The 55,989-nt window shown below is 64.9% G+C and carries 54 protein-coding genes and 1 tRNA gene (2 of these 55 only partly in view); 22 read left to right on the forward strand and 33 right to left on the reverse strand.

All coding sequences use genetic code 11. The annotated features are described in order from the left end of the window. On the forward strand, positions 1-166 hold the 3' portion of the coding sequence (locus QDT69_RS19235) for a tyrosine-type recombinase/integrase (protein WP_279708050.1). It extends 122 nt beyond the left edge of the window; 166 of the gene's 288 nt are visible here — the last part of the coding sequence; its start codon lies beyond the left edge, outside the window; it ends in the stop codon at positions 164-166. A 12-nt stretch (positions 167-178) separates the two neighbouring features. On the opposite strand, the gene QDT69_RS19240 is transcribed toward QDT69_RS19235, so the two are convergent. After that, a tRNA-Glu gene (locus tag QDT69_RS19240) sits at positions 179-253 on the reverse strand. A gap of 619 nt (positions 254-872) precedes the next feature. Between QDT69_RS19240 and QDT69_RS19245 the strand changes: the two genes are divergently transcribed. Together QDT69_RS19245 and QDT69_RS19250 are read left to right on the forward strand one after the other, a co-directional pair. Next, a complete protein-coding gene (locus QDT69_RS19245; protein ID WP_074130888.1) occupies positions 873-1,325 on the forward strand; it encodes a (2Fe-2S)-binding protein in 453 nt (150 codons plus the stop codon). Position 1,326: 1 nt separating this feature from the next. Next, positions 1,327-3,654 carry a molybdopterin cofactor-binding domain-containing protein gene (locus QDT69_RS19250; protein WP_279708051.1) on the forward strand — a complete coding sequence of 776 codons (2,328 nt, stop codon included), beginning with the start codon at positions 1,327-1,329 and terminating at the stop codon, positions 3,652-3,654. A 277-nt stretch (positions 3,655-3,931) separates the two neighbouring features. Here QDT69_RS19250 and QDT69_RS19255 read toward each other — a convergent pair whose 3' ends face one another. From QDT69_RS19255 to QDT69_RS19265, 3 genes are all read right to left on the reverse strand, one after another. Then, positions 3,932-5,662: a methanol/ethanol family PQQ-dependent dehydrogenase gene (locus QDT69_RS19255; RefSeq protein WP_279708052.1), complete on the reverse strand. Its 1,731-nt coding sequence runs from the start codon at positions 5,660-5,662 to the stop codon at positions 3,932-3,934. A gap of 66 nt (positions 5,663-5,728) precedes the next feature. Beyond that, the gene (locus QDT69_RS19260; RefSeq protein WP_279708053.1) at positions 5,729-6,376 is read right to left on the reverse strand and encodes a Rieske 2Fe-2S domain-containing protein; all 648 of its coding nucleotides are present in this window, start codon (positions 6,374-6,376) and stop codon (positions 5,729-5,731) included. Between the two features lie 126 nt (positions 6,377-6,502). Further along, positions 6,503-6,838, reverse strand: a complete 336-nt coding sequence (locus tag QDT69_RS19265) for a hypothetical protein (protein WP_050402671.1) — start codon at positions 6,836-6,838, stop codon at positions 6,503-6,505. 11 nt (positions 6,839-6,849) lie between these two features. Between QDT69_RS19265 and QDT69_RS19270 the strand changes: the two genes are divergently transcribed. The 3 genes from QDT69_RS19270 (at position 6,850) to QDT69_RS19280 (ending at position 10,234) form a co-directional block, all read left to right on the forward strand. Then, positions 6,850-7,869, forward strand: a complete 1,020-nt coding sequence (locus QDT69_RS19270; RefSeq protein WP_279708054.1) for an RluA family pseudouridine synthase — start codon at positions 6,850-6,852, stop codon at positions 7,867-7,869. A 216-nt stretch (positions 7,870-8,085) separates the two neighbouring features. Continuing rightward, positions 8,086-8,982, forward strand: coding sequence for an RNA polymerase sigma factor RpoH (gene rpoH / locus QDT69_RS19275; protein WP_021077401.1), 897 nt, complete (start codon positions 8,086-8,088; stop codon positions 8,980-8,982). A gap of 334 nt (positions 8,983-9,316) precedes the next feature. Continuing rightward, a complete protein-coding gene (locus tag QDT69_RS19280; protein WP_279708055.1) occupies positions 9,317-10,234 on the forward strand; it encodes an NADP-dependent oxidoreductase in 918 nt (305 codons plus the stop codon). Between the two features lie 643 nt (positions 10,235-10,877). Here QDT69_RS19280 and QDT69_RS19285 read toward each other — a convergent pair. Further along, complete coding sequence (locus QDT69_RS19285; protein ID WP_279708056.1) at positions 10,878-11,417, reverse strand: hypothetical protein; 540 nt, start codon at positions 11,415-11,417, stop codon at positions 10,878-10,880. 767 nt (positions 11,418-12,184) lie between these two features. On the opposite strand from QDT69_RS19285, the gene QDT69_RS19290 reads away from it, so the two are divergent. Then, complete coding sequence (locus QDT69_RS19290; protein WP_279708057.1) at positions 12,185-13,051, forward strand: phosphotransferase; 867 nt, start codon at positions 12,185-12,187, stop codon at positions 13,049-13,051. 50 nt (positions 13,052-13,101) lie between these two features. Here QDT69_RS19290 and QDT69_RS19295 read toward each other — a convergent pair whose 3' ends face one another. The 4 genes from QDT69_RS19295 to QDT69_RS19310 all read right to left on the reverse strand — a co-directional run bounded on the left by QDT69_RS19295 (position 13,102) and on the right by QDT69_RS19310 (position 16,988). After that, positions 13,102-13,731, reverse strand: coding sequence for a peptidoglycan recognition family protein (locus QDT69_RS19295; RefSeq protein ID WP_279708058.1), 630 nt, complete (start codon positions 13,729-13,731; stop codon positions 13,102-13,104). Between the two features lie 210 nt (positions 13,732-13,941). Then, the gene (locus QDT69_RS19300; protein WP_279708059.1) at positions 13,942-15,156 is read right to left on the reverse strand and encodes a GGDEF domain-containing protein; all 1,215 of its coding nucleotides are present in this window, start codon (positions 15,154-15,156) and stop codon (positions 13,942-13,944) included. Positions 15,157-15,867: 711 nt separating this feature from the next. Beyond that, the gene (locus QDT69_RS19305) at positions 15,868-16,479 is read right to left on the reverse strand and encodes a LysE family translocator (protein WP_279708061.1); all 612 of its coding nucleotides are present in this window, start codon (positions 16,477-16,479) and stop codon (positions 15,868-15,870) included. Positions 16,480-16,583: 104 nt separating this feature from the next. Further along, complete coding sequence (locus QDT69_RS19310) at positions 16,584-16,988, reverse strand: response regulator (protein WP_279708062.1); 405 nt, start codon at positions 16,986-16,988, stop codon at positions 16,584-16,586. Between the two features lie 158 nt (positions 16,989-17,146). On the opposite strand from QDT69_RS19310, the gene QDT69_RS19315 reads away from it, so the two are divergent. After that, positions 17,147-18,031 carry an SDR family NAD(P)-dependent oxidoreductase gene (locus QDT69_RS19315; RefSeq protein WP_279708063.1) on the forward strand — a complete coding sequence of 295 codons (885 nt, stop codon included), beginning with the start codon at positions 17,147-17,149 and terminating at the stop codon, positions 18,029-18,031. Positions 18,032-18,188: 157 nt separating this feature from the next. Here QDT69_RS19315 and QDT69_RS19320 read toward each other — a convergent pair whose 3' ends face one another. The 4 genes from QDT69_RS19320 to QDT69_RS19335 form a co-directional block, all read right to left on the reverse strand. Then, complete coding sequence (locus QDT69_RS19320; protein ID WP_279708064.1) at positions 18,189-19,037, reverse strand: FRG domain-containing protein; 849 nt, start codon at positions 19,035-19,037, stop codon at positions 18,189-18,191. Between the two features lie 153 nt (positions 19,038-19,190). Then, positions 19,191-19,997, reverse strand: coding sequence for a lytic murein transglycosylase (locus tag QDT69_RS19325; RefSeq protein ID WP_279708065.1), 807 nt, complete (start codon positions 19,995-19,997; stop codon positions 19,191-19,193). Between the two features lie 55 nt (positions 19,998-20,052). After that, entirely contained in the window at positions 20,053-21,000 is a 948-nt protein-coding gene (locus QDT69_RS19330; RefSeq protein ID WP_279708066.1) for a DUF817 domain-containing protein, read from the reverse strand. A 58-nt stretch (positions 21,001-21,058) separates the two neighbouring features. Next, positions 21,059-21,643 (reverse strand): ester cyclase, encoded by a 585-nt coding sequence (locus QDT69_RS19335; protein ID WP_279708067.1) that lies wholly within the window; start codon positions 21,641-21,643, stop codon positions 21,059-21,061. A 231-nt stretch (positions 21,644-21,874) separates the two neighbouring features. On the opposite strand from QDT69_RS19335, the gene QDT69_RS19340 reads away from it, so the two are divergent. Together QDT69_RS19340 and QDT69_RS19345 are read left to right on the forward strand one after the other, a co-directional pair. Then, complete coding sequence (locus tag QDT69_RS19340; protein WP_279708068.1) at positions 21,875-24,727, forward strand: CHAT domain-containing protein; 2,853 nt, start codon at positions 21,875-21,877, stop codon at positions 24,725-24,727. A gap of 182 nt (positions 24,728-24,909) precedes the next feature. After that, a complete protein-coding gene (locus QDT69_RS19345; RefSeq protein ID WP_021077386.1) occupies positions 24,910-25,146 on the forward strand; it encodes a hypothetical protein in 237 nt (78 codons plus the stop codon). Between the two features lie 367 nt (positions 25,147-25,513). Here QDT69_RS19345 and rpoD read toward each other — a convergent pair whose 3' ends face one another. Continuing rightward, positions 25,514-27,643 (reverse strand): RNA polymerase sigma factor RpoD, encoded by a 2,130-nt coding sequence (rpoD, locus tag QDT69_RS19350; RefSeq protein ID WP_279708069.1) that lies wholly within the window; start codon positions 27,641-27,643, stop codon positions 25,514-25,516. 252 nt (positions 27,644-27,895) lie between these two features. Beyond that, positions 27,896-29,911, reverse strand: a complete 2,016-nt coding sequence (gene dnaG / locus QDT69_RS19355) for a DNA primase (RefSeq protein WP_279708070.1) — start codon at positions 29,909-29,911, stop codon at positions 27,896-27,898. A gap of 277 nt (positions 29,912-30,188) precedes the next feature. Here dnaG and QDT69_RS19360 point away from each other — a divergent pair, with 277 nt between their 5' ends. Then, positions 30,189-30,743 (forward strand): chlorite dismutase family protein, encoded by a 555-nt coding sequence (locus tag QDT69_RS19360; RefSeq protein ID WP_279708071.1) that lies wholly within the window; start codon positions 30,189-30,191, stop codon positions 30,741-30,743. A gap of 4 nt (positions 30,744-30,747) precedes the next feature. On the opposite strand, the gene QDT69_RS19365 is transcribed toward QDT69_RS19360, so the two are convergent. The 3 genes from QDT69_RS19365 to QDT69_RS19375 all read right to left on the reverse strand — a co-directional run bounded on the left by QDT69_RS19365 (position 30,748) and on the right by QDT69_RS19375 (position 32,994). After that, positions 30,748-31,146, reverse strand: coding sequence for a gamma-glutamylcyclotransferase (locus tag QDT69_RS19365; protein WP_279708072.1), 399 nt, complete (start codon positions 31,144-31,146; stop codon positions 30,748-30,750). A gap of 130 nt (positions 31,147-31,276) precedes the next feature. Then, complete coding sequence (locus QDT69_RS19370) at positions 31,277-32,089, reverse strand: transglutaminase family protein (RefSeq protein ID WP_279708073.1); 813 nt, start codon at positions 32,087-32,089, stop codon at positions 31,277-31,279. Between the two features lie 2 nt (positions 32,090-32,091). Beyond that, positions 32,092-32,994: a transglutaminase family protein gene (locus QDT69_RS19375; protein WP_279708074.1), complete on the reverse strand. Its 903-nt coding sequence runs from the start codon at positions 32,992-32,994 to the stop codon at positions 32,092-32,094. 103 nt (positions 32,995-33,097) lie between these two features. On the opposite strand from QDT69_RS19375, the gene QDT69_RS19380 reads away from it, so the two are divergent. Next, entirely contained in the window at positions 33,098-33,895 is a 798-nt protein-coding gene (locus QDT69_RS19380; RefSeq protein WP_279708075.1) for an N-formylglutamate amidohydrolase, read from the forward strand. Positions 33,896-33,900: 5 nt separating this feature from the next. Here QDT69_RS19380 and QDT69_RS19385 read toward each other — a convergent pair whose 3' ends face one another. The 5 genes from QDT69_RS19385 to QDT69_RS19405 all read right to left on the reverse strand — a co-directional run bounded on the left by QDT69_RS19385 (position 33,901) and on the right by QDT69_RS19405 (position 38,186). Beyond that, on the reverse strand, positions 33,901-34,083 hold the full coding sequence (locus QDT69_RS19385) for a hypothetical protein (RefSeq protein ID WP_279708076.1): 183 nt from the start codon (positions 34,081-34,083) through the stop codon (positions 33,901-33,903). A gap of 7 nt (positions 34,084-34,090) precedes the next feature. Continuing rightward, positions 34,091-35,179, reverse strand: coding sequence for a PepSY-associated TM helix domain-containing protein (locus QDT69_RS19390; RefSeq protein ID WP_279708226.1), 1,089 nt, complete (start codon positions 35,177-35,179; stop codon positions 34,091-34,093). A gap of 315 nt (positions 35,180-35,494) precedes the next feature. Then, positions 35,495-36,700 carry an NAD(P)/FAD-dependent oxidoreductase gene (locus tag QDT69_RS19395; protein ID WP_279708077.1) on the reverse strand — a complete coding sequence of 402 codons (1,206 nt, stop codon included), beginning with the start codon at positions 36,698-36,700 and terminating at the stop codon, positions 35,495-35,497. 105 nt (positions 36,701-36,805) lie between these two features. Next, positions 36,806-37,141 (reverse strand): hypothetical protein, encoded by a 336-nt coding sequence (locus QDT69_RS19400; protein ID WP_074127970.1) that lies wholly within the window; start codon positions 37,139-37,141, stop codon positions 36,806-36,808. A 97-nt stretch (positions 37,142-37,238) separates the two neighbouring features. Next, positions 37,239-38,186 (reverse strand): AraC family transcriptional regulator, encoded by a 948-nt coding sequence (locus QDT69_RS19405; RefSeq protein WP_279708078.1) that lies wholly within the window; start codon positions 38,184-38,186, stop codon positions 37,239-37,241. A 286-nt stretch (positions 38,187-38,472) separates the two neighbouring features. Between QDT69_RS19405 and QDT69_RS19410 the strand changes: the two genes are divergently transcribed. From QDT69_RS19410 to QDT69_RS19420, 3 genes are all read left to right on the forward strand, one after another. Further along, a complete protein-coding gene (locus tag QDT69_RS19410) occupies positions 38,473-39,057 on the forward strand; it encodes an Rrf2 family transcriptional regulator (protein ID WP_279708079.1) in 585 nt (194 codons plus the stop codon). Continuing rightward, positions 39,054-40,748, forward strand: coding sequence for a PAS domain-containing sensor histidine kinase (locus tag QDT69_RS19415; RefSeq protein ID WP_279708080.1), 1,695 nt, complete (start codon positions 39,054-39,056; stop codon positions 40,746-40,748). Before QDT69_RS19410 ends, QDT69_RS19415 begins: the two co-directional genes overlap by 4 nt. Before the next feature lie 125 nt (positions 40,749-40,873). Next, entirely contained in the window at positions 40,874-41,566 is a 693-nt protein-coding gene (locus QDT69_RS19420; protein ID WP_347952051.1) for a response regulator transcription factor, read from the forward strand. Positions 41,567-41,584: 18 nt separating this feature from the next. Here the strand turns inward: QDT69_RS19420 and QDT69_RS19425 are convergent, their stop codons facing one another. Continuing rightward, positions 41,585-41,752 (reverse strand): hypothetical protein, encoded by a 168-nt coding sequence (locus tag QDT69_RS19425; protein WP_279708081.1) that lies wholly within the window; start codon positions 41,750-41,752, stop codon positions 41,585-41,587. A gap of 9 nt (positions 41,753-41,761) precedes the next feature. Next, on the reverse strand, positions 41,762-41,995 hold the full coding sequence (locus tag QDT69_RS19430) for a hypothetical protein (RefSeq protein ID WP_279708082.1): 234 nt from the start codon (positions 41,993-41,995) through the stop codon (positions 41,762-41,764). Positions 41,996-42,157: 162 nt separating this feature from the next. Here QDT69_RS19430 and QDT69_RS19435 point away from each other — a divergent pair, with 162 nt between their 5' ends. Genes QDT69_RS19435 through QDT69_RS19445 form a run of 3 tightly spaced genes read left to right on the forward strand, consistent with a single transcriptional unit; the run spans position 42,158 to position 46,430 of the window. Next, on the forward strand, positions 42,158-42,832 hold the full coding sequence (locus QDT69_RS19435; RefSeq protein WP_279708083.1) for a helix-turn-helix domain containing protein: 675 nt from the start codon (positions 42,158-42,160) through the stop codon (positions 42,830-42,832). After that, positions 42,829-45,510: a molybdopterin cofactor-binding domain-containing protein gene (locus QDT69_RS19440; RefSeq protein WP_279708084.1), complete on the forward strand. Its 2,682-nt coding sequence runs from the start codon at positions 42,829-42,831 to the stop codon at positions 45,508-45,510. The genes QDT69_RS19435 and QDT69_RS19440 overlap by 4 nt, the downstream gene beginning before the upstream one ends. After that, positions 45,507-46,430, forward strand: coding sequence for an FAD binding domain-containing protein (locus tag QDT69_RS19445; RefSeq protein WP_279708085.1), 924 nt, complete (start codon positions 45,507-45,509; stop codon positions 46,428-46,430). Before QDT69_RS19440 ends, QDT69_RS19445 begins: the two co-directional genes overlap by 4 nt. A gap of 204 nt (positions 46,431-46,634) precedes the next feature. Here QDT69_RS19445 and QDT69_RS19450 read toward each other — a convergent pair whose 3' ends face one another. The 3 genes from QDT69_RS19450 to QDT69_RS19460 form a co-directional block, all read right to left on the reverse strand. Then, positions 46,635-47,252 carry a LysE family translocator gene (locus QDT69_RS19450; protein WP_050426284.1) on the reverse strand — a complete coding sequence of 206 codons (618 nt, stop codon included), beginning with the start codon at positions 47,250-47,252 and terminating at the stop codon, positions 46,635-46,637. A gap of 200 nt (positions 47,253-47,452) precedes the next feature. After that, on the reverse strand, positions 47,453-47,986 hold the full coding sequence (locus QDT69_RS19455) for a hypothetical protein (protein WP_279708086.1): 534 nt from the start codon (positions 47,984-47,986) through the stop codon (positions 47,453-47,455). Positions 47,987-47,993: 7 nt separating this feature from the next. Further along, positions 47,994-49,433, reverse strand: a complete 1,440-nt coding sequence (locus QDT69_RS19460) for a hypothetical protein (protein ID WP_347952049.1) — start codon at positions 49,431-49,433, stop codon at positions 47,994-47,996. Positions 49,434-49,552: 119 nt separating this feature from the next. Between QDT69_RS19460 and QDT69_RS19465 the strand changes: the two genes are divergently transcribed. Genes QDT69_RS19465 through QDT69_RS19480 form a run of 4 tightly spaced genes read left to right on the forward strand, consistent with a single transcriptional unit; the run spans position 49,553 to position 51,332 of the window. Continuing rightward, positions 49,553-49,867 carry a metalloregulator ArsR/SmtB family transcription factor gene (locus tag QDT69_RS19465; RefSeq protein WP_024581051.1) on the forward strand — a complete coding sequence of 105 codons (315 nt, stop codon included), beginning with the start codon at positions 49,553-49,555 and terminating at the stop codon, positions 49,865-49,867. Further along, the gene (locus tag QDT69_RS19470) at positions 49,860-50,324 is read left to right on the forward strand and encodes an SRPBCC family protein (RefSeq protein WP_279708088.1); all 465 of its coding nucleotides are present in this window, start codon (positions 49,860-49,862) and stop codon (positions 50,322-50,324) included. Before QDT69_RS19465 ends, QDT69_RS19470 begins: the two co-directional genes overlap by 8 nt. After that, positions 50,317-50,784 (forward strand): SRPBCC family protein, encoded by a 468-nt coding sequence (locus tag QDT69_RS19475; RefSeq protein ID WP_279708089.1) that lies wholly within the window; start codon positions 50,317-50,319, stop codon positions 50,782-50,784. The genes QDT69_RS19470 and QDT69_RS19475 overlap by 8 nt, the downstream gene beginning before the upstream one ends. 32 nt (positions 50,785-50,816) lie before the next feature. Next, complete coding sequence (locus QDT69_RS19480; RefSeq protein WP_279708090.1) at positions 50,817-51,332, forward strand: SRPBCC family protein; 516 nt, start codon at positions 50,817-50,819, stop codon at positions 51,330-51,332. A gap of 154 nt (positions 51,333-51,486) precedes the next feature. On the opposite strand, the gene QDT69_RS19485 is transcribed toward QDT69_RS19480, so the two are convergent. From QDT69_RS19485 to QDT69_RS19505, 5 genes are all read right to left on the reverse strand, one after another. Next, a complete protein-coding gene (locus QDT69_RS19485; protein WP_279708091.1) occupies positions 51,487-53,097 on the reverse strand; it encodes an acyl-CoA synthetase in 1,611 nt (536 codons plus the stop codon). Positions 53,098-53,153: 56 nt separating this feature from the next. Next, positions 53,154-54,671, reverse strand: a complete 1,518-nt coding sequence (locus QDT69_RS19490; protein WP_279708092.1) for an FAD-dependent oxidoreductase — start codon at positions 54,669-54,671, stop codon at positions 53,154-53,156. A 60-nt stretch (positions 54,672-54,731) separates the two neighbouring features. Continuing rightward, positions 54,732-55,199 (reverse strand): hypothetical protein, encoded by a 468-nt coding sequence (locus QDT69_RS19495; RefSeq protein WP_279708093.1) that lies wholly within the window; start codon positions 55,197-55,199, stop codon positions 54,732-54,734. A gap of 143 nt (positions 55,200-55,342) precedes the next feature. Beyond that, the gene (locus QDT69_RS19500) at positions 55,343-55,798 is read right to left on the reverse strand and encodes a GatB/YqeY domain-containing protein (RefSeq protein WP_279708094.1); all 456 of its coding nucleotides are present in this window, start codon (positions 55,796-55,798) and stop codon (positions 55,343-55,345) included. A gap of 157 nt (positions 55,799-55,955) precedes the next feature. After that, positions 55,956-55,989, reverse strand: the end of a protein-coding gene (locus QDT69_RS19505; protein WP_279708095.1) for a serine hydrolase. It continues 1,277 nt past the right edge of the window; only the last 34 of its 1,311 coding nucleotides appear in the window; its start codon lies off the right edge, out of view; the stop codon is at positions 55,956-55,958.

A 55,989-nucleotide genomic window follows, 5' to 3' on the forward strand; every position in this document is an offset into this window, starting at 1 on the left:
CCATCTAACGTTGGCTGAAGCCGAGCGCTACACACGTGAAGCTGACCGCCGGCGCGGCGGTCGCCGCGCGATCCTGAAGCTTGAAGATCACAAGGCGAACAGAATTCCCCAAACCTCTTCTGACAGTTTGGGGAAACTGCCAAAAATCGAAAGGAAATCAAGATGAAGGGAAGATCGCTGGCGCTCCCTAGGGGAATCGAACCCCTGTTTCAGCCTTGAGAGGGCCGCGTCCTAACCGCTAGACGAAGGGAGCGTTGAGGGACAGGCAATAGCCTTGAAATCCCCCCGCCGCAAGGTGCCTTGTGCATTGCGGCGGGGATTTTGTCATCCATGCTTTACGAAAGTCGCCTCAAAAGGCCCGCCGTCGTAACCACCTGTCATTCCGGGGCGCGCGAAGCGCGAACCCGGAATCTCGCGCCATTACCTCTGGATTCCGGGTTCATCGCTGCGCGATGCCCCGGAATGACGATGTCGGACGGATGCCGCCTTCCTTGCGCGCATAAGCAGCGATGCGGCCGCGCCGATTGCATGACGGCCACCTCCGGATGTCATGTCTGCGTCGCACACGGCCCTGCTTTTGACAAACCGCAAATGCAAAACGGCTGCCTCTAGAACACCTGCCTGTGAAGTCACTCGCCGCCTTGCTCTGCTAACATCGCAGCCCTTCACCATGCTGCGCCGGGCAAGGCGCTCGAGAAGCAAAGAGGAGTGCTTGGAACAAAGCGCAGAACCTTGGCGCACGACAATTTGGCTCACCAACGTCTTCACAAACATCTTGGCAAAACAAACATCAGCGCGGCCGCAGGCGATGGAAGACGTTCCGCACCTCGCGCCGCAACCGGTCAATAGCTTAGGCAGAGCGAGGACAGACCATGATCAAACTAAAAATCAACGGCCAGGAACAGAATTGGGACGGCGACCCGGATCTTTCGCTGCTCTGGTATCTGCGTGACGAAGCCGGGCTCACCGGCACCAAGTTCGGCTGCGGCCAGGCGCTGTGCGGCGCCTGCACCGTGATCATCGACAAGGAGGCGGTGCGCGCCTGCATCACCTCGGTGTCCGACGCAGCCGGCCGCGAGGTCACCACCATCGAGGGGCTGCATCCGACCGGCGACCATCCGGTGCAGAAGGCGTGGCGCCAGGTCAATGTTCCGCAGTGCGGCTATTGCCAGGCCGGCCAGATCATGCAGGCCGCGGCGCTCTTGGACCAGAACCCGAAGCCCAATCACGACCAGATCCGCGAAGCCATGTCGGGCAACATCTGCCGCTGCGGCTGCTACCAGCGGATCGAGAATGCCGTGCATCTCGCATCGACGGGGGTGTGACATGAATATCCGCACCAATATCCCCACAAATTCTCGCAGACTTCGCGGCTTCGAGAAGCAATTGAAGGTCGAGAATCTTTCTCGCCGCAGCATCCTGAAAGGGCTCGGCATCGCCGGCTCCTTCGTGCTCGCCGCCCCCGTGATGACGCGCCAGGCGTTCGCCTATGAAACCGGTGCCGGCAAGATGCCGCATGGCGTCGTGGTCGACCCGCGCGTGTTCGTCGCGATCGCGCCCGACGGCATCGTCACCATCCTGGCGCACCGCTCCGAGATGGGCACCGGGGTGCGCACCAGCCTGCCCCTGATCGTCGCCGAGGAGATGGAGGCCGACTGGTCGCGCGTCCATGTCCAGCAGGCGCATGGCGACGAGGTCAAGTTCGGCAACCAGGACACCGACGGCTCGCGCTCAACGCGGCACTATCTGATCCCGATGCGCCAGATCGGCGCCGCCGCGCGCGCGATGCTGGAAGCCGCCGCCGCCAAGAAATGGGGCGTGCCGGTCACTGAAGTGAAGGCGCAGAACCACGAGGTCGTGCATTCCGCGAGCGGACGCAAGATCGGCTTCGGCGATCTCGCCGCCGATGCCGCCAAGGAACAGGTGCCCGATATCAAGGACCTCAAACTGAAGGAGGCGAAGGACTTCCGCTATCTCGGCAAGGGCCAGGTCTCGATCGTCGATCTGCACGACATCACCACCGGCAAGGCGCATTACGGCGCCGATACCCGCCTGCCCGGCCTGAAATACGCCGTCATCGCCCGCCCGCCGGTCACCGGCGGCAAGGTCAAGTCGTTTGACGACAGCGCGGCGATGAAGGTGCCGGGCGTCGAGAAGGTGATGGAGGTCAAGGGCTGGCCGTGGCCGTCCAAGTTCCAGCCGCTCGGCGGCGTCGCCGTGATCGCGCGCAACACGGGTGCCGCGATCAAGGGCCGCGACCAGCTGAAGATCGTCTGGGATGACGGCGCCAATGCCAAATACGACTCCGTGACCTATCGTGCGTCCCTCGAAGAGGCTGCGCGCAAACCCGGCCTCGTGGTGCGGAAGGAAGGCGATGTCGATGCGGCGCTGAAGAGCGCCGACAAGGTCATCACCGGCGAATACTATCTGCCGCATCTCGCCCATGTCAGCATGGAGCCGCCGGTCGCGGTTGCCAATGTGACGGGCGACAAGGCCGAGATCTGGGCGCCGGTGCAGAGCCCCGGCGGCACCCGCGAGGATGTCGCCAAGACGCTCGGGATCCCCGAGGACAATGTCACCGTCAACGTGACGCTGCTCGGCGGCGGCTTCGGCCGCAAGTCGAAGTGCGACTTCGCGCTGGAGGCGGCTTTGCTGTCGAAGGAACTCGGCGCGCCGGTCAAGGTGCAGTGGACCCGTGAGGACGACGTCCATCACGACTTCCTGCACACGGTCTCCGTGGAACGGATCGAGGCCGGTCTCGACAAGAGCGGCAAGGTGATCGCGTGGCGGCACCGCAGCGTGGCGCCGACCATCGCCTCGACCTTCGCCGCCGGTGCCAACCACGAAGCGCCGTTCGAGCTCGGCATGGGCCTGATCGACAACCCGTTCGAGATCGCCAACCTGCAGTGCGAGAATCCGGAAGCGGCCGCGATGACGCGGATCGGCTGGTTCCGCTCGGTCTCCAACATCCCGCGCGCCTTCGCGGTGCAATCCATGGCCGGGGAGATCGCGCATGCGACGAACCGCGACCAGAAGGACATGCTGCTGGAGCTGATCGGATCGCCCCGGATCGTCAACCTGTCCTCGGTGAAGGATCCCTGGAACTACGGCGAGCCCTATGAGAGCTACCCGATCGACACCGCGCGGCTGCGCAAGGTGGTCGAACTGGTCGCCGAAAAGGGCGAGTGGGGCCGCACGGTGCCGAAAGGCCACGGCCTCGGCATCGCGGTGCACCGCTCTTTCGTCAGCTACATCGCGACCATCGTCGAGGTGGCGGTCGACGACAAGGGCAAGTTCACCGTGCCGCGGGTCGATACCGCGATCGATTGCGGCACTTACGTCAATCCGGAGCGCATCCATTCGCAGATCGAAGGTGCTGCGATCATGGGGCTGAGCCTCGCCAAATACGGCGAGATCAGCTTCAAGGACGGCAAGGTCCAGCAGAGCAATTTCGACGACTTCCCGGTGATCCGGATGGACGAGTCGCCTGGCATCACCAACGTCTACATCGTGCCGCCCGGCGCGGACACGCCGCCCAGCGGCGTCGGCGAACCCGGCGTGCCGCCGTTTGCTCCGGCGCTGATCAACGCGATCTTCGCCGCCACCGGAAAGCGCATCCGCGCATTGCCGATCGGCAAGCAGCTGGAGACGTGAGTCTGGTCGACCGCTAGACGAAAAGATCGGACGCCCGCGACGCTTTGTTCGCGGGCGTCTTGCTTGCAAGGCAGGATGATTTTGGATCGTCGCGGAATCGCACACCGTCATTGCGAGCGAAGCGAAGCAATCCATCGCTCCGCATATGCGGAATGATGGATTGCTTCGTCGCTGTCGCTCCTCGCAATGACGCAAGCGCGGACCGGGAAGCGGCCGGTCTCCCCAACCGCCGCTCCCCGATCGCATCGCCCCCTGTCGGAACGTCGCGCGTCTCTTTCTACTTCTTATCGAGCGCGAACACCCAGATCACGCCGCCTTGCGGGACGTTGTTCTCGAAGCCCTTGACCTTGCCGGCCAGCGCATCCTGGATGCGCTGCGCGTCGACGCCCCAGCCCGACTGGACCGCGATGTACTGCGTTCCATCGACCTCATAGGACATCGGCATCGCCATGATGCCGGAGTTGGTCTTCTGCTCCCACAACAGCTCGCCGGTCTTGGCGTTGAAGATGCGGAAGGCGCGATCGTTGGTGCCGCCGGCGAGAACCAGATCGCCTGCGGTCGCCGTCACCGCGCCGAACAGCTGCGACGTCTTGTAGTCGTGCTGCCAGACCTTCTTGCCGGTGACCGGATCCCACGCCTGCAACTCGCCGAAATGATCGGCATTCGGCGCCGGGATCAACCCGATGTCCTCCGGCTTGGTGCCGAGCCAGAGCTGGCCCGGAACCAGCGGCTGCTTCTCGCCGGTGAAGCCGCCGCAGAAGTTTTCGTTGGCGGGCACATAGACGAGCTTGGTGTTCGGGCTATAGGCCGCGGACGGCCAGTCCTTGCCGCCCCACAGTGACGGGCAGAACTCGACCCGCTTGCCGAGCACCGGCTTGTGCTCGGGATCGACGATCGGCCGGCCGGTCTCGGCCTCGATGCCCTTCCAGACGTTGGTCTTCACGAACGGCCAGCCGGCGACATAGTTGATCTTGTCCGGCTTGCGCTCCAGCACCCAGAAGATCGCGTCGCGTCCCGGATGGACCAGGCTCTTGAACGACCGTCCGTCGCGCTGCATGTCGATCAGCATCGGCGCATCGACCTCGTCCCAGTCCCAGGAATCGTTCTGGTGATACTGGAAATGGGTCTTGATCTTGCCGGTGTCGGGATCGAGCGCGAGCACCGAGCTGGTGTAGAGGTTGTCGCCGGCATGCATCGAGCCGGGCCACGGCGCGGCGTTGCCGACGCCCCAATAGACCGTCTTGGTGTCCTTGTCGTAGGTGCCGGTCATCCAGGCCGATCCGCCGCCCGACTTCCAGTCGTCGCCGCTCCAGGTCTCGTGACCGGGCTCGCCTTCGCCGGGGATGGTGAAGGTGCGCCACAGCTCCTTGCCGCCGTTCGCGTCGAACGCGGCGACATAGCCGCGCACGCCGAACTCACCGCCGGAGCCGCCGACGATCACCTTGCCGTCGACGGTGAGCGGCATCAGGGTCATGTACTGGCCCTTCTTGTAGTCCTGGACCTTGGTGTCCCAGACCACCTTGCCGGTCTTGGCGTCGAGCGCGACCACGTGGTCGTCGGTCGTCGCGAGATAGAGCTTGTCCTCCCACAGGCCGACGCCGCGGCTGGTCGGATGCAACTGGAACAGATCGTCGGGAAGCTGCCGCTTGTAGCGCCAGTACTCCTCGCCGGTCTTCGCGTTGAGCGCGATCACCTGCCCCATCGGGGTCGCGACGAACATCACGCCGTTGTTGACGATCGGCGGCGCCTCATGGCCCTCGATCACACCGGTCGAGAAAGTCCAGGCCGGCTTGAGGTCCTTGACGTTGGATGTGTTGATCTGGTTGAGCGGACTGAAACCCTGTCCGTCATAGGTCCGGCGATAGAGCATCCAGTTGCCGGGTTCGGGATTTTCGAGACGCTGAGACGTCACCGGACTGTAGTTTTCGATCGGCCCCGCGACGGCGTAAGTCGAAATGAGGCACGTGAACGCGACACAACTCGACAGTAACCACTGCTTGCTTGTCATGAGATGCTACCTCCCTGCTCTGTTTTTTCAGTTTTATTTAGGTCATGCAGATATCCCGATGTGGCCTCATCCTCCCTGCTGAGCACCCACCTTCCCGACGAATGGCGCTGCGACCGTGATCGCGCCGTCCGCAACCGTCAGCGGCAATGCCGCGAGGCGACGTGGCGCCGGCCCGAACACGACCTGCGCATTCTGCCGCGGATCGTATTCGGAGTTGTGACAGAGACATTTCAGAACGTTCTTGTCGCCCTGCTCTTGCTTCACCCAGGCGGTGATCGGACATCCGGCGTGCGAGCAGATCACGGAGTAGCAGACGATGCCGTCAGGCGCGCGGGCGCGCGTCGCATCGTCGAGCTCGTTCGGGTCGAGCTTGACCAGCACGACCTCGTTGAGCCGCGAACCTTTGCGGACGACCGAGGTCTTCGGGTCCTGCGGCCAGGCGCGAATGGGCGGCCCGCCCAAGATCAGATCATCCGACTTGATGACCTGGCCGGCCTTGTCGCCTTCGGCGCGCACAAGCACATCGGCTTTTTGCGGTCGCTCACTGGCGCCGGGCTGATCTTCATCGTCGGCGGCCGCGGGCTCGATTGCGGCAAGACAGGCGCAGCCCGCGAGCGCAGTCAACACCGCGCGGCGCGTCGGATCGGTGCACGACCCCACTGCATCGGATTCACCGGACTGTTCGATGGAAGCGTTGGGGTTGGGTTGCGACATGGCGCAAGCTGAACGTGCAACTCGGCCGAAAAGATGGCGGCACATCTTCTCGATGCGCGAACGCATGCGCAAAAAATACACTGCAGCTTTTGGTTGATCGCGTGCGCGGCTTCGCGATTGCGAAGGTCAGGGCTCGTTGACGAAGCTCAGCCTGCCGACAGGTTTCAGCGTCTTTGCATCAAATGTGCGGATCTCTGTTGCACCGCCTATATCGAGCGTGAGCACCAGCCGCTCGCCGGCGACGCCGGTTGCGACGATGCGGGCGCCTTTCGGCAGCGCAGCAGTGACGTCGGATACCGAAACGGGGCTTCCCTCGCTGCGATAAAGGCGGTAGCCGATGGCAATCAACACGACGGCCACGGCCAGTGCCGAGGTCAGGCCCGCGATCAGCATCATGCGCCGCACCCGCGCGATCAGCGCGGCCTGGTCGGGGGTCGGTTCGGTCACAGCGGTGTCGGTCATCACAAGGCTCTATGTCTTTGCAACAAGTCTCTTCGAATGGCGGTCGGAAGCTGGAGGTCATCGTCGCGGGCGACGAGGGCTCGGCCCGGCTTGACCGCGTGCTCGCACAGCGCACTCCGGAGCTGTCGCGGTCCCGGCTGAAGGCGCTGATCCTCGCCGGTTCCGTGACCGTCAAGGACGCCGTCGTCCGCGACCCCGCTTATCATGTCGCTAGCGGCGATACGATCATAATCGACGTGCCCGAGGCCGCCCCCGCGGAGCCGAAGGGTGAGGACATCGCGCTCGATATCGTGTTCGAGGACGACGACATCATCGTCATCGACAAGCCCAGGGGCCTGGTCGTGCATCCGGCTGCCGGGCACGCCACGGGAACGCTGGTCAACGCGCTGATCGCCCATTGCGGCTCGAGCCTGTCCGGCATCGGCGGGGTCAAGCGGCCGGGCATCGTGCACCGGCTCGACAAGGACACCACCGGGCTGATGGTAGTCGCCAAGAACGACCAAGCCCACCAGTCGCTGACGGCGCAATTCGCCGACCATGGCCGCACCGGCCCGATGGAGCGCGGCTACATGGCGTTCGCCTGGGGCGTGCCGAACCGGCCGCACGGCACGATCGACGCGCCGATCGACCGCCACCCGCATGCCCGCGAGAAGATGGCCGTGCGCCAGGGCGGTCGCGAGGCGATCACCCATTTCGAGGTGCTCTCGAGCTTTGCCGGCCGCGACGGCAAGCCGGTCGCCTCGCTACTGGCCTGCCAGCTCGAGACCGGGCGGACCCATCAGATCCGGGTCCACCTCGCCCATCTCGGCCATCCCCTGATGGGTGACAGCGTTTACGGCGCCCACTTCAAGACCAAGGCCGGACAGCTCAGCGCGGAAGGTAAGCACGCACTTACCGCCCTCGACCGGCAGGCCCTGCACGCCTATCTGCTGGCTTTGGAGCACCCCCGCACGGGGGAACTTTTACGCTGGGAGTCGCCCTTGCCGGAGGATTTGCTTCTCCTGGAACGGGCGCTGGCAGCGGCGGTATGACGCACCCCTCCTGGAAAAGTCCTGTCATGACAACAGGTTATACCTGCCACACGGGGACGTGACGTCAGCAATCCTTCCCTATCACGGACAGTTTGGTGTATGTTGCACCTGCGCTGAATATCCAGCGCGGAACATCGCAGCATGGCCGGCTTTAACCCAGCGGCCACCTGCCGGGCCCGCCGCTATCGGGGGTCTGAACCACTGGAGGGCGCTCGAATGGCCCGTACAGCTACGCTGCCGGTTCTCAATGGAGAATCCGGCCTTTCACGATACCTCGCCGAGATCCGCAAGTTCCCCATGCTGGAGCCCCAGCAGGAGTACATGCTCGCCAAGCGTTGGCGCGAGCATGACGATCGCGACGCGGCGCATAAGCTTGTCACCAGCCATCTCAGGCTCGTGGCCAAGATCGCCATGGGCTATCGCGGCTACGGCTTGCCGATCTCCGAGGTCGTCTCGGAAGGCAATGTCGGCCTGATGCAGGCGGTGAAGCGATTCGAGCCCGAGAAGGGCTTCCGTCTCGCCACTTACGCCATGTGGTGGATCAAGGCGTCAATACAAGAGTACATCCTGCGTTCCTGGTCGCTCGTGAAGATGGGCACCACCGCGAACCAGAAGAAGCTGTTCTTCAACCTGCGCAAGGCGAAGAGCAAGATCTCCGCGCTGGAAGAGGGTGATCTCCACCCCGACCAGGTGAAGCTGATTGCCAAGCGCCTCGGCGTGACCGATCAGGACGTGGTCGACATGAACCGCCGCCTCGGCGGTGACGCGTCGCTCAACGCCCCGATCCGCGACGACGGCGAAGCCGGCGAATGGCAGGACTGGCTGGTCGACAACTCGCCCAACGCCGAAGCCCTGATGGCCGAAAGCGAGGAGTTCGATCATCGCCGCCAGGCCCTGAACGGTGCGATCGGCGTGCTCAACCCGCGCGAACGCCGCATCTTCGAGGCGCGGCGTCTGGCGGATGAGCCGATGACGCTGGAAGACCTCGCCGCCGAGTTCGGCGTGTCGCGCGAGCGCGTGCGGCAGATCGAGGTCCGCGCGTTCGAGAAGGTGCAGTCGGCCGTCAAGGGCACGATCGCCCGTCAGGAAGCAGCTCTCGAAGCCGCGCATTGATTGCGCGGCACTGAGCCAACAGACACGAAAGCCGGCAGCAACGCCGGCTTTTTTGTTTTTGTCCGTAGGATTGGTGGAGCTCGCATCCATTGAGCTTGGTACAGCCAAATTCGGCAGTCTTGGTCCTGTTCTTATGACCAGGCGCAACGCATCTATGCTGGCGCCAGCGACCGGAGGGATCCATCAGATCTGGTGCTCCGGCCAATGCGGACAGTGCAGATCGCGAGCGCGGAGCCTGGAGTTCCGCACTGCCTGGCGTTTGTTGATAGGCGGCGCTTTCGTGCTCGCTGCAACATCTCCACCCATGAGACAAATGATCGAGGAGACAGTTCCTATGAAAGCGATCGTTGTAACGAACCAGGCCGCGGGAACGGCCGGGATGAAGTTAGTGGACCGGCCCGAGCCGAAAGCAGCGATAAACGACGTCGTCGTTCGGGTTCATGCGTCGGGATTTGCCCCGACCGAGCTGACGTGGCCGTCGACCTGGACCGATCGCCTCGATCGAGACCGGACACCGTCGATCCCTGGGCACGAGCTCGCCGGAGTGGTCACCGCGCTTGGATACGGCACGACGGGACTGTCAGTGGGCCAGCGGGTGTTCGGCCTCGCGGACTGGTATCGCGACGGCACGCTGGCCGAGTATGTGGCGATCGAGGCACGAAACCTCGCACCGCTGCCGGGCGACGTCGAGTTCACGGTGGGCGCCAGCCTGCCGATCTCGGGTCTGACTGCATGGCAAGGGCTGTTCCAGCACGGCCGCCTTCGGGCGGGGCAGAGCGTCCTCGCACATGGCGCGGCCGGTGCAGTTGGATCGATGGTGACGCAACTCGCACGCGAGGCCGGCGCCTACGTGATCGGCACGGGACGCTCCGCCGACCGTCAGACCGCGCTCGACCTGGGCGCGAAGGAGTTCGTCGACCTGGACCATGACGTCCTGGAAGACGTCGGCAAAGTCGATCTCGTGTTTGATATCATCGGCGGTGACATTCAGAAGCGGTCCGCAGGACTTATTCGAGCCGGAGGAACGCTGGTGACCATCGTCGGGCCGGCCGAAGCACGGCCCTCCGGCGGACTTGCGGTCGACTTCGTCGTTGAGGCCGATCGTGTCCAACTGAGTGAGATCGTCCAGCGGGTGCGCGACGGACGACTTCGGACGCACATCGGCAAGGTCTCATTCCTCGACGATGCCGTCGCCGCCCTAAATCCGACCGAGCGACGCAAGGGGAGCACCATCATTTGCATTCGTCGCTGAGCGACGCGCCGATTGATGCAGCCTCAGTCTGCGTAGGATGGGATGGGTCGAGCCAACGGGGATGGCTTTTGGCATGGGCTCAGAAGCAAAGACGCGCTCTTGGCCATGCCCGCCAATGACCATGCGCTCATTCAAGCCAGTCGAGAACGAAATTAGCTTGCCTTGCTTGGAGTCCTTTAGCACTCTCAGGCAAGGAGGCCGATGCATGAAAATAATGACCGTCGCGTGCGCTCTCGGAGCGGCCTTGGTGCTGTGCAACCTCGGGACGTCTGGTGCTGAAGCCCGAACGCGGAAGGCACAGGTCGTGCATGAACCGAGAAGGGTTATTATCCCGGGGCCCGTGATAAGGCCAACTCCATGGGATTATTATATTGTTCCACGATATCGTTATCGCCCTGAAGACGACCGGGTCGATCCAAACGGCCCGCCCGTGGTGTCGTTGTGGCGCCTCTATGAGGGGTGGCGGTGGCCGTACTGGTGGTGAACAGTCTGCAAGATGGGCGGAGCCAACGGGTCCGCGCAACGCGCGGCCCGATGATAAACTCCGCGATACCCATCATCCCACCGCGCGGCACGAGGTTGATGGGTATCGCTTCGCTCCACCCATCCTGCGCGGCTATTCTGGAACGCCTTCGCGTCAGACTTAGGTACCGATTTTAGGATGGATGCGACGAACGTCTATCTCTTCCCACCGCGTCATGACCTTCTCGTTGAAGCGCGCCCGATCAAACGTGACCTGGCCATCGTCCTCCACCAGAAAAATGTCATCTTGGGACGCGACGGCTTCCAGGAAACGTGGTGATCGGACGCCGAGATCGACGCGCTCACGAAAGCGGGAATGCATGTGCAACTCGTCAAAGGAGAACATCGCAACGCAATAATTGTCGAAAGTTTCGAATCTTGAGAAATCGGCTACTGCGCATTCGTCCAAGCTCATTACAGGGTAGAAATGCGGCCCCCACCGATGCCGACTTGGTTGGAGAGCTTTTAGAACACCAACTTCCTCAAGCGTACCGCTCGGCCACTCCCAACAACTCATGAATTCATGGAAGAAGGCCTCACGCGAAGTGCCGTTTTCATCGGGAAGGGACCGGATCCGCCCTCCCTTTCGGTCGTGATCCATCTTCCGATAAACCTCAAACAGAAGCTCGTACACGAGCGCTGCCACTGGCGCGTTTTGCATTCTTCGACCTCTCGATGCCGCTCAGGGCTCAGTCTGCAGGATCGGTGGAGCGAAGCGATACCCATCATCCCCCGCGCAGCACGAGGCCGATGGGATCGCTGCGCTCCACCGATCCTACGAAGCTGGCTAGTGTGCAGACCCTTTGCGCCGTGAGGCCTCCTCATGGAGGTAGCTTTCGGCAAAGACGCCGACAAACCAACCTGCCGCGAAAGCGCCAACAAGCATGATGAAATGGATCGTGGCGGAGGGGACAAAGTCTTGTTTGTCCTGAACATGATCAAATCCGATCAGTCCCAGCGCAAGTACTCCCGCGCAGAGCGACGGCCAAATCGCGGCGAGTCGCCCCCGAAAGCTTCGTGATTGAAGCCTGGATCGACGAAACGAGATCACCACTCAAGACCATCGCAATCAAACAAGCAGCGAGGAACATCAGACTTCATCCTTGGCGCGCCGGCCGTGGGCATCTTGACATCAAGCGGAGCCAATAGCGTGAGTTGATTGTTTCAACCTTAAGGAGACAGCTAAAACACCCGCGACATTCGAGCGCGCCAGGCCGTGTACCGATAAATCCAGCGGCGTGATGCGATGGCGATGTCCGTTTTGCCCTGATGGCGGCTGGAGTTGTACGGCAGCGCAAAATGTCGCGATGGGCCAGAACGAACCGGACTAGTCCCAAACCGCGCGTCGCTGCGCGATTGTGGCAAACGCCGCGGCGGGGGACAAGCCATGATCATGGCTGGCAGCCGAGATCGCGGAAGCGTTCTCTTTTGGCGGCCGCCGGTGTTTGGTTGCGACCGGCGGGAGGACGGGCGATGCGGGGATCCCTCGGGGAGAAGATCAACCAGGGCGGCACGGCGGATATCCACGCCTGGGCGCCAGGTCAGGTCGTCAAACTGTTCAAGGAAGGTTTCCCGCCGCGACTCGGCCAGCAAGAGGTGCGGATGACCCGGGCGGTCTTCGCCGCCGGCGTGCCTGCGCCGGAGGTGTTCGGCGAGGTGACGATCGACGGACGCTTCGGCATCGTGCTCGCCCGCCTCGACGGACCGACGCTGCTGCAGCTCACGCGCAGCGGCGGCGTGACGTTCGCCCAGGCAGGCGCGATCCTCGCGTCCCTCGCTCTGTCGGTTCACAGGATATCACCGCCGCCGGAAGCCTTCGGTCTGCGCCGCTGGATGGACGCCGCCTTCAGGCACTCGGGCGACATCGTGCCCAGGCACATCGCCTCCGGCATCCTCGCGCTGATCGACCGCCTGCAGCAGCCGGGGGACGGGCTGTGCCATGGCGACATCCACCCTAACAACGTGATCATGACGACGGACGGTCCGCGGCTGATCGATTGGACCTTTTCGATCCGCGCGCCTGCGGCCTTCGATCATGCACACTTTCAAATCAACCTGACCGAGCTCGCCCTCGACGTCACCGACAATCCGCAGCGGCCGCTTGCGGTCCATGCGGCCGCGCAAGCCGAATACGCGCGGCTGTCCGGCACACCGATAGCGGCGCTGAGGCAAGCGATGGAGACCTGGCTGCCGATCGCGATCGTCCGCTGCTTCCTGCTGATGGACGGGCCGACAAGCGAGCGATGGCGGCGGATGATGCAGCGCGCCGAGGCGGCCCTGCGTCCGCAGGATTGAACATTTGTCGCGCGTGCGTGGCCGTCGATGCGGCTGCTTAATGCCCGCCCCTATTTGCCCCACTCTCGCGCCATGGTCGCGAGCGCGCAGCCCTCGCAATAGCGGGCGTCCTTGAAGTCGATCCAGTTGTGGGCATAGACGCGGTCGAGCGGAATGCCGTAGCGCGCGCGCAGCACATTGAGCAGCACCCGCCAGGCCGCGATCTGCGCGTCGGTCGGCCCCTTGGTGACGTCGGGGTAATTGCCGGCGAACTCGACGCCGATCGAGGTGTCCTTGTTGACCTGGTGATAGGTCTTGCCGTTGTCGATGTATTTGCTGTCGTTGCGATCGGCGCCGTCGGTGTGGGTCGGAACGAGGTTGTCGGCGACCGCCCAGTAGACCGTGCCGTCGGTTTCGACCCAGACCATGACGCCGCGCCTTGTCGGGTTCTTGTGCTGAGCCTGCGCGCCGTAGCGTGCAGAGCCCTGCGGCCCCTCGGTCTGGTGCACGATGATGTTGCGCCAGGGGTGCGCCTTGGTGACGTCGCCCCAGGGCGACAGCCACACCATCTTCAGTCCGGGAATCTCGGGCGTCCCCTGCGCTCGCGCGATTGCCGCGAGATCGGCGGTTTCGGCGAGGGCTGCAGAGGAGATCACGAGCGCAAGGAGCGCGGTGAGCAGGCGAGGCATGATGACAGACATTCCGGTGTCGCGCTTCGGTTCTGCAACGGCTTCGTTTCACCTCGCCCCAGCGGGGAGAGGTCGATTTGCGGAGCAAATCGGGTGAGGGGCCGCGGCGCTAACGAGAGACCGTAAGCCCTCACCCGGCGCTGCGCGCCGACCTCTCCCAAGGGAGAGGTGAGGTCCCGCCGCCGTTCCAACTCAACTTGATCTCATCATGCTCTAGCACGCTCAGGCGCGCTTGCGCAGGGTCGCCTCCAGCGCATCGACCATCTCGGGCGGCAGCCTGGGCTCGTAGGTCGCAAAGCCGTTCTTGCCGCCCTTCTTGGCATCGTAGAGCGCGTGGTCGGCGGCGGCGATCAGGCGGTCGGGATGCATCCCGATCTCGCGGGTCCATTGCGCAATGCCGATCGAGACCGCGATCGGAATGTCGTTGCCGGTGCACTGCTCGGCATCGGCGCGGCAGACCTCCAGCACGCGGCGGGCGATCATCGCGCCCTCGCGCAGCGTCGAGGACGGCAGCACGATGCAGAACTCGTCGCCGCCGGTGCGGGCCAGCATGTCGCCCGGGCGGAGCCTCGTCTGCGCCATCAGCGTGAAGTGCTGCAGGCAGGCGTCGCCGGCGGCGTGGCCATGGGTGTCGTTGATGCCCTTGAAGCCGTCGAGGTCGATCACCAGCAGCGCGAACGCCTCGCCGTTGCGGTCGGACCGCGCGCATTCCTCGGTCAGGCGCTGCAGGAGGTGGCGGCGGTTGCCGACGCCGGTGAGATCGTCGAGCAGCGCGAGGTCGGCGACCTCGTTGCGCAGCCGGTCGATCGCCATCAGCAGGAAGCCGAAATTGAGCGCCATCGACAGGAAGACCATCAGCAGGATCACCAGCGACTGACCCGCATTGAAGCGAACGAAGGAGTACTCGCCGGGCTGCAGCAAGGCGCCGACGAGGCGCAGCGCATAGATGCCGATCAGCACGGAGGCGACGATGCCGGCGAGCCGCGCGCCGGGGCTGACGCGCCCGTTCTCGGGCGACAGCAACAGCTTCAGCGTCAGCGCGAACGGCATGACCTGGGCGACGGTGTAGACCAGGATGCGCATCGGCATGCTGTCATAGGCAAAGATGAAGACGCCGAGGCCGACGAACGCGAACGCGGTGAACAGCGCGGTGCTGCGCCAGCCCACCGGCTTGCCGTAGAAGCGCTCGATGCCCATCGCGGCAAGGCCGGCGGCGAACACCATCAGCGTCCCCGCCGCCAGCAGCGGCAATAGCGAGTCCGTCATCATCACACGGAGCATCGCGCAGGAGGCACCGGCGGCCGCAACGAAGGCGGACGCGGTCCAGAACCGCGCCGCACCGAAAGCTGGATAGCTTTGCGCGACATAGGCCCAGATCAGGCCGAGCGCGAGAAAATTGATAACGAATACCGTCCAAAGCGTCGGAACGCTCAACATCGCCCCTGTTCGAGACCCGTATCGGCCTCGCCTCCCCTGAAATGACCTTCCGCCCCTAAAGGCGTTTCCTCAATGACAATCCCCGTTGTCTTGGGGGAGAGGATGCGGCCGCGCCGCTTAACGGACTCTCACCGCCGCGCGCCAATCCGTGCTGTGGTTTTGAATTGATGAAGATGCGCGCGTCCACCATTTGTGCGTCGTTAAGCATGACCGGTGCGACGGCGCCGCGACGCGCGACACGCCGACGCTGGCGAAAAACTGGCAAAAGCACGTAACAGCTGTGGATAACACGATGACGGCGCCGTGACAGCACGCGGCAGCCGCCTCCGAATCTGCTGAGTTTGGTACTGAGGATGTTGCGAGGCTGGCCCTCCGCCAAGCATGCCTCGGAGTCGCGTTCAATCCATGAAACCCTGAGAGGATACTATGGCTAAGAAAGCGAAGAAGGCGAAGAAGGCGAAGGCGAAAAAGGCCACCAAGAAGAAGGCTGCCAAGAAGTAACGAATTCCAGCCCGGGTAGCGGCTCTTGCCCTGCCCGGGCACTCGGTCCGGGACCGCGGGTCGAAACGACGCCAGCCCCGAACGCATCAACCCCAAATTCACCTAATCGATCGCCCCCAACGGATGGGGCAAGGCAGCAGGCGCAAGGCCTGCTTTTTTATTGCCTGCTTCTTTTTTATTGCCGGCCTCGGGCCGCGAGCGAATGCGAGCTCAGCGCTCGGCAAAGGCGAGCTTGGCGCCGAGCGCGGCAAAGCCCGCGGCAAAGCTGCGCCGCAGCCAGGCCATCACCTTCGGCCGGGTGATGACGCGGTCGCGCACCGATGCCGCGAACAGCCCGTAGACCGCGAACACCGCAAAGGTCATCGCCATGAAGACACCGCTGAGCTCGACCATCCGCGTCAGCGGATGCGGGTCGTCGACGGCGATGAACTGCGGCAGGAAGGCCAGGAAGAAGATCGACAGCTTCGGATTGAGGATGTTGATCAGGATCGCGGTCACGATCACCCGCCCGCTCGAGCGCGGCTTGATCTCGGCGTCGACGGCGAGCGCGCCGCGCTCGCGCAGCGCCTGCCAGGACATATAGAGCAGATAGAGCACGCCGCCCCATTTCAGCGCCGCGAACGCCATCGCGCTGGTGTGCAGGATAGCGGCAAGGCCGAGCATCGCCGCGATCATCTGCGGCACGATCCCGAGGGTGCAGCCGAACGCCGCCGCCACGCTCGCCCGCGAGCCACGGGTCAGCGCCACCGCCAGGGTGTAGAGCACGCCGGTGCCGGGCGAGGCGACCACGATCAGCGTGGTCAGCAGGAAGGACCATGTCATTTCAAATCCTCAACGGGGAGCGACATGGTCCGGAAATATCACGGCGCCCGGGCAGGCGGAAGCGACCACCGGCCGGCCGCCGTTCGCCCGTGCTGACAACTCCGTTATACGGTCCTCGCCCGGCGGCCGCCCGACAGCTCCGAGGCCTTCGTCTCGGCGACCCGGATCACGTCCAGAGGCGCCCAGGGCTTGGACCAGAACATGGTGCCCTCGGGCAGGCGCTGCCGCAGCGGCTTGCCCGAGGTGACGATCACATCGAGATCGGGCTTGTATTTCTTGGCGACATGGGCGAGCTCGACGCCGGTCATGTTGCCGGCCAACTCGACATCCGTCAGCATCAGCACGACGTTGTCGCCGCTGCCTTGCAGCACGAGTTCTGCGGCTTCCGCGCTCTCGCAGGCAATGACGTCGAACTCACTCTCTTCCAGCAGCAGTTCGATCATCTCGCGCTGCATCGGGTCGTCCTCGACGACCAGGGCCTTCGCACGATAGGGCTTTGACTGTCCCATAGGCTGGCCTTCCTTGGTTTCAATGTTTCGGTTGCGCGCTTAACAAATGTTAATGCCTAAAATCACTGGATGGTTCGGTTCCAATTTGAGAAAAGTGAGGACCCGCCGTGTTCCTGCATGGCAACCGTCGCGCCTCGTTCTGATGGAGCCCACCCGACATGACCGCGATCTCTGGATCCGCCGCCGCCGTGACCGGAGCCGCCAGCGGCATCGGCCGCGCGCTCGCGCTTGAACTGGCGTTGCGCGGCTGCGATCTCGCCATCGCCGACCGCGACGAGGGCGGCCTGCAGGCCACCGCCGCCGAGATCGCCAAGGCGATCGAGACCACCAAGGCGAGCCCGCGCAAGGTCACCGTACACCGTGTCGACGTCAGCGAGCCCGGCCAGATCACCGCGTTCGCCGACGCGGCCGGCGCCGCGCATCCCGGCCTCAACATCGTCGTCAATAATGCCGGCGTCGCATTGCTCGGCGAGTTCAGCGAAATCGACCAGGCGCAGATGGACTGGCTGTTCAACATCAATTTCTGGGGCGTGGTGCACGGCACCCGCGCCTTCCTGCCGCTGCTGTCGCAACGGCGCGAGGCGCATATCGTCAACATCTCCTCGATCTTCGGCATCGTCGCCCCGCCCGGCCAGAGCGCCTATTGCGCGGCCAAGTTCGCGGTGCGCGGCTTCTCCGAGAGCCTGCGCCACGAGCTCGCGGTGGCGAACAGTCCGGTGAAGCTCTCCGTCGTGCATCCCGGCGGCATCGCCACGAACATCGCACGCAACTCGCGCACCGGCAGCGGCGTCACCGACAATGCCCGGCGCTCAGAATCGATCGAGCGCTTCGAGACGCTGGCGCGGACCACCCCGGCGGCGGCCGCGCAACGCATCATCACCGGCATCGAGAAAAACCAGCCGCGCATTTTGATCGGCAAGGACGCCATCTTCATGGACCTGCTGCAACGCTTCCGCCCCGGGACCTACTGGAAGGTGATGCAGCGGCAGATGGAGAAGACGGCCGCAAGGCGGATCGCGCGCGATGCGGCGCAGGCGGGTTGACTGCACGACGGCGCCGGGTCATCCGGTGTCATCACCCGCGAAAAGTTGTTGTTGAACCGATGGGCCGCGGCGTACTGGATCGCCCGGTCGAGCCGGGCGATGACAGGTGTTGTGGGGACACATCCTCGCGACGAGGTCTGCCTGAGCGAAGCGCGCCTCACCCGCCGAGCTGCTTCTTCACCCCGAGCGCCAGCCGAAACAGCGGATCGCTCCGTTCCGACGGATAGAGCGCGCTCCGCGTCACCTGCGGGAAATTGTCGTTCTTCCAGAACGAGGACGGCGCGAACGAGAATTTCGCGACCAGCCGGCGGCCGAAATCCATCTCGTAAGGAAAGTAGTTTTCTTTCTGCTCGGTGCCGGACATCTCGGGATATTCGCCGAGCAGATAGCCCTCCTGGATATGCGGCCGCACCGCCGCCGGCGGGCAGACACTGGACAGCCGCACGATCTGCAGGCCGGCCTCGGCGCTCGCGGTGATCGCGCCGCTCAAATTCGGCACGCCGAGCACATAGAGGAAGGCGGTGCCGGTCTCCGCCAGCGACGCAAACGAGGCGGCAATGCGGATCGAATGGGTGACGTCGAGCAGCGGCGTGGTGCAGACCTCGTAATGCTGCAGGATCGACCAGCGCAGGATGCGGTGCCGCTTCAGCCGCTCCAGTCCGAGCAGCTTGGCCTTGGCATATTCCGCGATCAGGACCTGCTCGGCACGCCGCAAGGCCTCGAACCGCATCGCCAGCGTCGCCTGATCCGGATTGCTGCGGCCGCCGCGAAACAGCGTCGGCTTCAGCGACGAGTTGCGCTTGATGTTCCTGAAGTCGGCGCCCTGGCCGCGAAACAGCAGCACATGGTTGCGGTTGAGGAATTGCAGCTCGGCGATCTTGGTCGCAAGCTCGAGATAGGAGCCGACGCGATGCCCCGCCCCCTCCCGCACCGCCGAGTTCTTCGCGACCTGGCATCCCCGGCGGTCGAAGAACGACCAGATCTTTTGGCTGCCGATGGTTTCCATAGGGGTACTTGAAGTCTCAGTTCGTCATTCCGGGGCTCGCGAAGCGAGAGCCCGGAATCCATTTCTCAACACGTGACGCGGTCCGATGGATTCCGGGCTCGCGCCAAGAGGCGCGCCCCGGAATGACGACGGTGGATGTGGCGCGCCCCGCCCTCACCGCCCCACGAGCTGGTCGGCAAAATACCCGATGGTCTTGCGATAGATCACCGCCCTGTTCCACTCGCGCATCGCCTCGAAATTGGCGCTGCCCTCGCCATAGGGCGCGCCCATCTTGAAGCCGTTCGAGTGCAGCAGGTTCGCGGTCGAGGCCAGCACGTCGGGCACCGAGTGGCGCAGATCGACATGGCCGTCGCCGTCGAAATCGACGCCGTACTTGATGTAGGACGACGGCAGGAATTGGGTCTGGCCGATCTCGCCGGCATAGGCGCCGATCATGTCGTTGAGCCTGAGGTCGCCGCGCTGCAGGATCTTGAGCGCGGCGAGCAGTTCGCCCTGGAACAGGTCGGTGCGGCGGCAATCATGCGCCAGCGTGGTGAGCACGCGGAACACCGGCAGCTTGCCCATGTCGCCCTTGCCGAAATCGGTCTCCAGCCCCCAGATCGCGACCAGGATCTGGCGCGGCACGCCGTATTGCTGCTCGATCTTCGACAGCAGCGCAGCGTGCCGCTGCAACATGGCGCGGCCGCCATTGATGCGCCCAGAGCCGACGCGGGTTGCGACATACTGCTCGAACGTCTTGTTGAAGGTGTAACGCTGCCGCCGGTCGAAGGCGAGCACCCCGCCATCCTGCTGCACCCCGCCGAGCGCCTGCGAGATCACGTCCTGCTGGATGCCGGCCGCGGCCGCCTCCTGCGAGAACGACTGGACGAAGGCGGGAAAGCTGCCGCCGCAGCGGGCGGCATAGGAGGGGGTGGCAAGTAGCAAGGCGCCGAACACAACCGCCAAACGACACCTGAGCATGCAAACATCCCTCCTGCTTCGAATGGCCGATCATGCCATGGAGCAAACGAGGCAGTCAAAGCGTCGGCACCGACATTCTGTCCGCGGTCGCGTCATCCCGCCGTCGTGTCTCGCCCCTCCACCTCCGTGGCGCATTGACGAGACTCACCAGCGTGTAGCTGATGATCAGGAGCAGGAACCACGACCCAAGCTTCTCGATTCCGACCATCGACCAGCCGAGCCGTTGCGAGGGATAGAGCCAGGTCTTGGTGAAGGTGCCGATGTTCTCGGTGAACCAGATGAACAGCGACACCAGCACGAGGCCGAGCAGCAGCGGCATCGCGCGATAGCGGGTCCAGACCTTGAAATGGATGCTTGTGCGGCCGAACAGCCAGATCGCCCAGGCGAACAGCCCCCAGCGCAGGTCGATGACGTAGTGGTGGCTGAAGAAGTTGACATAGATCGCGACGCTAAGGGCGACCAGGCTGAGCCGGCGCGGATGGTGCGTGAAGCGGAAATCGAACAGCCGCCAGCAGCGGCAGATGTAGCTGCCGATGCAGGAATACATGAAGCCGGAGAACAGCGGCACGCCGCCGATATGGAAGATGCTGGGCTCGGGATAGATCCAGGAGCCGACCCGTGCCTTGAAGATCTCCATCGCCGTGCCGACGACATGGTAGATCAGGATGACCCTGGCTTCCTCCCAGGTCTCGAGCTTTCCCGCCAGCAGCGCGACCTGGACGGCGAGCATGCAGAGAAACAGGAAGTCGTAACGCGCAAGCACCGCATCCGGCGGATAGAAGCGCCAGGTGCCGATCATCAGCGCCACCGCGATGCCGCCGAACAGGCACGCCCAGGCCTGCTTGACGCCGAAGCGGAGGAATTCGTAAAGCGCCGCCGTCCAGCGACGCTGCGCCATGACCAGGCCGAGGCGATGTTCGCCGGCGATGAAGCGGCGCAGCGGCGGCCAATTGGCCGCGGCGCTTGCGATCGGTCTGGTATGACCTGTCAGTTTGTGATGCACGCCGCTGGTGATGGCGGCAGATCACGGTCGCGGCGCGGCGGAGTTGTGCAGATTTCCCTCAATCCTTGAGCTGGCGCTCCAGATCGACAAAATCGATCTCGGCCCAGCGCTCGGAAATCTTGCCGTCGTGAATCCGCCAGAACGTCATGCCGCGGAATTCGACATGACGGCCGGTGGGCGCGATACCGCGCCACGGGCTGCGGTGCCGGCCGCGCCAGACGAAACGGCCGGCGACGATGTCGCGCTCGGCCACCAGGCATTCGGCGACCGCCGACAGGTCGGCGAAGGTCTCGTGCATGGCAGACGCATGCGCGATCACCTCCTCGGCGGTCATCCGCTTGCCTGCGGCATGGTCGAAGTAATCGGGTGCCAGCTGGGCGCGGATCGCATCGGGATCGAGACGATTGGTCACGGCGTCGTAATGCGCGAGCACGAGCGCCTTGTTGGCGTCGCTTGTGGCGTTGGACATCGGCGATCGGCTCTCAAGAAAAGTTGTACAAACCTGAGGATGCGCCTCATACGCGAATCGGAGGCGATGGCGCAAGTGACGATGGTCAGAAAAATCAATGGTTTCGGCGCTGGCGCGTTTCGGCTTCGAAGCGAAAGGCGGTTGCCGGGAAAGTGCATCCGCCAGCGGTAACATCATCCGATGCCTCGATCATGCCGCTGGCATGCAAGCAGCGGCACACCACACGGTGCATCTCAGGGAGCGTGCGTGAACGCCGGAGGCACTGGCGGCGACCAAGGAAGCACCAGCCCGGTAGACCGGTTCCGCCGGCGCGCCGCCGCTCGCCCCGTCTTGTTCATGCAAAGGCGCGCCGCTAAAGCCAGCCAGGCTGGCTGCAACGACGCCGTCATTGGGGGATGCCATCCGGTGACGAATTCTGGGAATGAGGGTGTGCTGCCGATGACGACCGCCGGACGCTTCGCACGCGCGCGCAGGGTTGCCGCGTCACTCGGTATCATCACCCTCGCGCTCGGCGCCACACTGACCGGGCCGATCGATACCGCTACTGCGCAGAACGCCTCCACCAAGCGCGCGCCGGCGCAAGGTGCCGGCAGCACCCAGGCGATCACCGCGCAGATGAAGAACGCCATCGCGCTGACGCGCAGCGGCAAGATCGACGCCGGCGCTGCGCAGCTCACTGCCGCACTCGACGCCGCGGACAAGCTCGACGACGCGCAGTTCGTAATGGGACAATATTACGACGCGACCGCGACGCTGCGCGCGGTCAAGCGCGACGATCTCGCCGAGAAACTGTTCGTGCGCGCATTCAAGAGCAAGGCGGCGGCGCAATCGCCGCCCGGCATCGCCGATGTGCTGCTGGAATACGCCATCCTGCTGTCCGACCACGCCAGGATCGCCGAAGCGGTTCCGGTCTACATGAAGGGGATCGCGGCCTTCAATGCCTATTGGGGCGAAGGCTCCGAGGAATCGCTGATCGCCAATGACAAGCTCGCGGTCGCGCTGTCGGCCAACGGCTCGGCGGCGTCGGCGACGAATCTGGGCCGGCACAATTTCGAGCGCTCGGAGAAGGCGCTGGGGCCCGACCATCGCACCACCGCGAAGCTCGCCAACAATTATGCCGACATGCTGCGCGAGATCGGCGCACCGGCGAAGGCGCTCGAGCTCGACCTGTTCGCGATCGAGAAGCGCGTCAAGCGTTACGGCGAGAACCATCTCAACACGCTGGTGACGGTCAACAATGCCGGACAGGATTTCCTCAACCTCGGCCGCTTCGACGACGCCCGCCGCTATTTCCGCCGGCACCGCGCGATCGCGACCGTGCTGGCGCCGAAGGATCCGAGCTTCGCCGGCCAGGCCGACGCCTGGCTGTTCTACACCGACATGCTCGCCGCCGGCGATGCGCCGACGTCGCCGGCCGATCTGGCGCGGCTGGAGGCGATCGTCGCCAATGAGGCGAATTTTGCGGACTTCCTGCGCATAAAAGCGGCGGAGCTCGCTGCCGGCCAACGCGAGCGGCGCGGCGAGTTGGACGCGGGCATGCGGCCGCGCGAGACGGCGCTGGCGATTTCGACCAAGGCCTTCACCGCGCAGCATCCGCTCTCCTTCGAGATCAAGCTCGGCATTGCCGTTGCCTTGATCGCGAGCGATCCGAACCGCGCGGTGCGCGCGTTCACCGCGCTCGACCGCGAGATGTTCGAGTGGATGAAGCGCGAGGTCGGCACCGCGGGCGATCGCGCCGTCGCGGAAGCGATCCGCTCCCATGCCGACCATCTGCTGTTCGCGTTCGGCCGCTTCGCCACCGGGGCCGGCTCCGCTGTGGCGCAGCCGGCCTTTGCCGCCGCCGTGCTGCGCTGGAAGACGCTCGGCGGCGGCGATGCCACCGCGCTGCGCCGGTTCGAGACGGAGGTCGCGAAGGACGTGGAGACCGCGACGCTGGTGCGCACAGCACTGCGACTCAACGGCGAGAAGCAGGAGCTGTTCTCGTCGGGCAATATCGACGACTGGGCACGATCGGTGTGGCAGCGGCAGGACGCGGCCGAGAAGGCGCTGGGCAAGCGGCTCGATGCGATCGGCGTGAAGCTGCCGCAGGATCCGATCCGTCCCGCGCAGCTGCTCGCCCCGCAGGAAGCCGTCGTCAACTACTTCATCACGCGGCAGTGGAAGGCGAACCGGCAGTCGAAGGAGCCGCTGGCGGCGACCGTGCTCTACGCCATCGTCGAGACCGCAACGAGCGAGCCGCGCGTGGTCGATCTCGGCGATCCCGGCAAGACGGTCGACACCGGCGTGCGCACCGAGATCGCGCGGCTGCGGACGACACGGGCCACCGTCGCCGGTCTCGACGCCGGGGGGTCCGACACCAGGGCGCTCGACACCAAAGGCCGCTTCCAGAACCTGCACGCGCGGCTGTTCGCGCCGCTGGAGGCAATGCTGAAGGACAAGACCACGCTCTATGTGGTGCCGGATGGCTTCCTGTTTGCGGTGCCGTTCTCGCTGTTGCCCGGCACCGACGGCGGCCTGCTGGAGGACAAGTTCACGATCCGGCTGCTGACCAGCCCCGATGCGCTGATCGCGATCCATGCGCGCGAGAAAATCGACAAGACCGGCGCGATGCTGCTCGCCGGCGGCATCGAATACGGCCAGCCGGGGCCGATGCCGCTGCCCGGCACCAAGACCGAGATCGAGGCGATCGCCAAACTCGCCCGCGCGCGCGGCGCCCCGGTCGAGATGCTGACCGGAAGCGGCGTCAGCGAAGCTGCGCTGCGCGAGGCGATCGGCAAGGTCCGCATCGCGCATCTGGCAACCCACGGCTTCTATCACGACAGCACCGCGTCCGGCCTCGACACGCTGTGGCAGAGCGGCATCGTGCTGTCGGGCGCCGGCGACAGCCGCTGGCCGCTGCGCGACGACAAGGACGGCTATCTCTATGCCTTCGAACTGATGGACTGGGACCTGTCCGTGCTCGATTTGCTGGTGCTGTCGGCCTGCGAGACCGGCCGCGGCGACGAGAGTTTTGTCAGCGGCCTGCGCGGCCTGCCGACAGCGCTCGGCATCGCCGGCGCCCGCCGCGCGCTGCTGACGCTGTGGCCGGTCGCCGACGAAGGCACCGCGAACTTCACCGTGCGCTTCTATGAGCACCTCGCGGAGGGCATGACCTATTCCGATGCGTTGCGCCAGACCAGGCGCGATGCGCGCGAGGGCAAAGTCGCGGGCGCCCGCGACGCCAGCGTGTGGGCGGCGTTCGTGCTGTTCGAGGGCTGAGACGGACACCGGACGCAAGAGAACGGTGGACATCTCGCAGACCGTTGTCATCTTGACACGTCGCGGGACTACGTCCGGTCACATCACAAGGGCCTTCGCCGCCGGATTGCGCAGGGCAGCCCAGCGCGCTAGCGCGCGGGATTTGCTTTGACAGCGGCGCTGTGATCGGGGACAAGCCGCGCATGCCGAAAAAACCGGGGACCAATCCCAAAGGCGAATTCGCCTTCTTCAACGTCTTCTATGAAGACGGCTCGCAGCGCTCCAACCGCCGCGTGCCCTCGGAGCTGCTGGGCGGGCTCGACGGCGACGAGCCGGTGCGCGCCTTCCTGCGCGACCAGGACCGCGAGATCGCCGAAAAGGGCGGCCGCCCGCCGCTCGAGATCAAGTCGATCGAGCGGGTTGGGGCTAAGAAGAAGTAGCGGCGCGAGCTGGTTGCTTCGTCAAGTCCACCCGCTGAACCATCTCCGCACGCCATCAGCATCAGAGCAAGCGGTACCCCTCTCCCGCAAGGGGCACTGCTGCTCGTCCCAACCAGGATGTCATCACCCGCGCATGCGCATGCGGGTGATCCAGTATTCCAGAGACGCCAGTGCTTGAGCCGAGAGGCCGCGGCGTACTGGATCGCCCGGTCAAGCCGGGCGATGACAGCTGAGGGTGGGATGCGTAGAACTGGCCCTTGTGGGAGGGGTGGCCGCGGGCGCTGGCGTACGAAATGCATCACGGACTGGCCAAACAAAAACGGCGGGCATTTGCCCGCCGTTCTTGTTTCGATGGATGCCGATCGAACTAGTTGTCGAGGAACGACCGCAGCTTGCGCGACCTTGACGGGTGCTTCAGCTTGCGCAGCGCCTTGGCTTCGATCTGGCGGATGCGTTCGCGGGTGACCGAAAACTGCTGGCCGACTTCTTCCAGCGTGTGGTCGGTGTTCATGCCGATGCCGAAGCGCATGCGCAGCACGCGCTCTTCGCGCGGGGTGAGCGAGGCCAAGACGCGCGTCGTGGTCTCGCGCAGGTTGGACTGGATCGCCGCGTCGATCGGCAGGATCGCGTTCTTGTCCTCGATGAAATCGCCGAGATGCGAATCCTCTTCGTCACCGACCGGGGTCTCGAGCGACAGCGGCTCCTTGGCGATCTTGAGGACCTTGCGGACCTTCTCCAGGGGCATGCCGAGCTTCTCGGCGAGCTCTTCCGGGGTCGGCTCGCGGCCGATCTCGTTCAGCATCTGGCGCGAGGTGCGGACGATCTTGTTGATCGTCTCGATCATGTGCACGGGGATGCGGATGGTGCGGGCCTGGTCGGCGATCGAGCGGGTGATCGCCTGCCGGATCCACCACGTGGCGTAGGTCGAGAACTTGTAGCCGCGGCGGTATTCGAACTTATCGACCGCCTTCATCAGGCCGATATTGCCTTCCTGGATCAGGTCGAGGAACTGGAGGCCGCGGTTGGTGTACTTCTTGGCGATCGAGATCACGAGACGGAGGTTGGCTTCCACCATCTCCTTCTTGGCCTGACGGGCCTCGCGCTCGCCCTTCTGCACGCCGTGCACGATCTTGCGGAATTCGCCGATCTCGAGCCCGGTGAGCGCCGCCAGCGACTGGATCTCGTGGCGCAGGTCCTTGATGCGGTCCTTCTCGTGATGGACGAAGTTCTTCCAGCCCTTGGCCGAGAGCTTCGAGACACGGTTGAGCCAGCGCGGATCGAGCTCCGAGCCCTGGTAGTTGCGCAGGAAGTCCTCGCGCGCGACGCCGTGGCTGTCGCCGAGGCGCAGCAGGCGACCCTCGAACGAGACCAGCTTCTTGTTGATGTCGTAGAGCTGCTCGACCAGCGAGTCGATGCGGGCCTGGTTGAGGCGCAGCGACTTCACCTCGACGATGATCTCGTCCTTCAGCTTCTTGTACTTGCGCTCCTGTGAGGGCGACAGCGACTCGCTCTGCAGCTGGTTGGCAATGTCCTGCTCCTGCAGACGGCGCAGCTTCTTGTACTCGGACGCGATCTTGTCGAAGGTCTCGACCACCTTCGGCTTCAGCTCGGCCTCGATGGCGGCGAGCGACATCTGGTTCTCGAACTCGTCGTCGTCCATGTCGCCTTCGGCGGCGGCTTCGCCCGGATCCTTCTCCTCAGCACCGGCTTCGCCACCGGCGGGCGCGGCGCGGAACGGGGTCGGCGACGGCGGCGCGGCGGGCGGCGCGACATGCGCCGGCGCGGCGGCGTCAGCGCCGTTGCCATTGCCTTCGGCAGCGGCGCCCTCGGCGCCGTTGGCGATCAGGTTCGGATTGATGCCGCCCTTCGACTCGGGGCCGGCATAGGTGGCTTCGAGATCGATGATGTCGCGGAGGAAGATCTTTCCTTCGTTGAGCTCGTCGCGCCAGATGATGATGGCCTGGAAGGTCAGCGGGCTCTCGCAGAGGCCCGCGATCATCGCCTCGCGGCCGGCCTCGATGCGTTTTGCAATGGCGATTTCGCCTTCGCGCGACAGCAGCTCGACGGTGCCCATCTCGCGCAGATACATGCGCACGGGATCGTCGGTGCGCTCGCCGGGCTCCGACTTCTTGACCTCGGTGACGGCCTTCTGCGTGACCTCGACGAGTTCGTTATCGGTCTCGTCGTCGCCGTCGTCCTTCTCGTCCTCGCCTTCAGAGTCATCGGCTTCGGTGACGTTGATGCCCATGTCCGAGAGCATCGACATGATGTCTTCGATCTGTTCGGGCGAGGTCGTATCGGAGGGCAGCACTTCGTTGAGCTGATCGAAGGTCACGAAGCCGCGCTTCTTGGCCTGCTTGATCATCTTCTTCACCGCGGCATCCGACAGGTCGAGCAACGGCGACGGCGCGTCAGCGGAATCCTTCTCAGGAGCATCCGCTGCCTTGTCGTCTTTTTCCTTGTCCTTAACCTGCAGCGTCTTTGCCTTGGTGGCCATTCACTAAGCTCCCGAAACGCGGTCATGCAAAATGGCGCCACGCACGCGCATCCGCACGAAATCTAGATTTACTCTCTCGACGCACAAAGGGCGGCGCAAAATCTCGCCACCCCTGTCATCCGTCTCGACGGTTTCCATCTGCAATAGCCGCGAGGCTATTAAGTTTCGCTTAACCCTGTTTTTGCAGCCAAACCATGGATTTGGCGAGTCTTTTTGCGGGTTCGGCCGGCGCCGTCCGCAGCATTTTTGTTATCAGACATTACGCTGGAACCGGCCCGATAATTCGCCGAACCCTTCAATCAGGGCTTCGGTCCCGTCGGCTTCTGCCATCCGGGCCTGGATATCCTGCAACCATGCCAGATTGGCCTCGCTGGAGTCTTCAGCCAAGGCCGCTTCCGCATCTTTTCTTTCCCTAAGTAAGGCGTGGGTTTTCTGATGCAAGGCAACGAGTTGACGCCAGGTTGATAAAACATCCTCGCGCGCGGCACCGATCTGCGTCCCCCACACCGCCTGGGTTGTGATCGCCCGCTCAACCCTTTGAAGAATCTGCGATAATCCGCTCGCCTCAAGGTCGGCGCGCATCTTCTCGGCCTGCTCCTCGACATCGGGGGAATGGTGATGATCATGGGCAAAGGCGGCGATAATGGCGGCCCTGAGCTTGTGGGCCTCGGGGTGGGCGAGCTCCAGCGCAGCCACCTCCTCCAGATGGTCGTGCAGCAGCCAGGGGTGGTTGATCAGGGATAGCAGGATCAGCGCCTCGCGGCGGGAGATCGCGCTGCGCTGGCCGCGCATGATCGAGCTGTTGGCGAGCTGCGGGCTCGCGGCCTGATACGGACCCCGTGAAATCCCGGGGGTCGCGCCGCCCTTGCCGCCAAAGCGGCCGGCCTGGCCGCCTCGGGCCGGGCCACGGGGGGCAAACTGGCGAGGTGATTCGCCGCCGCGCCCGCCGCCGAAATTGCCCCTGCTGAAGCCGCCGCCGTAACCGCCGTGGCCGCCCTCCGGGGCGAAATTGCGTTGCAGCCGCTCCTGCAGGTCCTGCCGGTAATAGCGGCGCACCACCTCGTCGCGGATGCCATTGGTCAGCTCGCCGATCCGCGCCTCCAGCGCGGCGCGGCGCTCGGGGGTGTCGAAATTGCCACCCTCAATCTCGCGCGACCAGATCATGTCGGCGAGCGGACGCGCCGCCGAGATCACATCCTCGATCGCAGCGCGGCCGCCGGAGCGGGCGAGATCGTCGGGATCCTGCCCTTCCGGCAGCAGCGCGATGCGCAGGCTCTTGCCCGGCTTGAGCTGCGGCAAGGCAACGTCGGCCGCGCGATACGCCGCCTTCTGGCCGGCGCGGTCGCCGTCGAAGCAGAGGATCGGCTCGTCGACCATCTTCCAGAGCAGGCCAAGCTGGTTCTCGGTCAGCGCGGTGCCGAGCGGCGCGACCGCGCCGGGAAAGCCTGATGTCACCATGGCGATGACGTCGACATAGCCCTCGACGACGATGAGCTGCGCGCCGTCATGCGCGGCCTGCCGCGCCGTGAACAGATTGTAGAGATTGTCGCCCTTGTGAAACAGCGTGGTTTCCGGCGAGTTCAGGTACTTTGCCGGAACGTCCTTTTCCAGCGCACGGCCGCCGAACGCGATGACGCGGCCGCGGGCATCCGCGATCGGGAACATGACGCGGTCGCGGAAGCGATCGAACGGCACCGGCTTGTCCTCGCCGGACACCAGCAGCCCGGCCTCCACCATGTCTTCGGTGGAGATGCCCTGCGCGCCCAGATGCTCCTTCAGCGCGAAGCGATCCGGCGGAGCGTAGCCCATCCGGAACTGGAGCTGGGTCGCCGGCGAGATGCCGCGGTCGGCGAGATAGCCGCGCGCCTTGGCGCCGTTGCGCGAGGCAAGCGTGTCGGCGAAGAATTTGGTCGCGAGTTCCATCACGTCGTGCAGGGTGCGGCGGCGCTGCTCGTGCCGCGCCGCATCCGGGCTCGCCGCCGGGATCGCCATGCCGGCCATCGACGCCAGCCGCTCGACCGCCTCCGGAAAGGTGACGCCCTCGGTCTGCATCACGAAGTCGAAGATGTTGCCGTGCTGGCCGGAGGAGAAGTCGTGATAAAACCCCTTCTGGTCGTTGACCGTGAAGGACGGGGTCTTCTCCTGCTGGAACGGCGATAGCCCCTTCCACTCCCGCCCGGCCTTCTTGAGCTTGACGCGCTTGCCCACGACTTCCGAGACCGGAAGCCGGGCGCGCAGCTCTTCGAGGAATTGGGGCGTGAAACGCATCTGGCTCAGGTTCGGCGTCAATCGGACATCGATATAGTGAGGACGCCCTCAGCCTAGCAAGTTTTGGTCACCTGCTCCCGCTATCCACACCCCTGTCATTCCCCGGTGCGCAATTGCGTACCTGAGGGCGATGCGAAGCATCGAGCCCGGAATCCATGCATCCACATTGCCGGTCTATGGACTCCGGGCTCAGCCCTTACGGGGTGCCCCGGAATGACGATGGGGATGATGTCACGACCGAGCTTGCCCCCCGCCCGGTTCCGGGATTGGATAGGCCATGTTCACGACATTCAGAGGCGGGCAGAGCGGCGGCTGGCAGGTCACGTCCATCACGCGGGTGAAGGGCGAGACGCTGCCGAAGGTCGCGGCGCTGTCGATCGTTGCGAGCGATGCGATCGCGCTGCCGCTGCTGCCGGCGCAGACCTCCTGGCGGCTCGCCGGTGTTGCAAGCCATCTGCGCTACACCGAGAAGGAAGAGCGCGAGAAGCTTGCCGCCGTGCAGGCCGGGCTCGGCCGCAGCGAGGCAACGCATGCGGCGCTGATCCCGATCCGGAAATCCGCGGCATGGTGGGATCTCACGCAGGAGGAGCGCCGCAAGATCTTCGAGGACAAGTCGCACCACATCGCCGGGACCCTGAAATACCTGCCCGCGATCGCCCGCCAGCTGTTTCACGCCCGCGACCTCGGCATGCCCTTCGACTTCCTGACCTGGTTCGAATTCGCGCCCGAACACGTCACCCTGTTCGACGAGCTGGTCGCCATGCTGCGCGCGACCGAGGAATGGAGCTTTGTCGAGCGCGAGGTCGACATCCGCGTCGAGCGGGAAGTGTGAAGCGCTAATGCTCGAGGAATTTTCCTGACCCGATCCGCGGCAGCTCGGTGACCGGCCAGTTGTAGAGATAGGTCCACGCCTCGCTCACGCTGCCGTCGGCGAGCGTGACCTTGAGCATCTCGCGGAGATATTCGGTCGGCTGTGGAAAGCCCTCGCCGCAGGCCTCATACATGTCGAATTCGCGCAGCATCGCCTCACGCTCACGCAGGCGAAACAGCTCACCGTGCACGATGTCGGCAGGATCGTCAGACGCCACCAGGCCTGGATAATGCTTCACCAGATAGAGCCGGCCGCGGCACTGCGCGGGCCCAAGGAATTCGGCATTGCCCGCGAGCAGCTTCGCCATCGGGTGGTCGAAGCCGCGCATCAGCGTGCCGTAGACGAAGAGGAGATCGGAGGTCATTTTAGCGAGTCAATCCGGGATGGTCCGAAGGACCAGACCACAGATGCGCAATCTGCGCATCGGGGAATCTCGAGATTCCGGGTCTGGTGCTGGCGCACCATCCCGGAATGACGGGCTAATGTCGAGTACCTCAAGCCGCTACCACCTCATCCGTGACCACCACGAACTTCGTCAGCGTCATCCGGCCAAAACTCGTGGTAAGCGCGACGTCGGCGGCATCGCGACCGGTCGCCATCAGGATGCGGCCGATCCGCGGCACATTGTGGCGAGCATCGAACGTGTACCACTGGCCGGACAGATAGACCTCGAACCAGCCGGAAAAATCCATCGGCGCGGGATCCGGCGGCACGCCGATGTCGCCGAGATAGCCGGTGCAGTAGCGCGCCGGAATGCCCATGCAGCGGCAGAAGGTCAGCGCCAGATGCGCGAAGTCGCGGCAGACGCCGGCGCGGCTTTCATAGACGTCGTGCGCCGACTTCATGTGATGGGCATGCTGATAGCCGAACGTCACGTGGCGGTGCACGAAATCGGTGATCGCCTGCACCCGCGCCCAGCCCGGCGGTGTGTTGCCAAACAGCGACCAGGCAATGTCGGTCAGCTTGTCGGTCTCGCAATAGCGGCTCGGCATCAGATAGAGCAGCAAGTCGTCAGGCAATTGCTCGACCGGCAGCTGCTGCGCTGCCGGATTGACGATGTCAGGCAATCCGGAGTCGCGCACCAGCGCGCCGCCGCGGAAGGTGACGCCACCGCGAGGGGCAACCAGGCGCCCGCAGACGTTGCCGAAGCCGTCGCGATAGAGGCCGATCGGGACATCCGGCTCGGTCGCAATGCGCTCGGTGCCGACGATGTCGGCGTAACGCGACGGATGGATCGACAACATGATCACCATCGGGGTCGGCTGCGCCGCCGTGTAGGTGATCTCGAAGCCGACCCTGATCTGCATCGTCAGGCCGTCTCCTGCTCCGCCACGCTCTCGCCGACCGAGACGACCTTGATGTCGACGTCCATCGCGAGATAAGCATCCGCGGCGCCGAGATAGACGCCATGCAGCGGGATCGCCTGCCGCGGATCGCGCGCCACCGCGACGCGGATCAGATCGCGGGTGCCGACGATGCCGTTAGTCGGATCGAACTCGATCCAGCCCGCGCTCGGCAGATAGACCTGCACCCAGGCGTGGGTCGAGCCGCCGCCGACATAGCCGTGCGCGCTGCCGGGAGGCATCGCGAGATAGCCGGAGACAAAGCGCGCGGCGATGCCGAGCCTGCGCAGCGCCTCGATCATGAACAGCGCATAATCGCGGCAGGTGCCGGACTTCGTGCGTAGCGTGTCGAGCGGATGCTGGGTACCCTGCTCGTAACGCTTGCGGTAGCTGAACGTCTCGCGGATGCCATGGGTCATGTCGCTGAGGATCTTGAACGTCAGCGTCGGCGCCTCGACATCGAGAAAGCGCCGCGCCCACGCCGATAGTTCACCGTTCGGGTCGCCATATTGCGGCGTGATGAACTGCTGCAGATCGGGGAATTCCTCATCGTCGTAGAGGAACGGATAGAAATAGGCCGCGTCGTCCGGCGTCAGCGCAAACCTGTCGGCGGGATTGTGCTCCACCGTCGCGGTCGAGACAAAGGAAAGCGTGTCGGCGCGCTCGTCGAAGGCCGCGATCGCGACGCTGTTGCCGAACACGTCGTGGATCCAGCGCAGCGACATCGGCTGCGGATCGATCACAAGCGCGCTGTCGAGCACGCGCAGATCATGGCCGTCGCGCGGGCGCAGCATGATGCGGTGCTCGCCGAACGCCACCGCGCGCGTGTAGCGATAAACGGTCTTGTGATGGATAGTCAGGAGCGTCATCTTCAAACAATCATCGTGATTTCGGACCGCTTAATCTATAGAGAAAGCTGCTCGATTCCAGACCAGATGCCGCTCGAATAGGCAAAGTTGAGGAAAAAGGCCCTTGAATTACGGCGGCACTCCATCCTTCCTGCTTGCAAGCACCGATGTTTCGCCGGTTCTTGAACACAATCCTGCCGGCCGCTCGCCGTTCCTGCTCACCTGCGATCACTACGGCAGGCTGATTCCCTCGCCGCTGGGCGATCTCGGCCTGCCCGAAGGCGAGCTCGTGCGGCACATTGCCTGGGACATCGGCATCGCCGGCGTCGCGACCCAGCTCTCCCACCTGCTCGGCGCGCACCTGATCGCGCAGCGCTACTCGCGGCTCGTGATCGACTGCAACCGTCCACCACACGTCGCAAGCTCGGTGCCGCTGATCAGCGAAGCCACCACCGTGCCCGGTAACGAAGGCCTGTCGCGCGAGGCCGCCGAGATGCGCCGTGCGCAGATCTTCGATCCGTATCACAGGCGCATCGACGACATCATCGACGAACGTGCGCGTCAGGGCATGCCGACGGTGCTGGTGTCGCTGCACAGCTTCACGCCGGTTTATGCCGGCATCGCCCGTCCCTGGCACATCGGCACGCTGTATCATCGCGACAAGGCGCTACCGCCGCTGCTGCTCAAGCATCTGCGCGCCGAGGGCGATCTCGTGGTCGGCGACAACGAGCCCTATGCGGTCAGCGACGAGACCGACTACACGATCCCGGTGCATGGCGAGAAGCGCGGCCTGATGAATTCGGGCATCGAAATCCGCCAGGACCTGATCTCCGACCAGGCGGGCGAAACCGCATGGGCCGAGCGGCTGGCGCGCATCCTCGGCGAGATCGAGACGACGCTGCGCGCGGAAGCGCTGATCTAGTCCGATCAATTCGGCCGGCGCCGGCAGATGAACAGCAGATAGAGCAGCACGGGCAGGCCGAGCGCCGCCCATGAGACGGCGTCCCACCAGCCGTCGCCGACCAGCGCGCTGATCAACCCCACCGTGCTCACGATCGCGATGACGAGCGGGGCGGCGAAAATCTGGGTCAATGAGCGACGTGCGACCATGCTGATGTCACGACGTGAGCGCGGGTTTGTCGATCGCGGCGGCGTTGGCGATGGCGCGTTCCTGGCTCACGCCCGCCCTGCGCCGGCGCATCCACAGATACACGCCGGTCACCAGGATGAAGATGGTCAGGATGTCGAGCAGCGCCCAGACGATCTTGAGCGGCATGCCGCCATAGTCGCCGAAATGCAGCGGCTGCGAGATGTACAGCGTCGACATGTACCAAGGCATGTCGCGGCTGTCGGTCAGCGTCCCGGCTTCCGCGTCGATCAGTGCGGGCTTCAAGAGCCGCGAGGTCAGCGGCGTATCGCCGTGCAGGAACACCGCGTAATGGCTCTTGCTGCTGAACAGCGTTCCCGGGAAAGCGACGAAGCTCGGCGTCATGCCTGGCACCGCGTGCCTCGCCACCTCAACCGCAGCATTCAGCGAGGTCAGCTTCGATGCCACCGGGCGGTCCTTGTACTGTGCGGTCATCTCGGCGAGCTGGCCGAACTGCCACATCTTGAGCACGAGGTCGGCCCAGGTGTTGATGACGCCGGTGAAGCCGACCACCAGCGTCCACGCCACCAGCAGGATGCCGGCGAGATTGTGCACGTCGAGCCAGCGCACGACGCGGGTCCGCTGCGCACGGTAGGCGCCGAACCGCAGCTTCCGCATCGACGGCGCGTAGACGACGATGCCGGAGATGATCGCGACGCAGAACAGGATCCCCATCAAGCCGAGGAACAGCTTGCCGGGCAGCCCTGCGAACATGTCGGTGTGCAGCTTCAGCATGATGTAGGTGAAGCGGCCGGTCACATCGGGGGAATCGAGATAGGTGCCGGTATGGGTATCCATCCGGATCAGCAGGTTGTTGACGGGATTGGCATCGATCGTCGGGCCGACGCTGACCCATATCGTGCCGGGCTCGTCGCGATCCCAGATCAGGAAGTGCGGCACCTTGCCCGGCGCCTGCGCCAGCGCGTTGGCCAGCAGATGATCCAGATCGGCGGGCGCCGTGCCGGCCGGCGCTTCGGCCGGCTTGACCGAACTGTGCAGGAGATCGTCGATCTCGTCGTGGAAGATCAGCGGCAGGCCGGTGATGCACAACAGCAGCATGAACAAGGTGCAGATCAGGCTGGTCCATTTGTGGACGGCGCCCCACCGCCGCAGGGATTTGGTCGTCGCAGTCAACGTCGCTACCTAATTCCAGAGTCTCCATTGTTGCCGTCACTAACACGATGAAGGATGCGCGCGGCCGCGTGACGATTAGAACTCGTCCAGTGTTGGACATATCGTTGGCCGTGTTGCGAACTCGCAACGAGCGCGTCAGCGAACTGCGACGAAGCGTCTCGTCTTTTGGCGCAGCTCTTAGGATGGTTCTAAACTGAATCATCGGCGGCGCCACAGGGCGCCGCCGATGTCGAAACAGCCTCAGAGATCGATGACGCGCTCCGGATCGGCGGCTGCGAGCGCTGCCGCCCGCTCGGCGCGCGGCGGATAGATCCAGACGGTGTTGATCTCCCGCTTGGTCTTCTTGGCGACGTCGCCGACCAGCTCGACCTTGCGTTCCCAGCCGCGGGTGAACAGCGCGCCGGCCTCGCCGAGGTCGAGGCAGGTGACGTAGACCTTCTGGTGATACGGCCGGGTCGGGACGCCGAGCAGCTCGGCGGCGGCGTTGTTGCCAGCAAAGGCGCCCATCCGCGTCGCGTGCTGGCACGACATCAGCGCATAGTTGCCGACGTCGTCACATGCGGCCCGCGCCGCATCGCCGGTGGCGAACACCCCTGCAACCGACGGCACGCGCAGATCGCGGTCGACCAGCAGCCGACCCAAATTGTCGCGCTCGGCCGGGATCTGTTGGGTCAGCGGCGCGGCCCGAAGGCCGGCCGACCACACCACGGTCGCGGCCTCGATATGCTCGCCATTGGAGAGCGTGACGCCGGACTTGCTGATCTCGGCGACGCCGGCGCCGAACCGGCCCTCGACGCCGAGCTTGCGCATCGCATCCTCGATGACCGGGCGTGCATCCGCACTCATGTCATGCGCGATCGCAGCGCCGCGATCGACGATGATGACGCGGGGCCTCGCGTCCTTGCCGAGGATGTCCCGCAAGCGCGCCGGCATCTCCGTCGCCGCCTCGATGCCGGTGAAGCCGCCGCCGGCAACCACCACGGTGTCGCGCGCCACTGATGCCGGCTGCCTGGCGAGGCCATGCAGATGCTGGTCGAGCGCGACCGCGTCCTCGAGACTGTCGACGCTGAAGGCATGTTCGGCAAGGCCGGGCACGTTCGGACGAAACAGCCGGCTGCCGGTCGCCACCACCAGCCGATCGTAGGGCAGCGTCTTGTGCGCATCCCTGGCGGTGACGATCTGCACGGTGCGCGCCGCGGTGTCGATCGCCTCGGCGCTGCCCTGCACATAGACGACGTCGATCGCGTTGAAGATGTCGAGCAGCGGCGCGGTCAGCGTTTCCGGCTTAGGCTCGTAGAGCCGCGGGCGGACCACGAGGGTCGGCTGCGGCGCGACCAGCGCGATCTCGAACTCCTCGGGCGAGACGCCCTGGATGTCGCGCAGGCGGGCTGCAGAGAGTGCGGCATACATGCCGGCAAAGCCGGCGCCGATGATGACCAGTCGCATGTAGTATCTCCTTTGGGTTGGCAGTCTCTGATGTCTGCGCGTCGCCGCGCTGATGGGTCTTGCGGCGATCACGACGCGAACGGGTGAAGCAAATGCTGCGATCGCCTATCGGCGCTCGGCGCAGCCCGATACGAACGGCGTCCGCACGGCCGTCTCGCAAGCTGGACGACACGCACGGGAGGCGAGCGAGCCGCCGCGGCGAAAGGCGATCGGTTGGACCGCGGCCGCGAGCCAGTCCCCGTCGACGATCGGGGCGCTGTCGTTGATCATGACCGATGTGATGGGATTGGCACCCTGAAACGCCTGTGCCGAAGCATCCGCGTCCGCACTCGTTGTCGACGTAAAGCGAACGGTCAGCGTCAGCCCGTACATGAGCGCAGTCGCCACAATCCGCCGTCGGCGCGTGATTGCAAGAGAACTGCCGAAATCCTTCCAAACCATCGCTTGTCTCCGTTGTTGGCATGAGCGCCACGGTGATCTAGCGAATGGGGGTTGTGAGCGCCCCAGAGCGATTGCCTGACCTGAAGAGCGATTGCGGCTACCGCAGCCGCCGCCGCCAATCGCTCGGGGTTTCGCCGGTCAGCTTGCGGAACGCGGCGGCAAATGCGGTCTGCGAGCCGTAGCCGAGCGCCGCGGCGACCGAGACGACGGATGCATCGGTGTCGCGCAGCATGTTCATGGCCTGCTCGAGCCGGTGCTGGCGCAACCAGGCATGCGGCGAGAGCCCGGTGCTTTCCTTGAAGGCACGGCAGAAGTGAAAGCGCGATAGGCCGACATCTGTTGCCAATGCTGCGAGCGAGACGTCGGCCTCGCTGTCCGAGCGCAACCGCTCGATGGCACGGCGCAGCGCCTGCGGCGCCAGCCCGCCACCAACCGGTCGGACCGGTGCCGGCGCGCCGGTGTGCGCCGCCAGCAGCCGCGTGGCCAGAAGATCCGTCAGTTGCTGCCTGAACAGTGCATCGAGGGCCTCGTTGCCCTGCAGCACATCCGCCGCACTCAACAGCAATCGGGACGTAATAGGGTCCGGATGCGCCGTCCGCTCCAGCAGATCAGTCGATGGGGCGTCGGCTTCATCGGCGACGCGCGCGAGCGTCGTGCGGGGAAGATAGAGCTGAACGACGTCGACGGGTTTCGGAATATCCCATCGGGAGCTTGATCCCTCGGGAATGATGATCAAGACCCCGGGACGAAACGTGCCGACTGCGACCGACCGTCCCGACCGGCGCTCCATGCGCTGCATCGTACCGTTATAGGCCATGATCACGTGGTGGCTCATCGGCTCGACGACGTCGTGCAGCGGCTCGTGTTTCCAGTGGGCGATCCCGCCGCCGGCGGCATCCAAAGCCATGCGAAACGGAGTGGTGCCGAGCACGCGCGCCATCTCCACATCCGCGGCACGGTGCTCGGTACTCGGCTGGTTGACCTGACGCGCCTCGGACGATGGCGACAAACTCTCTGGGGCATCACGCAACAACGGCTTGGTCATGATATCGGGCTCGTTTTCGGAGCAGGAAACGTTCGATCGAAGCGACTGCCACGTCCGTTAAACGGCCGATATCGTGCCCGAGGATAGGTTGCCTGTACCGAGGGCTAGGTCGACTGGACCGCGCACGCCGAAGGAATGCCGCGCATACGCCGGAATGCGTCGCCGCTTCAGCAACTTAGGGTGACATCGACGCATCGCGGTCATCACGCTGTCGTGGATCCGCATAACTCGGACAAATGCTATCCGCGTATTGCATGGATCAACTCGGACTGCTATGGTCCGCGTTATGGCACACGTCACCGTGAGCGTCGAATACGGCATCCATTGCCTGCTGTGGCTGGTCGGCTCCGGCGACAAGCCGTTGAGCAGCCGTGACCTCGCCGAGTTACAGGGCATTTCGCCGAGCTTCGTCGCCAAGATATTTCCGAAGCTGGAGAAGGCCGGCATCGTGAAAGCATCCGAAGGCGCCAGAGGCGGATATGTGCTTGCGAAGGCGCCGAAGCAGATCAGCTTCCTGGACATCGTCGATGCCATCGAGGGCGATAAGCCGCTGTTCGATTGCCAGGATGTCCGGTTGCGATGTCAGTTGTTCGGCGCAAAGCCGCCGACATGGGCCGCGAAGGGAACGTGCGCGGTTCACGCCGTAATGCTTCGCGCGGAGAAGGCCATGCGCGACGCCCTGGCCGAACAAACCCTCGCCGACGTTGCGCAGCGTTTCGGGCGGGTCGCACCGGCAGCGTTCTTCGGGGACGTCCAGGACTGGATCAGCGACCGCGTCAAGGATCGGCCCCGAAGATCCGACCCGACCGACGATCCGAACAAGTCGCCGAAGCGACGACCGCGCAGGTCGAAGCGGGAGGGCGGCCCATGACAGGCACGTCGCGTTTCGCTGAGGACTTCGGCTTCGCCCTGTCGGGCTGCGGTGTCGGATTGCTGCTGGCTGGGTCAACGCTTGGGCTGAACGGCCTCTGGGCTGCCGTCGCGGCGTGCTGCTGTCTTCTCGTCGGCATCGGCGGCATCTGCTCCGGACGCCGGCGGGCGATGCGCGCAGGCAAGGCCGAGCAGGCCCTGCGCATCATCGAAAGCATGCCGGCGCTCGCATGGTCGACCGATGCCCGCGGCAAGTTTCTCTATATGAGCCGCCGCATCAGGACCCTCACGGGGCTTTCCAAAAAGGAGCTGTCGCCGCTTGGGCGCGACACGTTCGGCGTGAGAAACGTCGTTCATCCCGATGACTATGATCGGCTCCTGGCGGCATGGCAGCACAGCCTCGCGACCGGCGATTACTATGATCTGGAGCATCGCATTGCGCTTGCGGACGGCGTCTATCGCTGGTTCCGCAATTTCGCATCGGCGGAACGCGATCAAGACGGGCGGATCGCCGCCTGGTACGGCACCACCATCGATGTCGACGACGAGAAGCAGGCCGAAGCAGCTCTGCTCGAACGCGAACAACAACTTTCCCGACTGGTCGATTCCGTACCCGGCCTGATCTGGAGCCTGGCTCCGGATGGCGAACCCACTTACTTCAACAAGCAAATGGTGCAATTCACCGGGCTGTCGATCGACCAACTGGACAATCTCGACACAGGACGGCTCGCCGCGACAGTCGAGACCATCGTGCATCCCGATGACGCGGCCGTCGTCACCGACGCAGTTCGCAGCGCGATCGCGACGGGCGAGCCGTTCTCGTTGAAGCATCGGCTTCGTCGTTCGGACGGCGTGCATCGCTGGGTGGAGGCACGCGCTACGCCGATGCGCAATGCTGAAGGCGTCGTGGTGCAGTGGTACGGTGTCTGTCTTGATATCGAAGATCAAGTCCAGGCGCAGGATGAGCTGCGGCGAACCCGGGACACCCTGGGACGCGCAAGCCAGGCGGCCAGCCTGGCGGAGCTCTCCGCTTCGATCGCCCACGAGGTCAATCAGCCCCTCGCCGCCATCGTCGCCAATTCGCACGCATGCCAACGGTGGCTGGCCGCGGATGTGCCGAATGTCGAGCGCGCGCAAGTGATCGTTACGCGCATCATTCGCGACGCCAATGCAGCCGCGAATGTGGTCAGCCGCATTCGCGCGCTGTTCAAACAATCGACGCAAGAGAAGAGACGCGCGACGCTCGGCGAAATCATCGCGGAAGCGCGTGATCTGATGATCGACGCCGCACGGCAGAGCGGCGTCAGCGTCGCGATGCAGATCGAGGCCGGCCTGCCCGCCGTCGTCTGCGACCGGATCCAGATCCAGCAAGTTTTGATCAATCTCATACGCAATGCGATCGAGGCCATGGAGGGTCTCGGAGACGCCAAGTCGCTTGCCATCCGCGCGCGCAGATCCGGCGGCAGCGTGCGGATCGAGATCAGCGATCGCGGTCCCGGGGTGCAATCGCCGGACCGGATATTCGAGGCGTTCGTCACGACGAAGACGGACGGCATGGGAATGGGGCTCGCAATCTGCCGCTCCATTGTCGAAACCCATGGCGGCCGGCTGTGGACGAAGACCGGCCCGGCCGGCGAGACAACGTTCACGTTCACGCTGCCGGCGGAGGCCGACGAGGCCGTGGCAGTGTGATGACCGAGCATCGAACGTCGATTGTCGCCGTCGTTGGTGGCGCCCCAAAGATGCTGGAGCGGATGCTGGAGCACTGTTCGAATCGGGGAACTGGCGCGTGGCGCGAGTTCGATGAGGAGGGAAATATGACACATGAACTCGAGACGTCGCAGAACCCCGCTTCGGGTTGGATGCGGCCAAAGGATGAGGCCGAGCAGCCTCTTGTCATCATCGTGGACGACGATCCGGCGGTTCGCGAAGCCGTGCAGGAACTGATGTTGTCGGCCGGTATGGAGTGCGCCTGCTTTGCCTCGCCGCAAGAACTGTTCGCGGCAAGCGTATGGGAGAGGCCCGCATGCCTGATTCTCGACGTTCGGATGCCGGGATCGAGCGGTCTCGATCTGCAGCTTCATCTCACAGCAAGCGGCAGGCGCAAGCCGATCGTGTTCCTGACCGGCCACGGCGACATCCCGATGACGGTGCAGGCCATGAAGGCCGGCGCCATCGACTTTCTGACCAAGCCGGTGCGCGACCAAACCTTGCTGGATGCGGTGACGGCCGGGATCAGGAAGGATCTCGCGCAACGTGCCGATGAGAGAATCGTCGAACGCAATGTCCGACGGCTGGAATCGCTTTCTCCGCGCGAACGCCGGGTCCTCTACGAGGTTGCGCGCGGCCGTGCGAACAAGCAGATCGCCTTCGATCTCGGCATCAGTGAAGTGACTGTCAAGCTGCACCGCGCCAACGTGATGCGCAAGATGCAGGCGAGCTCGATCGGCGATCTCGTTCGCACTTGGGAATCCCTGCCGGCCCCCATGCGCGAGACCTGCGCGGCCTAGCTGGGATCGGGTCCGCGTTCAGCCGGCTGCCGTGGCTTGAACGGCGTGCTTGGCGCGCCATTTGGGGCCCGGCCCGCGCATGTAGTGGAGCTCGGGGCGGTAGGGATCGCGAATTCGCGCGATCAGATTCCGCCAGCCGGTCGCGATCGCATTCAGGCTGCGGCAGAGGGCCGGCAATGACGGCATGGCTGCCTCTCAGTGCGCTTTGCCGAGAACGAATGCGAAGGGCAGGATGACAATCTCCTCGCCGTCCTCGTCGCTGACATGCACGGCCCAATCGCGCCAATCTTCCAGACTGACCGTCGCGACCAGCGAGCGCATCATGCTGGTCGCCGCCTCGCAGGCCTCGGTGAGGCTGGCGACCGAGGTGCCACGGCGATCCATCAATACGCCGCGCGTATTCGAGCAATGGAAATAGACCTGAGTCATGTGCGTATCTCCAGGCGAGCAGGCTCGCCCTTACATGACGAAGCTTTACGCAACTGGGACGCGGCCCTCCGTGACGCGCCTCACACAGGCGAAAGGCGACCCGGCTGGCCGCCTCACCAAATCGCGATTTGACAGTTTTTCTATTCTTGTCAAAATCGTCAAATGGGACCGAAAACCCGCATCCTCGATGCCACCATGCTGGTATTCCGCCGGCACGGCTTTCGCCGTTCCTCGATCGAGCAGGTCGCCGAGGCGGCCGGCCTGACGCGGCAGGCGCTCTATCATCATTTCGAATCCAAGGAAGCTCTGTTCCGCGCCGTGATCGAGCGCATCCATGAATCCGCGATCGCAGCCGAGGAGACCGCCGTTACAGATGCCGAGACGGCAGGCGGCAATCTCGGCGACATCCTCGCCGCGGGCATGACCGCGCGGATGTCGACCATGATCGGATCGCTCGACGGCTCGCCGCATCTCGAGGAATTGTATTCCGAGCACCTCGTGCACGCCCGCGACCTCTACCAGACCTATGCGGCGCGTTATGCGGAGCGCATGGTCGCGACCATCGCGCGGGTCGTGCGCCAGCAGCAGCTTGCGCTACCGCAGGACCTGTCGCCGGCCGAATTCGCGCGCCTGGTCGAAATGTCGATCTACGCCGCGAAGTCGCAGTACCCGGCGATGCAGCCGGCCGACGCGTTCCTGAAAGACATGGCGATCATGGTGCGGACGCTCTGCGCGGGCGCCAAGCCGAAATCGGAGCCGAAATCCGAGAAGTCGCCCATCAAGAAGGCGGCGCCCCCAAAGAAGCCGACACGCAGGACAACTGGAGGACAGTCATGACCACGACGACCGTCAACGGCCGCGTCGAATCCCTGCCCGATGATCCCGACGCGCTCCTGATCGACATCGTGCGCGACCAGCTCAAGCTCACCGGCACCAAGCTCGTGTGCGGCGCCGGCGTCTGCGGCGCCTGCACGGTGCTGGTCGACGGCGCGCCGGTCGCAAGCTGCCTGATGCCGGCGCAGGCCGCTGCCGGCAAGGCAGTGACGACGGTGGAGGGCATCGGCGCAGCTCAGCTGCATCCGGTGCAGAAGGCGTTCATGGCGCACGATGCCCTGCAATGCGGCTTCTGCACGCCGGGCTTCATCGTGGAAGCGACCGCGTTCTGCGACCAATGGCGCGCGACCAGGGGAACGGCCGTACCCTCGCGCGAGGAGATCGGCGCGGCGCTGTCGGGCCATCTCTGCCGCTGTGGCGCCTATGACGGGATCTTCCGCGCGGTGGCGGACGCCTGCGCCGGCCGCTTCGACGGCGACAATGTCGCAGCGCCCCGCATCGAAGCGCGCGACAAGGTGACGGGCGCGGCGAAATACACCGTCGACATCAACCATGACGGCCAGCTCGAAGGCCTGATCCTGCGCTCGCGCGAGGCGCATGCCCGCATCACCGCGCTCGACCTTGCGCCGGCGCGCGCGCTTGCCGGCGTCATCGCGGTGTCGCTGCTCGGCGACGACAAGATCGTGCGCTATGTCGGCGAGCCGATCGCGGCGGTCGCAGCAAAGGACCGCAAGTCGGCGCTGGCCGCGCTCGCCGCCGTCAAGCTGAGCTACGAAAAGCTGCCCGCGGTCGTCGGGCTCGACGCCGGACGCAAGGACGGCGCGCCAGTGGTGTTCGACAAAGCGAGCCGCAAGCGGGCCGGCAACGTCTCGGAAGCGGCCGGCGGGCCGGCGCCATGGAAGCAGAACATCCGCGGCCCGACCGCGGTGTTCTCGACCCGCGCCAAGAAGGCTCGCAGCTGGGTCGACGAGGCACGCCAGGCGAGCAACAAGCTGCTCGTCGAAGCAACGTTCCGCACCGCCACGCAGCAGCATGCCTGCCTCGAGCCGCACGCCGCGGTGGCGCGCTTCGACGGCGATCGGCTCACGCTGCACGCCTCGACCCAGCAGGTGTTTCACCTGAAGGAGCAGATCGCCAAGCGCTACAAGCTCGATCACGACAAGGTCCGCGTGATCGCCGATCACGTCGGCGGCGGCTTCGGATCGAAGGCGAGCTTGGGTACCGAGACCATCGCCGCCATCGAGCTGGCGCGCGAGGCGAAGGCGCCGGTGCGCGTCGCCTATGATCGGCAGGAAGAGCTCTCCGTCGCCGGCTACCGGCCGGCCGCCGAGTTGAAGGTCGCGCTGCTGCCCTCCGAGCAGGGCGGCCTGAAGGCACTCTCGGTCACCGCGCATGCCGATACGGGAGCGGCGACCAACTCGACGATCGCGGGCCTGGCGCGGCTGATCTATCCGGCTGAGGCGAAGGAGCTGTCGGATTTCGACGTCATCAGCAATCTGCCGCCCGGCGCCGCCTTCCGCGGCCCCGGCGGACCGCCGATGGCGTTCGCGGTCGAGCAATCGATCGACGAGGCCGCGCTGCGGCTCAACGTCGATCCGATCGCCCTGCGCAAGCGCTGGGATCCCGACCCCAACCGCCAGCGGCTCTACGACTGGGCGTCCGGGCTCGACATCTGGCGTAATCGCAAGCCACAGCAAAATGGACGCTATCGCCGCGGCATCGGCGTTGCCACCGGCTACTGGCTCTATCTCTGGCAGCCCAACGTGAAGGTCGAGGTCGCGGTCAAGGGCGGCCGCATCGTCGCCAGCACCGCGACGCAGGATATCGGCACCGGCACCCGCAGCGTGCTGGCCGACACGATCGCGCGCGAGTTCGATCTCGAGCCCAGTGATATCGATGTGCGGATCGGCGATTCATCGCTGCCTGAAGGACCCGGCTCCGGTGGCAGCCGCGTCACCGCCTCGGTGATGCCGCCGACCTTGCAGGCGGTCCGGAAGCTGAAGGCTCAAATCCTCGAACAGGCGACACGAAAGCCTGCGCCCGGCTCGAACGCGCCGTGGCGCGAGCTGATCGCGCGCTCGCCCGACATCGCGGTGGTGGAGACGCGCGGCGAGGACGGCAAGAACACCGCGCCCGGCATTCGCTCGCCGCTGCGCGAAGTCGGCCTGATCGGCATGGTGTTCGGCTGGATGATGCGCCGCTTCTCCAACATCGCTGTCGGCGCCGGCGTGCCGAGCTCGGTGCAGGTGATCGAGGTCGAGGTCGACACCTGGCTCGGCCATGTCCGCGTGCTCAACGTCCATACCGGCATCGCGGTCGGCAAGATCGCTTCTCCCGCGCTGGCGCGCAGCCAGGCCTGCGGCGCGGTGATCCAGGGCCTCGGCTACGCGCTCTACGAGGCGCGTGAGCTCGATCCGAAGACCGGCGACGTCCTCACCGCGGGGATGGAGGACTATCGTATCCCGGGGATCGCCGACACGCCGGAGATCGATGTCCACTTCGACGAAGCCGGCTTCGACCACGTGCTCGGCAACAGCGTCGGCATCGGCGAGGCATCGACGGTGCCGACCTCGGCTGCCGTCGCCAACGCGATCCACAATGCGATCGGCGTCCGCCTCACCGAGATTCCGATCCGGCCCGACCGCATCGTCGCTGCGCTGAAAGGGAGGGACGCCGCATGAGCGCCGCAACTGCACTGGCAATGTCCGCACCCGAATTCCGTGCCGCCGGCACCGACCTGTCGGAGCGTCGCCGCAGCGGCCTGTCGTGTGGAGAGGTCATCGATCTCGCCGCCAGTCCCGATACGATCGGAATTGCGTGGGGCGCCGACGGCGCGGCGCGGATCGGCGCCCTGACCGCGATCGCTGCGATCGCATCCGACGCGCGGCTCGCCCAGGCCTATCCCGGCATTGCTGCGGCCGCTCAGGGCCTCGCCACACCGCAGATCCGGCACATGGCGACACTCGGCGGCAATCTCGCGCAGCGCTCGCGCTGCTGGTACTTCCGCAATCCGCAGATCGCCTGTCTCAAGAAAGGCGGCTCCGACTGTCCGGCACGGACCGGCAACCATCTCTATCACGTCGCGTTCGATCTCGGTCCTTGCGTGGCGCCGCATCCGTCGACGATGGCGATGGCGCTGCTCGCCTATGATGCGAAGGTCACCACGGACCGGCGCAGCGGATTGTCGATCACCGACCTGCTCGGCGACGGCAGCAACGGCGCGGCCGACAATCTGCTCGCACCGGGCGAACGGATCGAGCGGATCGAGCTCCCTGCCCCGCTGGCCGGCGAGCGCGCGCTCTACAAGCGCGCCATCAGCCGCTCCTATGCGGAATGGCCGCTGGTCGAGATCTGCGTACGGGCCGTGATATCAGGCGGCACGTTTCAGCAGGTCCACATCACGGCGGGCGGTATTGCTCCGGTCCCGCTGCGTCTCAAAGCAAGTGAGGCGGCACTACAGGGGAAACCGGCCGATGCGGCGACCATCGCGCAAGCCGCTGCGCTGGCAACAGCGGGAGCCAAGCCGCTCCCGATGACGGGTTATAAGCTCGAGCTGCTGACAGGCCTGGTGCGCGACGTGGTCGAGCGGATCGCGACGTAGCGCGTGAGGAAGTTAGGTCGAAGAGCGACGGCGCTGCGCTCCCTCGCCCCGTTCTTACGGGGAGAGGGTTGGGGTGAGGGGCTGTCTCCGCGTAAACGCTGATAGTTGCATGTACGGAGACTCCCCCTCACCCGGAACGCATCTGACGATGCGTTCCGACCTCTCCCCGCAAGCGGGGCGAGGTGAAGCGGAGGGCGCGCAAGCTCACCGCGCCCGGGTCAGCGCCAGCCAGATGCCGCCGCCGATCATGAAGCCGCCTGAGATGCGCGACATCAGCCGCGTCCGCTCCTTGGAGAAGAACTTGCGGGCGCGGCCGGCCGCCAGCGCGTAGGCAGCATCGGTCAGCACCGCGGTCGCCATGAAGGTGACGCCGAGCAGCGCCACCTGCGGCAAATGGGGCTTGTCCATGTCCATGAACTGCGGAATGAAGGCGCCGAAGAACACCAGCACCTTCGGGTTAGAGAGCAGCACCAGAAAGCCCTGCAGGAAAAACCCGCCGCGCGGCGGCGGCGGCTTGTCGTCGGTGCCGACGCCCTCGACCGGCGAGCGGATCAGCTTGATGCCAAGCCAGACCAGATAGGCGGCGCCGGCAAAGCGCACCCAGTTGAACCAATAGCCCATGGTGGCCATCAGCGAGGTCAGGCCGACCGCGACGATGCCGATCACGATCGCTAGCCCGACCTGCGCACCCAACACGTTGGTGAGCGCCGCACGGGTGCCGTAGCGCAGCCCGTTGGCGATCACCATCGTGACGATCGGACCGGGCAGCAGCGCCAGCGCGATGCAGGCGGCGACAAAGGCGAAATAGGCTTGCAGGGACATGGGGGCTCACTGACGGTGAGGATGAATTATGCACGTCCGACGGGCGAAGAGGAAGCGGTTCCTGCTCATGTCTGTCATACCCCGCGAAAGCGGGTATCCAGTACGCCGCGGCCTATCGGCTGAGCATCAGCATCTGGAATACTGGGTCACCCGCTTTCGCAGGTGGCGACACCATTTTTCACACACGGGAGAGGCGCTCCTCAACGGCCCTCCAAGGCGGCCGTCATCCAATTCCTGATCTCCTGCGATCCCAGAAAAGCCAGCGTCGCCCGTTGCACGCGTGCGGCATCGCCCCTGCCCTGCGCCGCGACCGCCATCAGATCGCAGCGGTGCGAGACCGCGATGCCGATAGCAGTGCGGCTTCCGTCGAGGCGATAGGCCCTGATCCGTCCGTGCATGTCGGCGACATCAACAACGTCGCCTGCCCGCAGCGGCACGAAGCGCGGGCTGATCATGTCGACGTCGGCGACGCGGTCGACCTCGTCGTCATCGGCGACCCCGCTGTCGCAATTGCAGAAGCCGAGCTTCGGCCTGAGATAGACCTCGACCTCAGCGCCGCACTCCACGGTGCCACAGCGAAAGGCGCGGCCGGCGGGCCAGCCGTCGCGCGGGAACGGCCAGGCTATTTCACGCCATGCAGCGGCTCGCGGCGGCGCCATCTCGTAGCCGGCCACCTCCGAGAGGCCGCCGAGCGCCAGGAACATCGCTGCTATGACCGGCCACAAGCGCATCATGAAATTCTCACGGCAGACCGGCGGCCGCGCGCGCTGCGTCGGTCAGTTCGAGAATGTGCAGGCCGGTATTGGCGCGGTCGACCGCGTAGATGTAGCCGCGTTCGTCGGTCTCGACATTGTTGGTCTGGATCGCGACCTTGCAGCGGTCCTTGCCGTCGATGGTGACGCAGCGCTTGTCGGTCGCCGCCGTGATGGAAGGAATGAAGTACCCGACCTCCCTGGGGTGATAGGGATCGCGGATATCGAGCGCGCGGACGCCGGCATTGAAGAAGGCGATGAAGGCCAGCTTCTTGTAATAGACCGGCGCCATGCTCTCGTTCGACGAATGCGAGCCGAACCGGCCGCCGCGCTCGCAGAACGCGCCGGAGACTTCCGGCACGGTGTAGCTCGAGATCATCATCGGTCGCGCTTCGGTGGTGACGTCGGCGAACCACACCATCTGCCGCGCCTCGCCGCATTCATTCTGGATCGCCTCGTCGACGATCATCACGATGTCCCGCGTCCTGCCGTCCTTGTCACGGGCGAATTCCGCGATCGGCATATCAGGCATCGGAAACACCGTGTGCGCGCCGTTCATCGCCGATAGCGGCATCCGCGCGATCTCCGGGAATGTCAGATTGTCCGGCGTCGGCTCCTTCGGTCCGTTCAGCAGCTTGTCGCGGTCGACGATCTGCAGGAAGCCGCCCTTGTTGGTGCCGTAGCCGAAGTAGACGCGGTTGCCTTTCGGCCCGGTCGAGATCGGCCCGTGCAGTTCGGTCGGCACCGCGCCGGTCGCGCCCGGCTCCTGCCCGGGCAATCCGAAGTCCCTGATCTTCACCGGATGCGCAGGATCTGAGAGATCATAGATCTGCGTCATGCGACGCGTCCGCCAGTCCGGCGCGCCCGACACCAGATAGGCGATGCCGGTGCTGCATTCCCAGAAATTCTTGTGCGTGTCCTTCAACCCGCCGATCCGGGTGATGAGCACAGGATTGGCGGGATCGGCCACGTCCCAGATCTCATGCGCCTCGCTACCGAAGGTGCGCAGCATGTAGACCGCGTTGCGATCGCCCTTCGGCAGATCCTTGCCGTCGCAGATCCGCACCATCTGCGCGCCGCCGGCTTCATATCTGCCCTCCTGGCCTGGGATGTGCCGGAGATACTTTGGATGCGCTGGATCGGTGACATCGACGATCGAGGTGCCGTTCGGTTCAGGCTTGCCGGTCATCGGATTGACCGGATCGGGAATGTCGTCGGTGCCGCCGTGGTGGCCGATATACGCGATCCAGCTGTTATCCTGATGATGAATGGTCGGCTGATAGGCGCTGCGCGCCTGCAGATCGTTGGTTCCAACCAACTTCATGTTGGAGGCTTCCGGCGGGTCGCCGATCTTCTGCTGAGCGCTCGCAGCATTCGCGAGCAGGACAACAAGAAACGTGCAGCAAACTGCCGTAACGCGACCACCCATGCGCACCACCCGAGTTCCCTGCCAATCTGCGTCGGCTGTGCGGAAGGCTAGCACGGCCTTTCCGGTGCCAAAACACACGCTCTTGACATGCAACCATTTGGTTGCCTATTATCCAACCCATGGATGAAGTCTTCAAAGCCCTCGCGGATGCCTCACGGCGGACGCTGCTTGACCGGCTTCACGATCAGAACGGGCAGACGCTCGGCGAGCTCTGCGACGGGCTCGACATGACGCGTCAGGCCGTCACCAAGCACCTTGGGATTCTCGAGGAGGCCAACCTCGTCACCACGATCAAGCATGGCCGCGAGAAGCTGCACTATCTCAACCCGGTTCCGATCCATCAGATCGGCGAACGGTGGATCAGGAAGTTCGAGCGCGGGAAACTCGCCGCGCTCAGCGAATTGAAAAGACAATTGGAGAAGCGTGATGAGTAAACCCGACTACATCTACGTCACCTATATCGAGACCACGGCCGAGAAGCTGTGGCATGCGCTGACATCAAGCGAATTCACCGAACGCTTCTGGTTCGGCTATCGCGCCACCTCCGATTGGAAGGTCGGCTCGCCCCACCATCTCAGCAAGGACGGCCGCCGCGCCGTGCAGGGCGAAGTGCTGATCGCCGATCCGCCCAAGAGGCTCGCTTACAGCTGGGACGTCGTGAAGGAAGGCGTCGAGCGCGAGCAGGTCTCGCGCGTGACTTTCGACATCGAACCGCACGGCGGGGTCGTCAAGCTGACCATGACCCACGACAACCTCGGCCCGAAGACGCTGCGCGACGTCTCCGGCGGCTGGCCGATGGTCCTTGCAAGCCTGAAGAGCTTCCTGGAGACCGGGCGCGAACTGCCGGCCGAACTGCTCACAAGCGGCGCCAGGGAGCCCTACCATGCCTAAGCCCGAATTCGTCTACGTCACCTACATCGAGACCACGCCGGAGAAGCTCTGGGATGCACTGACATCAAGCGCATTCACGCGGCAATACTGGTTCGACACCGAGCTGCAATCGGACTGGAAGGTCGGCTCGCCGCTCGCGCTGGTGATGAGCGGCAAGACCACCGACACCGGCGAGATCCTCGAGGCCGACCGGCCGCGGCGCCTCGCCTACACCTTCAAGCACGAGGCCGATCCCGAACTGCGCAAGGAGCCGACGACCAAAGTCGTGTTCACGCTCGAGCCGTTCGGCAAGATCGTGAAGCTGACCGTGACCCATGAGGGTTTTGGCGTCGGCAGCAAGCTGCTCGACGGCATTTCCAGGGGCTGGCCTGCGATCCTGTCCGGCCTCAAGAGCCTGCTCGAGACCGGCAAGGTGGTCGCGATCCCGCCTGCCGCGCTCGGGATCGAAGGCTTCGAATGACAATGAAGATCTATCGAAGGACACGTGCGGACATGAACATCGAGACATTCAAGCCGGCCATCGTCTACGCGATCTACATCGCCGCGACGCCCGAGCAGGTGTGGCAGGCACTCACGAACGCCGAGTTGAGCCGGAAATACTTTTCCGGCAATGCGGTCGAGGTCGATCTTCGGGTCGGCGGCGCCTACATCGTGCGCACGCCCGACGGCGCACTGCACATCTCCGGCGAGGTGATCGCATGCGATCCCTTGAAGCGGCTGACCGTCACCTTCAACGTCAACTGGCCGCAGCTGGTCGAAAAGCTCGGGCCGACGCTCGTTACCTGGGAGATCGAGCCGGCCGGCGACGGCGTGAAGCTGACCTTGCTGCAATCGCATGACCGCCCGATCAGCGACGACATCCTGTCCGGCGGCCGCGCCGGCTGGCCGGCGATCCTCTCCAGCCTGAAGAGCATGCTGGAGACCGGCAAGGCCATGGTGATCCCGATGCAGCCGCCAGCGCGCATGCTGGCGGCGCTGAAGGAATTGGGGATACCGATGCCGTCGTAAAGTCTGCGCCACATACTCCGCTGTCGTCCCTGCGAAAGCAGGGACCCATAACCACCGCTCTTCGCGCTTGGGCCTGCTGGAGCCACAGCGTCGCGCCACCGCTCTACCCTGTGGTTATGGGTCCCGGCCTTCGCCGGGACGACGGTGGAGGGATTTAGCCCAGCGCCCTTAGCTCCCGCCGCAACACCTTGCCGGTCGCCGTCATCGGCAGGCTGTCGGCGAACTGCACGAAGCGCGGATATTCGTGGGCGGCGAGCTGCACCTTGACGAATTCCTGGATCTCACGCGCCAGTGTGTCGCTCGCAGCATAGCCCGGGCGCAGCACGATCCAGGCCTTGATCGACTCGGTGCGGATCGGATCGGGAATGCCGACCACCGCCGACATCGCGACCGCCGGATGCTTCATCAGCGTGTGCTCGATCTCGGACGGGCCGACGCGATAGCCGGCCGTGGTGATGACGTCGTCCTCGCGGCTGACGTACCAGAAATATCCGTCCTCATCCTGCACGCCGAGATCGCCGGTCAGCAGGAATTCGCCGGCATATTTCTTCGCGGTCGCTTCCGGATTGCGCCAATATTCGATCATGGTGCAGGGGCACGGCTGGCGCACGCCGATGATGCCGCGCTGTCCCCGCGGCAGTTCCTCGCCCTTGTCGTTGACGATACGGACATCAAAGCCCGGCGTGGCGCGGCCCATCGAGCCCGGGCGGATCGGAAACAAATTGGAATTGCTGCCGATCACGAGATTGCACTCGGTCTGGCCGAACACCTCATGCGCGTCGATGCCGAAGGTCTCGCGCACCCAGCCCAACAGCTCGCCGCCGAGCGACTCGCCGCCGGTGAAGATGCTGCGCAGCTTCACCCCCGAATTCTTCACATCCGCCTGCCGCATCAGCTTCAGCGCGGTCGGCGGCAGGAACACGTTGCGGATGCCGAGTTCGGCCATCATCTGCATCGCCGCCTGCGGCTCGAACTTGCGGGCGCGGTGACCGACCATCGGAATGCCGTGATACCAGAACGCGAACAGACCGTTGATCAGGCCGCCGATCCAGGCCCAGTCCGCCGGCGTCCACATCAGGTCGCCCGGCCGGGGCAGGAAGTTGTGACACATCTCGACATTGGGCAGATGGCCGAGCACGACGCGATGCGCATGCAGCGCGCCCTTCGGATTGCCCGTGGTGCCTGAGGTGTAGATGATCAGCGCCGGATCGTCGGCCGAGGTGTCGACGGTGGCGAATTCAGGCGATGCCGACTTGATCGCGCTCCAGAACGATTTGGTGCCGGGCGGCGTCTTGTCACCGACGATGTAGACGCTCTTCAGCTCAGGCAGCCGATCGCGGATTTTTGCGATCTTCTCCCAGCCGGCCTGATCGGTGATGACGGCTTTCGCCGCCGAGTTCGACAGGCGGAATTCGAGCGCGTCCTCGCCGAACAGCGCGAACAGCGGGATCGAGATGAGGGCCGCGCGGAACGCGGCGAGATGCGCGACCGGCAATTCGAGCGATTGCGACAGGAACACCGCCACGCGATCGCCGCGCACCAGACCGTCGGCGGTCAGCACATTGGCGAAGCGGCGCGACGCATCTGCGACCGCGTCGAACGAGGTGCGTGTGGTGCCGCCATCCTCGTCGACATAGATGAGCGCAAGCCGGCCGGTGCCATCGGCATAACGATCGCAGCACGCGGTCGCCATGTTGAAGCGCGCGGGAACGTCCCAGCGGAAGTTGCGATAGAGCTCGTCGTAGATCTTGGCTTCCTGAAGCATGGCGGCAGATTAGAGCATTGCCGCCGGACCACAAACCCCTCCTTAGGGGAAGGCCGTCAGGCCGCCCGCTCCATTGCGACCTCGGCCTTGAGGCTTTCGAGGTCGCGATAGATCGAGGCGACCGCAAGCACGCGCCCGCCACGCTTGTAGCGCAGCACGCAATCCCTGCCGGCAATGCTGCCATCCACCGCGATCTCGTCCCACTGCTCGGCGTGGCCGACATAGTTGATCGGCACGTCGTAATGCTGGCTCCAGAAGAACGGCACCGCATCGAAGGCCTCGCGCTGCCCAAGCATATTCCGCGCGGCGGTCTGGCCCTGGCGCTCTGCCACCACCCAGTGTTCGACCCGGATATTCTCGCCGCTGTGCGGGTCGGGCCAGCGCGCGATATCGCCCGCCGCGTAGACGCCAGGAGCGCTGGTCTCGAGATAGGCGTCCACTGTCACGCCGCGATCGATCGTGAGCCCGGCGGCTTCCGCCAGCGCCAGCCGCGGCTTCACGCCGACACCGAGCACGACGAGATCGGCGTCGAGCACGGGCCCGCTCTTCAGTCGCCCGCGCTTGCCTTCGATCGCGGTCACGGTGTCACCGAGATGGAAGACGACGCCATGCTCCTCGTGCAACGCGCGGACGAAATCGCCCATCTCGGGCCCGAGCACGCGCTCCAGCGGCCGCGCTTCCAGCCCGACCACGTGAACCTCGATCTCTCTCGCGCGCAACGAGGCCGCAACCTCGAGCCCGATGAAGCTTGCCCCGATCACCACTGCACGGCGCGCTCCGCTGGCCGAGGCGATGATCGCCCGGCAATCGTCGAGACTGCGCAGCACATGAACATGGGGCTGATCAACGCCGGGGATCGGCAGCCGCACCGGCTCCGCACCGGTCGCCAGCAGCAGCCGGTCGTACGCGAGCACCTCGCCGCCGGCGAGCACGACGTTGCGTCGGCCGGTGTCGATCGACTTGACCTCGGTCGCAAGTCTCAGATCGATCGCCGCCTCGGCATAGAAGTCGTCCGGCTTCAGCGGCAGCCAGTCTTCCGGCGCGCTGCCGGCGAGGAAGTCCTTCGACAGGTTCGGCCGGTCCACCGGCGGCACGGCCTCGCCGCTGAGCATGACGATACTGCCGCGATAGTCCTGCCGCCGCAGCATCTCGGCGGCGGCAAAGCCTGCCGCACCGCCGCCGACAATCACGATCCTGCCGGGTGCATCGACCGGGCCCTTGACGCGGGGTTTCGGCTGCGCACGCTTCTCACGCACGATGATGCGATCGCCGTCGCGCTCGACCTTCCAGACCGCGAGCGCGTTGAAGGCGGGCGCGGCGACCGCCTCGCCGGTGCGAATGTCAAAACAGGCGTGATGCCAGGGGCAATGGACGGTCTCGCCTTCGACCAGGCCGTCGGCGAGCGGGCCGTGGTAATGGCTGCAATGCGCGTCGATGGCGAAGATATCCGCCCCCGAGCGCAGCAGCAGCACGTCGTCCTCGCCGACATGGCCGAGCAGCATCGTGCCCGGGAAGTCGGAGAGGGTCACACCCTGAGTCAGATCCGGACCCGAAGGAGCTTGCTGATCGGCCATGGCCTGTCTCCAGTTTATCCAGAACTTCACCCCGAGGCTTGCGCGAGGGCTTTGTCGCTATCAGCTTCCCTGCATATAGCGGACCGGGTTCTCCCGATCCGCCTTGAAGATATCGGCGGCCTCGGCGAACAGCGCCGCAACGGCGGGCGCCTTCAGATCATCAAACGCTTCGAAGCTGAAATTGTTGCCGCCGGCGCGCAATTCGCCGAGCTTGCCGGCATAGCAGGACACCAGCGGCTTGCCGCCGCGGGTCACCGCGACATAGACGCTGATGTAGTTCTTCTGCAGCGCCACCCCGATCACCGGCCAGGCGGCCGTCTTGCCGGACTTGATCGCGTAGCGAAACTCGCCATAGCCGATCATGTTCATGCGCATACCGGCTTCACCGGCCGGCGTGCCCTCATGAAAATGCCGCTTGAGCGAAGGCGCCGCCTTCCGCATCAACGCGTGCAGTTGTTCGAGATCCGCGGTCCGTGCCGGATCAAAGGCGAGGTAGGCTTCCAGACTGTCCGCGGCGACACGAAACATTGGAAACCTCCGCGACCATCCGACCCGGCACCGTGCGGGTCTTGCGTAGCCCGGATGAAGCGAAGCGTAATCCGGGGCCTCACCGATCGGATGGACTTACCCGGATTTCGCTTCGCTTCATCCGGGCTACAAAATCTACGCAATCAGGACGACAGCGCGGCCTTCACGAGGCCGCTGGCCTTGCCGAAATCCATCTGGCCGGCGTATTTCGCCTTCAGGGCGCCGATCACCTTGCCCATGTCCTTGATCCCGGCGGCACCGGTCTCGGCGATGATGGCCGAGATCGCGGCCTTCACGTCGTCGTCGGACATCTGCTTCGGCAGATAGGCCGAGATCACGGCGATCTCCGCGCGTTCCTGATCCGCGAGCTCGGCGCGGCCGCCCTTGTCGTAGAGCTCGACCGACTCCTGGCGCTGCTTGATCATTTTCTGCAGGATGCCGAGCAGATCGGCATCGGAGAGGGGCGGCTTGCCCTGCCCGCGCGCATCGATGTCGGCATTCTTGATGGTCGAATTAACCATGCGCAGGGTGGAGAGCTTGCGCTCATCCTTGGCCTTCATGGCTTCCTTGACCGCATTGTTAATGTCGTCGCGCAGCATCCTGGTGTCCTCTCGTCTGGCAAGATGCTGATCTAAGCCCTCCGCGACGCCAGAACAACAGCTAAGCCCCGGTTCTGGCGACCCCAGAACCGGGGCTGACCAGGCCAGCCCTCGGGCATTGGCGCCGGCCCGCGGTCCGCCGGCGAGCCGGGCAATTTCACTGCATGAGATGCCTGGCCAGCGCAGCGAAC

The sequence above is a fragment of the Bradyrhizobium sp. CER78 genome, from assembly GCF_029846235.1.
In the GTDB taxonomy this organism is placed as follows: domain Bacteria; phylum Pseudomonadota; class Alphaproteobacteria; order Rhizobiales; family Xanthobacteraceae; genus Bradyrhizobium.

Bases quoted from the DNA above. Each gene is read 5' to 3' on its own strand.
- QDT69_RS19325 (WP_279708065.1), bottom strand. From the start codon at position 19,997: ATGCTCAGGTGTCGTTTGGCGGTTGTGTTCGGCGCCTTGCTACTTGCC.
- QDT69_RS19365 (WP_279708072.1), bottom strand. From the start codon at position 31,146: ATGACCTCCGATCTCCTCTTCGTCTACGGCACGCTGATGCGCGGCTTC.
- QDT69_RS19260 (WP_279708053.1), bottom strand. From the start codon at position 6,376: ATGTCGCAACCCAACCCCAACGCTTCCATCGAACAGTCCGGTGAATCC.
- QDT69_RS19245 (WP_074130888.1), top strand. From the start codon at position 873: ATGATCAAACTAAAAATCAACGGCCAGGAACAGAATTGGGACGGCGAC.
- QDT69_RS19285 (WP_279708056.1), bottom strand. From the start codon at position 11,417: ATGCAAAACGCGCCAGTGGCAGCGCTCGTGTACGAGCTTCTGTTTGAG.
- QDT69_RS19415 (WP_279708080.1), top strand. From the start codon at position 39,054: ATGACAGGCACGTCGCGTTTCGCTGAGGACTTCGGCTTCGCCCTGTCG.
- QDT69_RS19470 (WP_279708088.1), top strand. From the start codon at position 49,860: ATGAGTAAACCCGACTACATCTACGTCACCTATATCGAGACCACGGCC.
- rpoH (WP_021077401.1), top strand. From the start codon at position 8,086: ATGGCCCGTACAGCTACGCTGCCGGTTCTCAATGGAGAATCCGGCCTT.
- dnaG (WP_279708070.1), bottom strand. From the start codon at position 29,911: ATGCGTTTCACGCCCCAATTCCTCGAAGAGCTGCGCGCCCGGCTTCCG.
- QDT69_RS19270 (WP_279708054.1), top strand. From the start codon at position 6,850: ATGTCTTTGCAACAAGTCTCTTCGAATGGCGGTCGGAAGCTGGAGGTC.
- QDT69_RS19315 (WP_279708063.1), top strand. From the start codon at position 17,147: ATGACCGCGATCTCTGGATCCGCCGCCGCCGTGACCGGAGCCGCCAGC.
- QDT69_RS19370 (WP_279708073.1), bottom strand. From the start codon at position 32,089: ATGCAGATCAGGGTCGGCTTCGAGATCACCTACACGGCGGCGCAGCCG.
- QDT69_RS19280 (WP_279708055.1), top strand. From the start codon at position 9,317: ATGAAAGCGATCGTTGTAACGAACCAGGCCGCGGGAACGGCCGGGATG.
- QDT69_RS19435 (WP_279708083.1), top strand. From the start codon at position 42,158: ATGGGACCGAAAACCCGCATCCTCGATGCCACCATGCTGGTATTCCGC.
- QDT69_RS19305 (WP_279708061.1), bottom strand. From the start codon at position 16,479: ATGACATGGTCCTTCCTGCTGACCACGCTGATCGTGGTCGCCTCGCCC.
- QDT69_RS19500 (WP_279708094.1), bottom strand. From the start codon at position 55,798: ATGCTGCGCGACGACATTAACAATGCGGTCAAGGAAGCCATGAAGGCC.
- QDT69_RS19310 (WP_279708062.1), bottom strand. From the start codon at position 16,988: ATGGGACAGTCAAAGCCCTATCGTGCGAAGGCCCTGGTCGTCGAGGAC.
- QDT69_RS19345 (WP_021077386.1), top strand. From the start codon at position 24,910: ATGCCGAAAAAACCGGGGACCAATCCCAAAGGCGAATTCGCCTTCTTC.
- QDT69_RS19490 (WP_279708092.1), bottom strand. From the start codon at position 54,671: ATGGCCGATCAGCAAGCTCCTTCGGGTCCGGATCTGACTCAGGGTGTG.
- QDT69_RS19480 (WP_279708090.1), top strand. From the start codon at position 50,817: ATGAACATCGAGACATTCAAGCCGGCCATCGTCTACGCGATCTACATC.
- QDT69_RS19295 (WP_279708058.1), bottom strand. From the start codon at position 13,731: ATGTCTGTCATCATGCCTCGCCTGCTCACCGCGCTCCTTGCGCTCGTG.
- QDT69_RS19420 (WP_347952051.1), top strand. From the start codon at position 40,874: ATGACACATGAACTCGAGACGTCGCAGAACCCCGCTTCGGGTTGGATG.
- QDT69_RS19385 (WP_279708076.1), bottom strand. From the start codon at position 34,083: ATGGTCGCACGTCGCTCATTGACCCAGATTTTCGCCGCCCCGCTCGTC.
- QDT69_RS19425 (WP_279708081.1), bottom strand. From the start codon at position 41,752: ATGCCGTCATTGCCGGCCCTCTGCCGCAGCCTGAATGCGATCGCGACC.
- QDT69_RS19335 (WP_279708067.1), bottom strand. From the start codon at position 21,643: ATGTTACCGCTGGCGGATGCACTTTCCCGGCAACCGCCTTTCGCTTCG.
- rpoD (WP_279708069.1), bottom strand. From the start codon at position 27,643: ATGGCCACCAAGGCAAAGACGCTGCAGGTTAAGGACAAGGAAAAAGAC.
- QDT69_RS19250 (WP_279708051.1), top strand. From the start codon at position 1,327: ATGAATATCCGCACCAATATCCCCACAAATTCTCGCAGACTTCGCGGC.
- QDT69_RS19390 (WP_279708226.1), bottom strand. From the start codon at position 35,179: ATGCTGCTGTTGTGCATCACCGGCCTGCCGCTGATCTTCCACGACGAG.
- QDT69_RS19375 (WP_279708074.1), bottom strand. From the start codon at position 32,994: ATGACGCTCCTGACTATCCATCACAAGACCGTTTATCGCTACACGCGC.
- QDT69_RS19465 (WP_024581051.1), top strand. From the start codon at position 49,553: ATGGATGAAGTCTTCAAAGCCCTCGCGGATGCCTCACGGCGGACGCTG.
- QDT69_RS19410 (WP_279708079.1), top strand. From the start codon at position 38,473: ATGGCACACGTCACCGTGAGCGTCGAATACGGCATCCATTGCCTGCTG.
- QDT69_RS19450 (WP_050426284.1), bottom strand. From the start codon at position 47,252: ATGTCCCTGCAAGCCTATTTCGCCTTTGTCGCCGCCTGCATCGCGCTG.
- QDT69_RS19430 (WP_279708082.1), bottom strand. From the start codon at position 41,995: ATGACTCAGGTCTATTTCCATTGCTCGAATACGCGCGGCGTATTGATG.
- QDT69_RS19255 (WP_279708052.1), bottom strand. From the start codon at position 5,662: ATGACAAGCAAGCAGTGGTTACTGTCGAGTTGTGTCGCGTTCACGTGC.
- QDT69_RS19460 (WP_347952049.1), bottom strand. From the start codon at position 49,433: ATGGGTGGTCGCGTTACGGCAGTTTGCTGCACGTTTCTTGTTGTCCTG.
- QDT69_RS19320 (WP_279708064.1), bottom strand. From the start codon at position 19,037: ATGGAAACCATCGGCAGCCAAAAGATCTGGTCGTTCTTCGACCGCCGG.
- QDT69_RS19485 (WP_279708091.1), bottom strand. From the start codon at position 53,097: ATGCTTCAGGAAGCCAAGATCTACGACGAGCTCTATCGCAACTTCCGC.
- QDT69_RS19455 (WP_279708086.1), bottom strand. From the start codon at position 47,986: ATGATGCGCTTGTGGCCGGTCATAGCAGCGATGTTCCTGGCGCTCGGC.
- QDT69_RS19265 (WP_050402671.1), bottom strand. From the start codon at position 6,838: ATGACCGACACCGCTGTGACCGAACCGACCCCCGACCAGGCCGCGCTG.
- QDT69_RS19300 (WP_279708059.1), bottom strand. From the start codon at position 15,156: ATGTTGAGCGTTCCGACGCTTTGGACGGTATTCGTTATCAATTTTCTC.
- QDT69_RS19495 (WP_279708093.1), bottom strand. From the start codon at position 55,199: ATGTTTCGTGTCGCCGCGGACAGTCTGGAAGCCTACCTCGCCTTTGAT.
- QDT69_RS19445 (WP_279708085.1), top strand. From the start codon at position 45,507: ATGAGCGCCGCAACTGCACTGGCAATGTCCGCACCCGAATTCCGTGCC.
- QDT69_RS19360 (WP_279708071.1), top strand. From the start codon at position 30,189: ATGTTCACGACATTCAGAGGCGGGCAGAGCGGCGGCTGGCAGGTCACG.
- QDT69_RS19400 (WP_074127970.1), bottom strand. From the start codon at position 37,141: ATGGTTTGGAAGGATTTCGGCAGTTCTCTTGCAATCACGCGCCGACGG.
- QDT69_RS19475 (WP_279708089.1), top strand. From the start codon at position 50,317: ATGCCTAAGCCCGAATTCGTCTACGTCACCTACATCGAGACCACGCCG.
- QDT69_RS19405 (WP_279708078.1), bottom strand. From the start codon at position 38,186: ATGACCAAGCCGTTGTTGCGTGATGCCCCAGAGAGTTTGTCGCCATCG.
- QDT69_RS19440 (WP_279708084.1), top strand. From the start codon at position 42,829: ATGACCACGACGACCGTCAACGGCCGCGTCGAATCCCTGCCCGATGAT.
- QDT69_RS19395 (WP_279708077.1), bottom strand. From the start codon at position 36,700: ATGCGACTGGTCATCATCGGCGCCGGCTTTGCCGGCATGTATGCCGCA.